The following is a 57,671-nucleotide window of genomic DNA, read 5'->3' on the forward strand; positions in this document are numbered from 1 at the left end:
CAGCACGTCATCACCTTGACGTCCGTTCAGTACGTTTGCGAAGTCTGAGCCCCGCATTTCTTCTTTTCCGACCGAGCCATTTACGTTCTCGATGTTTCTGTATTGATCGCCTTCGGCGATTCCTCCGGTGCCCGTTCCTGTCCTTAGGTCAATTATTGAGCTGAGATTTACATCGCTGTACTCGGTGTAGCTAATCCAGTCGTCTCCTGCGCCGCCGTTCATGAGATCAGCGCCGTCGCCGCCAACCAAAACATCATCGCCGTCATAGCCGACAAGTTCATCGTTTCCTGCGCCGCCTTCAAGGCGGTTGTTACCTTGATTGCCAACGAGCTTGTCGTTGCCACTGCCGCCAATCGCGTTTTCGATCAGTGAGCGGGTATCATTGTCATGAAGCAACGCGTTGAACACATTTGCGCGCGCATCGTTTCCATGACCCAAATAGGCAATCTGGCCATCAGACAATGTCGACCAATACCCCGGCGACAAATCTACATCCAAATTTGTTGAGTAGTTTGAAAAGTCATAGGTATCGTTGCCGCCACCATCCCAAATCGTCAGAAAAATCCGATTGGCTCCAGGTGCCCCTTGACCAACACCGTTGACGAACATCTCGCCCGTGGTGGTTGAGAAAGTATATCTCGTATCTTCAGAATTGTGGTCGTAGTTCGCGCTATATAGCTCTTGGATGGCTGCGATGTCATACATCATGAGTGATTGGGCATAGCCGTAGCGCTCGTTGGTGTAGCCCCCTCCCTCTGAGCTGCCAATGTAGGGACGATAGGTCATGACCGAAAACTCCATTGAGTCTCGATCATATTCCATAGCTTGAGCTGGGAAAAAGCCTGTGCTTCGGGCTTCATGCCCATGAGACAGACCTAAAGTATGGCCGGTTTCATGGATGATTGTATGCCACGTGTATGTGCCTTTTTCAGGCGTGGTATCGTAGTTGCTATTACGGTACCACTGAGAGGATTCTCCCCCTCCATATGGATAGACGCCATACGCGGTCGAGATGCTGGTGTCGTTTGTTCTTGCAAGCGTCAGGTTTGAGTCCGAAGAGGCGCTTACTTCCGAAAAAACCAGGTTGCTCACCTCTTCATAGTTGTCAAAGATTTCGCGTGCCGCAACTTTCCAGGCGTTGTTGAACCCAACGATTGACTCTGCTTCAGTTTCATATCCTGGGCTGATTTGAGACTCGAGAGTAGGGAACCTGTAGGTGATGTTTGTATCGTTCCATCGGGTTCCCCAGATCAGGCCATCAATATTCTGATCTCCCGTTGGAGTATAGAAATACTCGCCCCGGCTAGCTGAGTTTGGGGACGCGGTGTTCAATTCACCTTCGATACTCGTGTCAAAGCAACCAAATTCCCCTGCGTTGCAAATACAGCACATAGTCGTTTCCTTGAATCATGTAGGCCCATTTGCCAGAGATTTACAACATGGGTCAGGAAATTTGAATAAATAAAGCAATGTATCCATTATTTTCTATTCTGATTGTTGCAATTTAAGTTATTTTATACTTATTCTTATCTTCATCTAGCCCGTCAAGTGTTTCCGCAGGCGGAAGGAGAGCAGGGCGGCGATGGCGGAGAGGATGGCCATGATGCCGAAGACGGTTGGGCCTGCAGATGTCGCCGCTTGTGCTGTGACCAGTTCTTCGGTTGTTGTTGATGACATTCCGAAGATTGCGGCTAGCAAGGAGGCAAGGGCTGCGCCGATTGCAATGCCACCATTGGTGAGCGTCGGCAGGATTCCCGAGGCTCTATCCCTGTCTTCTTGACTTGATGAGAACATTACGGAGCGGGTCAGGAACTGGTTTGAAAGGCCGGAGCCCACGCCTGATAAGATGCAGGCAAAGACGAACAGGGGTAATGAGGCAAGGTGCAGGGAAAGTGCCATGGTGGCGAGGGCCAGTGCGATGAAGCTGATGCCAATGCTGATGAGCCGCGCGCGGGCCTTGGCATCCTGCGTGTTTGCGACAAACCAAGCCGCAATGGTCCATGCGAAGGCAAGGGTTGCCATGGCGTAAGCCGCTTCGGTGACACCCAGTCCCCACAAGCTTTGCAGAATGGCGTTGCCATACACCATGCGCACCGATGCGGAGACGGCGGTGAGCAACATGATCCACATGACCAAGCCTACGATGCTGTTGAGCTGAAACGCGGTTTTAGGGATGAAGGGACTCGCTGCCACGCGGTCCCATGCGCGGGCCAGAAAAAGCAGGACCATGCCGCCGACCAAATAGAGCGCCCCTTCGGCAACGCTGCGCACCTCGCCGACAAAACTGATGATCAAGATTGCAAGCGCGATCAATCCCAGACGGGGCAGCATGTCCAGATCCTTGCGCGAGGTCTTCTGGCTGCTTGCTTCTTCCTTCGGCATTGCGGTGACGGCAAGGACGAGCAGCACCAGCACCAGGGGCAGGTTGACGTAATATGCCGCACGCCACGACCATGTCTCCGTCAGGGCGCCCGCTGCGATGGGCCCGACACCGGCGGCCATGGCCCACACCAACGCGGTCATGGAAAAAACCGTTGCAACCAAACGCTCCGGGAAGAGCTGGGGAATGACGGCGTAAATGACCGCAACGATCATGCCCTCGCCGAAGCCTTGCAGGAAACGCCCGACAAGCAGCAACTCCAGATTGGAGGCCGCCCCTGCCAGCAACGAGCCCGCGGCGAGAATGAGACTGGCCAGCACAAACAAAGACCGCGCGCCAAGGCGGCCCTTGAAGGTGCCGGTGACAGTGCCAGACATGATCGAAGCCACCTGAAACAAGCTGAAAATCCAGAAGGCGCGGTCTTGCCCGCCAATGTCGCGGATGATGCTGGGGAGCACGGCGTTTGACACGATGCCATTTACCGCATGGGAGCCTACGCCAAGGCAGATCAGTGTGGAGGACAGCAAATACGGGGAGGACACGAGTTCCAGAAAGGGGTGGGGGCGCTTGACGCTTGCGGTGGAGGACGCGTCCTCGGTCAGCTCAGGGGAGGGAGAGTGAGTCATGTGGATGCCTTTTAGAAAGATTTTTATTTTTATATTCCGAGCCAATTAAAAAAGTAAAGTCTTATTATATTCATCGTGTGCAAAAATACGCCGAGGACCTCCGCGCGGCACGCCGCCGAGAGTATGGTGGGGTTTTCCGCCGTAGCGGGAGTGGCAAGGCGTACAGGCAATGCCTGCGCTTGAAAATTAAACTTGAGTCTTCGGCATTGGCTGGCGCCTTGCCCAGACATTTTGATGAAGCGTTGATTCCTTCACTCATGGACGCGAATAGGCAGTTGCCTGCCACCGCTGTACGCCCACAGCAAAGGCTCTTCCCCCCCGAACCATGCGGCCTCGCTCGGGTTACGCTTCACTGGCTCCTCTGGAAAGATGCGTTACCCCTTTCCATTGGCCCGTCTGGCCCACGACACGTGGCGGACGGCCCGCCACGGCCCGGTTTCGTGGGCACAGACTTGATGGTAGCCGGGCACCGGATAGGGGGGACAAGTTTGAGGGCGCCTCACGTTTACGCTCTGCTGCGTTTTTGCGGGAAATGGGGGCGTTTTGCCGGTAAGCTCGGCGAAAACAAGAAAAGTGGAGGCTACTTCATGAAAACCACCTCAGCCGCGTACAGCGGGAACACCGGTCTGTTCGGTCCTGCGATGATTGAGAACCCCTATCCGCTCTACCAGCGGCTGAGGGCTCGTGACCCTGTACACTGGGATGAGGGAATGGGCGCTTGGGTTTTAACCAGTTATGAGCACTGCAAGACGGCCCTTAAAGATCCTCGGTTTTCGTCGGATCGCGTTTCCAAGGTGCGCCATCGTTACGCTGAAGACTATCAGGAACTCTTTGATATCCTGTCGGTTTTGATGGTTCAAGTGGATGAGCCGCTGCATGGGCGGTTGCGGGATTTGGTCCACCATGCCTTTACCAGAACGGCGGTTGAAACCTACGAAGAGCCTATCAGATCGCGGGGGCGTGCGCTGATAGAAGCGATGCTGGCAAAGCCGGAGGCGGATTTCATTGCGGACTTTGCCATTCCTCTGCCTATTCTTGTGATCTCCGATATAGTTGGCATTCCTGAGGAGGACCGGCATCTGGTGAAGAAGTGGTGCGATGACTACACTGTGGTCGCGCTGAACTACTACACGCACCTGACCAAGCAGCAGCTTGAAGATGGGTTGAGCAGCGTAAGGGCTTTCAAGCTTTATCTTTTTGAGCGTGTCGCCGAGATTCGCAGGTCGCCCGGTGACAACCTGTTGAGCGAGTTGGTGCTGGCGGAGCGGGACGGCCATGTCCTTTCCGAAGTCGAGCTGCTGGCGAACACCATTTTGCTGCTGAATGCAGGAAATGAAACGACAACGGCACTCTTGGGAAATGGTCTGAAGCTGCTGATGGACAATCCTGCGCAGTTTGAGGTGTTGCGCGAACGGCCCGAGCTGATCCCGAACGCCATCGAGGAGTTTTTGCGTCTCGACAGCCCCGTGCAGTATGTGGGCCGGGTTGCCAAGGAAGACGTGCGTTTGGGTGAAACGACGATCGCAAGGGGAGAGTTGGTGCTTGTGATGCTTGGTGCGGCGGGACGCGACCCGGCTTTGCTGGCTGAACCGAACAAGCTGGATGTGACGCGCACGCACGACCATCATTTGGCGTTTGGCACGGGGCACCACCTTTGCGCGGGTGTTCAACTGGCCCGTATGGAAAGCCGCATCGCCTTTGAAGAACTGTTGAAGATGACCAGCCGCATAGAGAGTTTGCCGGGGCAGTTGCGGCACAGTGAGAACTTCAGTCTGCGCTGCTACAAATCTCTGCCAGTCCGGCTGGTAGCAAGGTGAGGGACGTACAGGCTCTGGCAGTCAAAGCCTGTACGCAATATCAGCGGCCTCAAGCGGCGGCTTTTCCATCCTTCACAGCGTCCAAGATGAACTTGGGCAGGGCAAAGGCCGCCTGATGAACCTCAGGCGTGTAGTAACGGGTTTCGATGCCCGCTTGCGCAAAACGCTCCTCCAGCGTGCTCAGCGGCACGCGGCGCAGCGTCTCGTCATCTGTGGCCCAGCCAAGGGTCATGTGACCACCGAAATACGTCGGAATGGCCGCCACGTAGGCGTAGGCATCATTATAGATGCGAGAAAAGCGCGAGATGCTGTCCACCAGCTCCTGACGCTGCAGGAACGGCACGCCGTTCTGGGTGACCAGAACACCGCCCGGCTTCAAGGTTGCATGCACATCGCGGTAGAACTCCTCGGTAAAGAGCACTTCGCCGGGGCCATGGGGATCGGTTGAATCGACCATGACCACATCGAAACGCTCTTTCGTTTCCTTGAAGTAGCGCGCACCATCGGTGATGACGAGATTGAAGCGCTCATCATCGACAACGCCAGTGTTGAACGCGGAGAAGTGTTCAACGGAGAAGTCGACGACGGACTGATCGATCTCGATCTGTGTCAGCTTTTCGATGGTCTTGTGCTTGAGTGCTTCCTCAGCCATGCCGCAGTCGCCGCCGCCAACAATGGCGACGTGCTTGGCGTTGCCATGCGCCAGAATGGGCACGTGGCTCATCATCTCGTGATAGATGAACTCGTCTGAGGTGGTTACCTGTGTAACGCCATCGAGCATGAGCACCCGGCCGAACACCGGATTGTCGAAGAGCACCATGTCCTGATGCTCTGTCTTTTGCTCAAAGATGATGTTGTCGGCCCGAAAGGAGACCTGTACGCCCTCGTAAAGCGTCTCCTCAAAGTACTTCCTGGTCACTTAGTTGACCTCCTTGCCGCGCAGGAGTTCGTTGACTTCGGCTCGCTCGGCCGCGAAGGCCTGCTTGAGAATGTCAACGCAGACTTCTGGCTTTGCATCGCCGCACATGAACACGTCAAAGGCGGCGTAACCACATTCCGGCCAGGTGTGCACTGAGATATGGCTCTCAGCCAACACGGCCACCCCACTTACTCCAGTGGGCTCAAAAGGATGAAGATGAATATGCAGCAGCGTTGCGCCTGCAGCATCAATACAGCGCTTCAAGGTTTCCTCTATGTATGCCTGATCGTTGAGACGCTTGGCATCATAAAGGTCGATAATCAAATGCGCACCAGCGCACTGAACACCATCACGTTCAATGAAGTGGTCCAGTCGATTATCATCGTTGCCTGTAACACCGGCAACAAGCTTAGAGTTTTCTTCCTTTTGGGTGGTGCTTCTTGGCTCAATCTTAGAAAGGGGCGTGTCTTTTGCCCAGCGAGCCTCCAAGTCCATCCCCAATTGAAAGAGGGCGTCGTGAGACATGGCGCTCTCCCCAACCAGTAGATGTACCCCGGGTCATTCCGGTCCGGCCTCTCTATAGAAAATCACCTATGATTACAATGATGAATATTCTGAGTGCTCGCATTACACGTGCACAGCTGCAAAAACGCGACACAAAGAAAAGGCCCTCAAAGGGAGGGCCTTTTGATGATTATTGTTCCAGCTCAATGGTTAAGACCACATTCGCGGAAAGCTGTTCTTCGCCAGCCGAGATGGGCGCAGCCTTGTCCATTGCTGCCCGCGCCATGTACATAACTTCTGGACGCGGGTAGTTGCCGGAGCCGCTTTCATTGATGGTGAGGATATCACCAAGTTCAACGCCTGCGGCCTCTGCGTAAAGTTTTGCCTTGCGCAGGGCGTCCTTTACGGCCATCTGACGGGCCTCATCCAGCTTCTCCTCAGGTTCGGAAACCACAAAGCTGATCTGACCCACGCTGTTGGCACCTGCATCAACCATGGAGGTGAGCAGGGCTCCCAGCTTGCTGACATCGTCGCTGGCCACTTCCACGCCGTTGCTGACACGGTAAGCCACAATCTGTGGTGCTTCGCCGTTTTCGCGTGACTGCCTTGAGTTGTCGTAGACCGGGTTGATGCCAAAACCGGAGGTCTGAATGTTCTTGTCTTCGATACCTGCGGCCTGAATTTGTTCGATGAGTGCTTTGACCTGCTGCGAGTTCTCAGAGAGCGCCTCTTGAGCAGAGGCTTTCTGGGTGACAACACGGGAGACCACGATGGCACGGTCTGGCACCACACTGACGCTTCCCGAGCCGGAAACCGTGATGGTGTGGGTGTTGCTGTCTTGCGCCATGGCTGGCAGGCTGGTGGATACAACGCTAAGTGCAAGAACTGAAACCAGGCCAAGACCTGCGAGCTTCTTAAAAGACATTTTTAGTCCTCCGTGAAATGCTGGAGTTTGTGGCAGTTGCCGTTGATGCGAGAGAACGGGAGGAATGCGGCAGCACTCAGGCAAGGCCTTGTCAATTCAGCGGTTTTGTCTTGTCCTCTAGCAGTATTGGCTCGCCGACCTCACCGTTTCCGGAGAACAGGATGGCGATGGGCCGGGATGCCGGGAACTGCGCACACACCATGATGATGAATACCATCAGAGGTACACATAGCACCATTCCGATGACGCCCCAAATCGAGCCCCAGAAACTCAAGGAGATGATGATCACCAGGGGCGAGATGTTCAGACTGGTGCCCATGAGGCGGGGGTCGAGAATGCTGCCAAGGACGAACTGAATGAGACCCAAACCGATGGCGACGATCAAGAAGTTGCTCAAATTGTCAAAGAACACCAGTGCGAACATGCTGGCGAAGACAACGGCGATCATGGAGCCGATCGTTGGGATGTAGTTCAGCAGGAACGTAATGAAGCCAAACAGCTCGGCGTAGGGCAATCCGACCGCCTTCAGCAGGAAGTAGGTGAGAAACCCTGTGGCCAGACTGATGGCGGTCTTGATGCCCACATAGTGGCGCATGCGCTGGCCGATCTCACGGCGAATGCCGAGGGCAAGGCGTGCGCGCTCGGGGCGGTCGAAGAAGGCTTCGATCTTGCGGTCAAAGGTGCTTTCTTCGAAGATCATGAACAGCACATAGACGAAAATCAGTGTGCTGGAACCTGCAATTGTCGTCAGCACGCCGGCAGCGGCGGAAATTGTCTGGCCAATGGAGAAGTTGGGCAGCACATCAGAAAGGCCGATGGGGTCATCCAGTTTCAGCTGGGTGGAAATGGTGAGGAACACCTCATCCAGACGGCGCTGGTAGAGCGGAGCGTCGGCGGCCATTTGCTGAAGGCTGGTGGAAACGATGTCGAAGACGAACTTGCCAGCGACCAGCATCAGGCACAACGACACCACAATGCCTAATGGGCGCGGCACAAGGCGGCCCAGATAAGGAACGGAGCGAACGGCTTCTGCCAGAGACGAGATCAGGTACCACAGGACGGAGGCGATGATGAGCGGGATGAGAATGGATCTGCCGATGACCAAAAGCCACCCGATCAGCATGACGAGAATGAGGGCGAGTGTCAGTTTTAGCAGAGTGCTATTCATTTCAGGTACCTGCGCGGGCGGAGCGTTATGGCTTGGAACCTAGGGAGGACCTCCAAGATATGCAACTATTTGAGCATGGAGAGGATGAACGTCCTGCATCCACAATGCAAATGAAGAGCTTGGCTTGCATCTTCTTGCAAACACAGATTTCAACAGAAACCCACGCTTGCGCAAAAACCTGTTGTAACTAGGGTGTTTACTCGGTGAGGCAGGTTGGTATAGGAAAAGCATCTGGTAAGGGCCTGTAGCTCAACTGGTTAGAGCCGTCCGCTCATAACGGACTGGTTGGGGGTTCAAGTCCCTCCGGGCCTACCACCTTCCCATTGCGGCGTTGAAAATGCTGCTTGATGCCCTCACTGCTACCCCCGACATACGAGACTTGAAGAACTGGGAGCTTTGTCGCGGTTCGGATGCTGTTTGTTGTTGCGTCAGCCACAGCGCCATGGTGAGCGGCTGTGCCAAGGAGTGAGCCGTTGCTCGATGCGGTGCGATCTCGCTCCGTCAGCTTGCCAGCCCACAGTGGTACACAGCGGGCTTATCGCAGCCAGGTTTGCCGGACAGATACATTGGAAAACAAGGCTTGCTCAGGAGGGACGGGGCGGGCTGGTTTGCCTTTGGAGGCTCTTTCAATAGCAACACGCCCGGATGGGGCGTGTTGTGCTGTGCATCTGGCAAGAGGGGCTCGTTACTGCGCTTTTTTCCGCTCTATCACGTCAAGCACGGCGACCATGACGATGCCGTAGAGCACATGGCCAACGAGGGCCACCCAAGCGATGCCGGTGAAATTCAGGAAAAACGGCAGGCCTGCGATGAAGGTGATGCCTCCGATGGCGAAAAGCCAAAGGCCAAACCCGTAGATTGCAGAGGGCAGGAACCAATGGGTGTTGCCGAAGATCTTTTGCCAGATTGGGGCAAAGATGTACATCCAGCCGATTGGGTAACCGATCAGACCGACCACGTAGAAGTGAACGAAATAGCCTGCAAACGCGTTGTTTGGCAGCCCCAAGCTGCCAAGTAGGCTTTGCGCCAGTCCGTGTGGGGAAAGATTGGCAAAGCCCAAGCCGGGGCTGACGATCTGGCCCCAGAAGTCGAAGGCAATCGTGGCAACGAAGCCTGAAATGAACATCAATCCCAAGGTGTCGACGTTCATTTTGGGCAGTGTTGCAGTGAGGGGGCGTTCAGAAGTTAAGGCAAGCATGGGCTTTCTCCTGGGGCGTTGAGGGGGAGTTATGGGCGTTGATGGGGCTTTGTGTTGCGACACGGCTTCAGGCGGTGTCCGGGGCCACGGCTTTTTTCTGCTGATGGGGTTTTCCGAATTCGCTCCAGTCAATCGATCGGCACAGACGCACGAACAGGTCCACCACTGGTGTGTGGCGTCGTCCTCTCTTGGTTATGACGGAAACGGTGCGTTCGATGTCCGGCTCGACAAGCGGCCTTTTTTGCAGTTGAGGATGAGATGCCAGACTTTTCGGCATGACCGCGCAGCCAAGTCCGGCAATGACCATTGCCTGAATCCACGACTCGTGTTCGCTCTTGAAGCGCTCGTCAACAGACCCGTCGTCCTTGAAGCCAGCAGCCTCCAGAAACGTCAGGTATTCGCAGTTGATGCGTTCCAGATAGCGCTCTCCGTCAAGGGCCTTTAGAGGCACATTGTCCATTTGCGCAAAGCGGTGCCCTTGCGGAAATGTGATGACATACTTCTCGGTGAAAAGCGGTGTGGCTGACAGATCGTCCGCATACGTGGGCAGAGCGGCCAGAGCGATGTCGATCTCGCCGTCCTGAAGCATATCCACCACCTTCTGGCCTGATCCTTCTCGCAGGCAGAGCTTAAGCTCCGGGGCCTCGCGCTGGAAGAAGTCGATCAGGCTCATGAGACTTTCGGGTGCGATCGTGCACATGCAGCCGAGCGTAAGCGTGGAGTTTCGAAGGTTTTGAAAATCCAGCGCATCTTTCTGGGCGAACTCGGTCAATGCCAGTGCCTGCTCCAGCCGGGGGTGGATCGCGCGGCCAAGCTCGGTGAGGTGGGTTCTGCGGCCCTCCCGGCGGAACAAGGGGCCGCCAAACTCATCCTCCAGTTTTCGTATGGCCTTGGTCAGAGACGGCTGAGAAATACCGCATTGCTCTGCAGCCCGTGTGAAGTTGAGCGTTTCTGCAACGGCTACAAAATATCTAAGTTGATGCAACTCCATCGGGCTTTTCCGTTTATTGCTTTCACCAAGATGACTTTAAGTCAGAATGAATACTATGAACCATTTCGAATGTCTCATAGACAGTGTGCATGAAACCTATAGATCCAAAGTACCTTATATTTGCCTTCCGTAAAGGTAATATGCTCTCAGCGGCCATGAAGCGCCGGGATAAATCACTGGACTAGTGGAGACATATAATGAGAAGCCCCGCCCTTGTTCTTGGAATTAGCCTCGGCGTTAGCGCCGCGTTTGCGACCACAACCGCCCATGCCGGGCAGTGTCCGCCCGAGCATGTTCTGACGGAGCCGCGCGATGTTGAACGGATTGGCACGAAGTGGCTGACACGCGAAATCATCGCCAATGTCAAACTGGCTGGCTGGCGCGACATGGGCGACTTCATGTTGCGTCAGCGGCGTCTCGAGCTTGCGCCCGGTGGCACGGTCCCAACGCACAGCCATGCTGACCGTCCGGCGATCGTGTTTCTGGCGAAGGGCACCGTGACCGAACACAACAGCTTTTGTGCCGTCCCCATCGTTCACCATGCAGGAACGCCTTCCGAGGAGTTCGGCGTCGGCTTCACCCATTGGTGGGAAAACACCGGGGATGAAACCGCAACCTTCATCTCCACCGATGTGGTGCCGTTTCCTGCCGACGGTGAGCCCTACTACGGCTGGGAGCGCGGGGTCAGCCCTGAAGAGCAGTACGGCCAGTGATGCAGCTCCCGACCCAAGCATGGCGCTTGCTTCCTGTAACGTAATTGTCAGGCGTCCGCGATCAATCAAGTCTGGTTGATTTTCCGAGCTGCACCTAAGGTCATGCAGTGCATGGCTCCGGTCGACTTGCCAGAGTTCAAAGTCCCAAACGTGTCGACCCACCCCATGGTGGCAACGAAAAACAAGAGGAAATGTACGATGAGGAAGTTCTTTATTGCTGCAGGTTTGTCTGCGGCCCTTCTGTCCGGTTATGCCGCGCTACCGGCATTTGCCTTCGATGAAAACTCCAGTGCGGCTGTGAACGTTGATGAGAGCGGCCTCGGCCTGCGCGGCTTCGACCCGGTTGGTTACTTTGAAGCAGGGAAGCCGACCAAGGGCTCTGCTGATGTGACTGCAGAGCATAACGGCGTGACCTATCACTTCGCCTCTACGGAAAACCGTGAACTGTTCACGGCCAACCCTGCGAAATACGCCCCGCAGTATGGCGGGTTTTGCCAGATGGGCGCAGCGCTGGGCAAGAAACTGGACGGTGACCCCGCTGTGTGGCGCGTCGATGGCGACATGCTTTTTGTCTACGCCTACCCGGCGGCCAAAGAAGGGTTCGTGAAGGATATTCCGGGCAACACCCAAAAAGCGGATACAAACTGGCCGCAGATCAAAGACAAGGCTCCGAAGGACCTTTGATCTACTCCCCGATTTGCTGCGGAGTGAAACAACACAGGTCTCTCCGCGGCTTTTCCGCCATGAACGTTACGTGTTTCTCTTCGACACAGATCGACGAGACATTTTTCCCGCGCGCTTTTGAGCAGACGTAGCTTGGCGGCATTGAGGCCTGTTTTCCCAACAACACACTGAAAAAGGTTTCTCCCATGACCCTTTCTGGAAAAACCGTTCTCGTTACCGGATCCTCCAGCGGTATTGGCCTTGGCATTGCCGAGGGGCTTGCGAAAGCGGGCCTGAATGTGATGATGAACGGCATCGAGCCAGCCGAGGCCGTTGAGGCAGAACGTGCGCGTCTGGAAGCGCTCGGTTCCAAGGTACGGTATACCTCTGCAAACCTGATGAATCCCTCTGAGGTCCGCGGATTGGTGAAAGCAACAGAGGATGCTTTTGGCCGGGTTGATGTTCTGGTCAACAACGCCGGTATCCAGCATGTTGCCCCGATCGAAGAGTTTCCGGAAGACAAATGGGACGCGATCATCGCGCTCAATCTGTCGAGCAGCTTCCATGCCATGAAAGCGGTTGTTCCCGGCATGAAAGCCCAGGGATGGGGACGGGTGGTCAACATCGCGTCCGCCCATGGTCTTGTCGCATCGCCCTTCAAGTCTGCTTATGTGGCTGCAAAACACGGCGTCCTTGGGCTGACCAAAACCGTTGCGCTGGAAACCGCCGAAGCGGGAATAACCGTCAACGCCATCTGTCCCGGTTACGTACTCACCCCTCTGGTTGAAAAGCAAATTCCAGATACAGCCAAGGCACGGGGCATTTCCGAGGAAGAGGTTAAACGGGACGTGCTGCTTGCGGCACAGCCAACCAAGCAGTTCGTTTCAGTAGAACAGCTGGCTGGCACAACGCTGTTCCTGTGCTCCGATGATGCCGCCTCCATTACCGGGTCTGCGATACCGGTTGAGGGCGGTTGGGTTGCGCATTGAACTTGCTGCGAAAGGAACAGGGAATGGCGCGACGCCCAACGATCGAAAAAACTGTCAATTTGGCTCTTCAGGGAGGCGGGGCGCATGGCGCCTTCACCTGGGGGGTATTGGACAAGCTCTTTGAGGATGACCGGATCTGGATCCAGTCGATTTCGGGAACTTCTGCCGGTGCAATGAACGCCGTTGTGGCGGCGCAAGGCATGTATAACAACGGTGCCATCGGTGCCCGCAAGGCGTTGAGAGCGTTTTGGAAGGACGTCAGCGATGCCGGTCGCATGAGCCCGTTGAAGCGGACGCCAATTGATCTGATCCTTGGTCAATGGAGCCTTGATTATTCCCCCGGCTATTTGATGATGGATCTTCTGAACCGGTTGGCATCGCCTTACGATACCAACCTGTTCAACTACAATCCGTTGCGAAAACTGGTCGAAAAGCATGTGGACTTTGGCCAGATTGGCGTCGAGGACGACTCGTTCACGTTGTTTATCTCTGCAACCGATGTGGAGACCGGACGGGTGCGCATCTTTCGCCGGTCGGAGTTGTCGGTCGACGTTATTCTAGCCTCCGCCTGCCTGCCCTTCATGTTTCAAGCGGTTGAAATTGATGGGCGTCACTATTGGGACGGCGGCTACATGGGCAACCCGGTCCTGTCGCCCTTTGCCGATCACAGTCCTGTCGACGACATTGTCATCGTTCAGATCAATCCGATTGTGCGTGAGGGCATCCCGGTGACGGCCCGCGAAATCCTGAACCGCGTCAACGAGATCAGCTTCAACGCTTCGCTTCTGCGCGATTTGCGGGCGATTTACGAGAAGAACGTTTTGATAGACAGCGGCGAACTTGATGCTTCCCGCCATCGGCGCATGCGCGTGCACATGATTGAGGCACGCAAGCGCATGCGCCCGCTGGGCGCTTCCTCCAAACTCAATACGGAGTGGGCGTTTCTGGAGCACCTGTGCGACATCGGACGGGATGCGGCCGGTACATGGCTCACCAACAACTATGAGCACCTGGAAAAACGCGAAACGCTGAACCTTGGTGAGATGTTCGCCAATATTGGCAGCAAACCGGTTGGCGCTTGCCCAGAAATCTAGGAAACCAGCATGACCAGCAATCTTGGTACCGCAATTCTCATGGGGCCCACACCGGTTCTGGATGACGCGCCCTCAGAGAAACGTCATGAGGTCATGATGCGGGCGCTTGTGATCGCTCTCATTGCGTTTCTCACCTTGATTGACCTTTTTGGCTCACAGGCCTTGTTGCCGACTTTGGTCGCGCACTACCAGGTGTCGCCAGCCACCATGGGGTTTGCGGTCAATGCAAGCACGTTTGGCATGGCGATTGCCGGGCTATGTGTGGCTCTGTTTTCAAACCGGATCGATCGGAAGCTTGGGATCTGGCTGAGCTTGACCCTGCTGGCCATACCGACCTTTCTGCTCGGGTTGACGGACGATTTGACCACCTTTGCGCTTTTGAGGGTGGTTCAGGGGTTTTTCATGGCAGCTGCGTTCACGCTGACCCTGACGTATCTTTCGGAAATCTGCACAGTTACGGCGGCAAGCGGTGCCATGGCTGCCTACATCACCGGCAATGTGGCCTCCAATCTGTTCGGCCGCCTTCTTGCTGCCGGTGTTGCTGACAACATTGGCCTTGCCGAGAGCTTTTATGCCTTCGCAGCGTTGAACCTTGCGGGGGCAGGGTTGGCAATCTGGTACTTCGGTCTGCGAGATGGCTCCCGTCCTGAACAGCAGGCGGGCGGCATGTCGGTGTGGCAAGCTTGGGCCGACCATTTCGCGAACCCCAAACTTCGCGCCAGTTTTGCCATTGGCTTTATCATTTTGTTCGCGTTTGTGGGCACCTTCACCTATGTGAACTTCGTGCTGGCGGAAGATCCATTTGAGCTGCCCCAAGCTTACATTGGACTGATCTATTTCGTGTTTCTGCCGTCCATGCTGACCACGCCGATTGCGGGCGGCATTGCCAGAAAGTACGGCGCGCGCGCGGTCTTCTGGGCTTCCATTCTGGTGAGCATGGCAGGACTTTTGATGCTGTTGACGCCGTCTCTCGTGCTGGTGCTGGTTGGGCTTGCGCTCATTGGTGTTGGACTGTTTTTCGGGCAGGCCGCTGCCACCGGCTATGTTGGACGCACGGCAACCCATAGCCACGCTGCCGCCAATGGCCTTTATCTTACCAGCTATTACGTGGGTGGATTGGCAGGTGCCTTCTTGCTCGGACAGCTGTTTGTTTTCGCGGGCTGGCTGGCGGTTGTGCTGTTTCTGCTGGCAGTTCTGGCGGCCGCGCTTGTTTTGGGGCGCGATCTGAAAGAGGCCACATGACCAAAATCCGAGCCTTCGCTTTCCTTGTCCTCTTTGTCCTTGCGCCGCTGAACTCCGTTTGGGGGGCAAAGGCTCAGTTCGTGGGAGCTGCGACGCCGGAAGCGGCGCAAGCCGTTGAACTGCCGACGACACTGTCACCGGAGGACGTGGACAGCTTGCTGGCACGCTTAACCGATGCTCAGATACGTGAGTTGTTGCGAAGCGAACTGGCGCGCCGGGCTCAGGAAACCAGTGAGGTTGGGCCAGAGGGGCCGGGCGCGCTGGACGCCGCGGCGGTCCGCCTCAATGCAATGTATGCCGAGATTGCGGAGCGCCTGCCGCGCTGGAGCGTGGCCATTGCCAACATTGATGACAGGCTTCCGCAGGTGCGTGAGCGGTTGGGGCTGGCCCAATATGGCGTCGCCGCCATGGTTGGCGCAGCTTTCTTGCTGGTTGCTGTTGGTGTTGGTGCAGCGATTGTTGTAAGCCGCGCGCTGGCTCCCGCTCGGGCTTTCTTGAGCAGGCCGCCAGACTTGATCGGGTATTGGAGCCGTTTGGGGCGCACCGTGGCGCTTGGGGTACTTGAGCTGTTGCCGGTCGGCGCTTTTGTTCTTGCAACCAGAGCTGCGGGGGGATTCCTAGGCGAAGCACTGGGGCCGCTGGAAGGTGTGGTCTGGATCTACCATGCTGGCGTTTCCACCGGGGGGGGCTTTTTGATCCTTGTTCGCCGCGTTTTCTCGCCGGATTTGCATGAGATCCGCATTGCACGGCTTTCTGATGATGATGCAACGGCACTCTATCATCTCTTGAAAACCGCAACCTACATTGCCGTTTCCGGCTGGCTTTTGGCCGGGTTCTTTCCAAACCTTGGGTTTGGCTTTCCTCCGGCGCTTGTTACCGTGGCGCTGACGGGCACGGTTGTTGCTGTCCTTTTAGCCAAGGCCCTGTTTTCGAACAGAGTTTACATCGCGCAGCGGGTGCAGGAGTTGTTGTCTGGGCAAGCGGGCCCTCCCGGCGCCGTGGCCTATTCTGTGCCCGCCATTGCCGGGCTCTATCTCCTTGTCAGTTGGCTATACTGGCTTGCTCACTGGCTGGAACGCGGCCAGCATGAGTTGGCAGGCCCGATTGGCGGCTTGTTCGCTCTTCTGGCGCTACCGGTTGCGGATCGGGCTGGCATCGAAATGATCGGCGGTGCGGTGCGAAGCGACAGTGATACAGCTGACCGACTACGCCATGTCATGCTGGGGGCCTGGCGGTCGCTCATCACAGTGGTGGCGATTTACGTGATCGTGCGGCTGTGGGGGCTGGATCTATTGGTCTTTGCCAAGGGGCCGGGGGCACCGGTTTGGGCCTCTACGCTTTTCGACATCACCCTTACGCTGCTGCTGGGCTATCTGGCTTGGCGGCTGATCCGGGCCGCTCTCCATCGCGAAGAACAGGCCGGGGACGGCGGTGAAGATGGTGACCCCATGGCACCGGCGGCCTCGCGCTTGAGCACGTTAACGCCGCTGTTTCGGAGCATTCTCCTCGTGATCCTGACGGTTGTCGTCACGATGATCATCTTGTCCTCCATCGGCGTCGACATTGGTCCGTTGCTGGCGTCCGCCGGGATTGTCGGCATTGCCATCGGCTTTGGTGCCCAAACCCTTGTGCGGGACGTGTTTTCGGGGATCGTTTTCCTGATTGATGATGCCTTCCGAATTGGTGAATACATCGAACTCGATCAAGGCGTGAGAGGGGCGGTTGAATGGATTTCCTTCCGTTCGCTGATCCTGCGCCATCACCGCGGGCCCGTTATCACCATTCCTTTTGGTGAAATGAAGATGGTTACCAATCACACTCGAGACTGGGTGATCTACAAGATGTCCTTCCGTCTGGAGCCGGACACGGACCCGAAGGTGGTCAAGAAAATCGTCAAAGCTGTTGGGCAGGAGTTTCTTGAAGATCCCGAGCATGGGCCGAAGTTCATCGAACCTTTGAAAAGCCAAGGTGTTCTCAGCATCGACGATGACAGTGCACTGATCATCCGGGTCAAGTTCAAGTGTTACCCCAAGACGCAGTTCGTGCTTCGGCGGGAAATCTATCATCGGCTCCGCGAGGTGTTCGCGGAAAGCGGCATCAAGTTCGCGCGCAAGAAGGTTGAAGTGATTGGGTCCTCCCCCATCGAGGCGGCGGCCGCTGAGGCCGTTCTGGCTGACCAGACTGCGGCCACAGCCAAGCAAGGGGATATCCGCTGATCCCTTGAGAAGCTTCCGGTGACGGTTGCCTGCCCGCTGGTTGGGCCGGCATATGGGTGGGGTGTCGGCAATCCTTGTCTACGGCCTTGGCGCTGTCTTCAACCATTCAGGGCAGATGCCCTTGCGCACGATCTGTGGGAAATCGATGCTCATTTTGCGCATGGTGTGCGCTTTACTCTGACCTTGCGTTAATTTTTGGTAGGAAAGGGCAAAGGTAACGTTTCCGTCATAATCGTGACATTGCTTATACGTAATTGCCTATAGGCAACCATGGCGCGCGTTACGCAGCGATATGGGGACCGATATTAAATCCAAAAACTGGGTGAGTGGCATGACTGAGCAGAACAAGAAGGACCTGTCCTTCGATGAGTTTGATGAGGTACACAACAACCGCAATGTGACGATTGAGTTTGACGACGTAGTCGATCGCGCTCTCTCACGCCGCGGCTTCCTTGGTGGTGCGCTGGCCATGAGCACCGCAAGCTTTATTCTGGGTGCAGGCGCTTTCGGTTCATCCAAAGCTCAGGCAGCTACCAACCGCTTTGGTTTCACGCCAGTTGAGGCAACCACTGCGGACACCATCACGCTTCCGGAAGGCTACAGCTGGCACCCAGTTGCCACCTGGGGCGAGCCAATCTTCTCCGACGTGCCAGAGTTCGACCATGTAACTCGTGGTACAGCCGCAACTCAGGCCCGCGCGTTCGGTGACAACAACGACGGTATGGCGCTGTTCTCCAAAGACGGACGTCACATTCTGGCGGTGAACAACGAATACACCAACCGCGACATTCTTTGGGAAGGTGGCGTACCTGCCGATGCAGATGCCATTCTGAAGGGCAAGAACGCCCACGGTATCTCTGTTGTCGAGATCGCTCAGAACGACGGCAAGTGGTCCATCGTCAAGGACTCCGAGTTCAACTTCCGCATCACGCCAGACACGGAAATGGAGATCACCGGTCCTGCACGCGGCCATGATCTTTTGAAAACCGCTGCTGATCAGACCGGCACCAAGTCTCTTGGCACATGGAACAACTGTGGTAACGGCCGCACTCCATGGGGCACCTACCTGACCTGTGAAGAGAACTTCAACGGTTACTTCTCTTCTTCCGACAAGGAACTTGAGCTGGATCCGGCGCTGAAGCGCTACGGCATCAACCATGATGACTGGGGCTATGGCTGGGCGCAGATCGACGAGCGCTTTGACGTTGCAAAGCATCCGAATGAGCCAAACCGCGCGGGTTACGTTGTCGAAATCGATCCAATGGATCCAACGGCAACTCCGAAGAAGCGTTCTGCTCTTGGCCGCTTCAAGCACGAAAACGCTGAGCTGGTTGTTGCAGACAATGGCCACGTGGTTGTCTACCTTGGCGATGACGAGCGCGGCGAGTTCCTGTACCGCTTCGTTTCTGAAGGCAAGTACGATCCAAACGGTGACAATTCCAACCTTCTGGAAAACGGCAAGCTCTATGTTGCCAAGTTCCATGATGACCTTTCCGGTGAGTGGCTGGAGCTGACCCCAGAGACAACCGGCATGGCGTCTCAGGCGGAAATTTCCATTCACACCCGTCAGGCTGCTTCTGCTGTTGGCGCAACGACCATGGACCGTCCTGAGTGGGTTGCATCCAACCCGAACAAGGCTGAAGTCTACTGCTGTCTGACCAACAACAAGAACCGTGGCGTGAAGCCAAACGCTGGTGGTGACCCAACCCCAGTGAACGGCCCGAACCCACGCGAAGCCAACAAGTACGGTCAGATCGTGCGCTGGGCTCCAGAAGGCGGCGACCACACTGCGACCGGCTTTGGGTGGAACCTGTTCGTTCTGGCTGGTAACCCAACCGTTCACGAAGGGCCAAAGGCTGGTTCTGCAAACGTGAATGCTGGCAACATCTTCAACTCACCAGACGGTCTGTCCTTCGACAGCCGTGGCTTCCTCTGGATCCAGACCGACGGTTCCTACTCCAACGCGGACGATTTCGCGGGCATGGGCAACAACCAGATGCTGGTTGGCGACACCGAAACCGGTGACATCTTCCGCTTCATGGTTGGTCCAAAGGAGTGTGAAGTTACCGGCGCGACCTGGTCTGAAGACAAGAAGACCATGTTTGTGGGCATTCAGCACCCGGGCGAAAAGGGCGACAGTGTCTTCCCTGGTGGCGAAGGCACACTGCCACGCTCTTGCGTGATTGCAATCACCAAGGACGACGGCGGCCTGATGGGCTAAGCTGCTTTCCTGATTTGAAAAACGGAAATGGGGAGCGTTGGCTCCCCATTTTTGTTGGTCCCCTGATTGGTTTAAAGGCGGCTTTCAGTCAGTTGATGCGGTTGTTGCTGCGGGTAATGTTCAGCGGCAGCTTGGGACGCAAGCGTGTTCCCAGAGACAAATCCAGACTGCTCGCTTTTGGCGTGGCCGCGCCGAACAGCTCCAAAGGGCGCAGTCTGCGCAAAGCTGCAGTGGCCCGATTGACCAGCCGTTGCTCTGTTGGTGTTTTCGGCAGAACCGCGAGAACTGCCTTGTAGGCCTCCGCTGCTTCATCGCGCAGGCGCAGGGCCACGAGCGTGTCGGCCAGATGAGAGCGGATAGCAATGTTGTTCGGGTCCAGCTCCAATGCTTGCCGGAACGCAACTTCCGCCTCGATGAAATCTTGAAGCGCCAGATAAGACTGACCGAGGCGGGTCCATCCTCTGGGGTTGTCTGGAGCGCAGTGGGTCATGCGCGTAAACACCTTGGCGGCTTCTTCATAGTTGTTCTCCAGTACGAGAAGCTGGCCGAGCATGTAAAGGGCACTCGATACCTCCGGCTGGGTTTCCAGCACTTGCTCCAGCCCGGCGCGCGCGCGTGTGAGGTTTTTGGCCTTGAAGTCTTCGGTGGCCTTTTTCAAAACGCCTGAGACTGAGCGAGGGTCCAGCTTTCCAGAAAAATTCTTGCTGTTGGGCGTGTTGAACTGACGGCAGATGAGCAAGCGGTCCTTGGCCCCATAGGAGTACTTGTAGGCCTCGTTGCCGCGCAGAAAATCATAGGTTTTGAGGCCCTTGCTGATGGCCCACTCAATGGAAGCGCCATGGAGGATGAGGCCGGGAGGCGGTCCACTCCATGTCTCGTCGCGGCCTGCAAGATAAAACAGAAGCGATTTGCGGACAGGGTCGATGAAGCTGGCCAACCCGCCAACGGGACGGTCCTGGTGCCAGAGCATTGGCATGAAGAGCTGGCGATATCGGAAGGCAAGAGTGAGCATGTGTCGGTGGTTGCGGACCAATATGTCGACGTTGCGCCCCTTGCGCTCCGCCCATTTGTCCCGCCAAAAGCCCATGAGAATGTCAAGATGCTGATTGAAGGTCTCTTCCGTTGGGATGGTAAACGAGAGGTCCGGATCGTCTTTTGCCTTGCGCATGAAGCGGCGCAATTTCTGCCGGGATTTGCTGCTCATGCATTGGGACAGATAGTCTTCGAAGGTGTCAGGAAGTTCCGTTACAGGGCAGACCAGATTGTTGATGTTGTCGCGGGTGTTGGTTCGGCTAAGGTCAGTAGGATACACCTTTCGCTTCATGATCGGCGCAGTGAGTTGGGCCACGCGCTCTGGAGAACAAGCGAGGTTCTCCAGCTGAAGGCGAGCCCAGTCCATGTTGGCAAGCTTTTGGCCCAAAGCGGGGAGGGCCTCATTGTCATGAGCCGGATCGCAGATGAAGCCGGTATAGTCCGCTGCAAAGTTACCCGCCATGCAGATGTCGTTGTAATAGGCGTTGTTGGCCTTGTTGTAGCGGGTGCGGATGCGCATGGGGAAGAGCGCGACATAGGCAGAAGACGCAGTGGGCCGGGCACCCAGAATGAAGATGTTGCTGCCGGACTTCAGGTGCAGCATGTGCACCCATTGCCAACTCAAGAAGTATTGGGCCTCTGTGTCCTTGCTGTAGATCTCGTTCCAGTTTTCTCTCAGGGACTTGAAGGCGTCGAGCCCTTCAATCACATCTACCTGCATCCCACTATCCTATTTTTGCTTTTATTAGTGGCGCCCTGTCAGTTTTAGTTAGGACTTGATTAAACTTATTCTCTACTTTTTACGTTGCGTCAACCCGCTCGATGCGCCCTATGGTTAACGTCGCCCGGCTTTGCCTTGGGGACATCGGAGTGCTTCAAACAGCCTACGGACAAAAAGAAACCCCGCACCGAAGTGCGAGGTTCAAGGGTCGTCAGGGGGGAGAACCCTATTAATTACTGAGGGATGAATTCGAAGAGAATAACTTCGGCATCCTCGCCGTTTGTCAGCTTCACTTCACCTGCGCCATAGATCTGGGCAGCGTCGCCGCCGGTGTAGCTTTCGCCGTTGATCGTGACTGTGCCGCGTACCACATGGATGTAGGCGGAACGGTTGTTCTTGAGCTCATGGCTTACCTGCTGCTCACCGCTCAGCTCTGCGGCGTAAACATCCGTGTGAGAGTTCGCCAGCAGGGACCCTTCACGCCCATCATGGGACAGGAACAGCTTCAGCTTGCCATCACGGTCTCCCGGCGCAAAATCGAAGGTGTCATAGCGCGGCTTGGTGTTTTCCTTGGCAGGCACAAGCCAGATCTGGAGGAACTTGACCGGGTCCTTGTCAGAGGCGTTGAACTCGGAGTGATAGACGCCGGTTCCTGCGCTCATGTACTGAACACCGCCGCCGTGCACCACGCTGCCATTGCCGATGGAATCCTTGTGTTCCAGGCCACCGGACTGGACATATGAAAAGATCTCGAAGTTCTGGTGCGGGTGGGTTGGGAAGCCCCCGCGAGGGGCGACGTAGTCATCGTTGATGACCCGCAGGTTTTCAAACTGAATGTTGTTCGGATCGAAGTAGCTGCCAAAGCTGAAGCTGTGCGCAGACTTCAGCCAGCCCATGTCTACATAGCCGCGGCTGGAAGCAGGCTTCTTTGTGATTGTCAGAGTATTCATGGCTTTACCTCCTGTGGAGTGGCTCAATTCGTTTTCTGACAGCAAATGTAACTGTTATTCCTGAGGGAACAAGTTGGCCTGAATTGATCATACTGTTCGCAATTATTGAACGATCTTGGTGGGGTGCGGCGCCTGCGTGGCGGTGCAGCTTTGGCGTTTAGAGAAAGCGTGCGCTGCAAGTCCTTGTTGGTAACCCTGTGAAACCTTTGGATAGCTGGCTTGGCATTAAGACAGTACACCGCCTCGCTCTTTAGGCTGGCACTGTTGAGTATCGAGTCGGACACACATCATCCATGACACTAAGAGTGCTTCACACGGCAGACTGGCATATCGGCCAAACGCTGAACGGCTGGTCGCGTACCTTTGAGCATCAAGCGTTTTTCAAGCAGCTTACAGAGCTGGTGAAGGCGCATGATGTGGATGCACTGGTGATGGCCGGGGATGTGTTCGACAATCAGAACCCTTCGGCAGATGCAACACGCCTATTCTATGAGGCGCTGGCGGAGCTGCGGGAGGTGAACCCGCAGTTCATTTCCGTGATTACTGCTGGCAATCATGACCCCGCAGGGCGCATTGAGGCCCCCGGTGTGCTGTTTGAGCGGATCGGGGTTCATGCGCTCGGCATGGTGCACCGGCACGATGAAGCGCTTGATGTGGACCGGCATTTGGTCCCGCTTGCCGGAAAAGACGGGCGGGTTGAGGCCTATGTGCTGGCCATTCCGTTTCCACGCGCTTCTGATTTACCTCGGGTTTCTGAGGAGGGGGAAACGGAAGGCTCTGTGGTCGTGCGGGCTGTACGAGCGCTTTATGAGGATGCGGTTGCAAGGGCGCGGGAACGGATTGCTGATGCGCCCCTGATCGTGACCGGACATCTGCACGTATGGGGAGCGGAAGAGTCTGAAGGTGCGGAAAGGCGCATTCTGGTGGGCGGCGAGCACGCCATCCCCCATAGTGTGTTTGACGAGAGCCTTGCTTACGTGGCGCTGGGCCACCTGCACAAGCCTCAAAAGGTGGGCCGTGAGACGATCCGCTATTCCGGGTCGCCATTCCCGATGTCGGTTACCGAGCAGGCCTACCAGCACGGGGTTGTGCTGCTTGAGGTCGACGGCGACAAGGTGACGTGGGAGCGCTTGCCCTTGGAGCGGCCGGTGCCGTTTTACCGCCTTGGCAAGGGCGAGGGCCTGCAGCTGGACGAAGTTCCCGGGGCTCTGGACGCGCTCGGGTTGGATGAAGACTTGCCGATTGACCAGCGCCCGTTCGTGCATGTGGACCTGAAGCCACAGGTGTCTGGTGCAGGGTTGCGGGCCGAGCTGGACCGCTTGCTGGAAGGCTATCCGGTGCGGGCGGCCGGGCTTTCTGTTGTCAGCAAGGACCGATCTGCCCCTGAAATCACCGAGGCGGAAGCTTTGGTGCGGCTCCACGAGCTGGAGCCTGTTGACTTGTTCAAGACAGCTTTCGAGGCGGCGCATGGTGTTGCGCCAGAGGCCTCACATTTGGAATTGTTTCACCGCGCTGCGGCGGAGATTGAGTAAATGCGTATCCTATCCATTCGCGGTGAGGGGCTTGCAAGCCTCGCTGCGCCCTTTGAAATTGATCTGGAGGCCGAGCCGCTGCGCGGTGCGGGCCTGTTTGCGATCACCGGTGAAACCGGGGCGGGCAAATCCACCATCCTTGATGCCATGTGTCTGGCGCTGTTTGGCAAATGCCCGCGTTTAACCAGTGATGGCAGTGACGAGAGCGTGCCGGATGTGTCGGGTGACACGTTCCGGGAAAAAGATCCTAAATCCGTTTTGACCCGTGGTGCGATCAACGGCCATGCGGAAGTGGATTTCGTTGGCGTTGACGGAGAGACCTACCGCTCAAGGTGGATGGTTCGCCGGGCACGCGGCAAGGCCTCTGGCCGGCTGCAGAACGTGGACCGCAGTTTTTTGCGCGTGCGCGATGCAAAGACCATGGAAAGCGGCATTAAGAACGTAGATGCCGCCGTTGAGGCTCATCTGGGCCTGAACTACGATCAGTTCCGCCGCACGGTGCTGCTGGCGCAGGGCGACTTTGATGCCTTCTTGCGCGCCAATGACCGGGAGCGGGCAGCGCTTCTGGAGAAGATAACCGGCACCACCATTTATCGGCAGATTTCGGAGAAGGTGCATCAAAAGCACAGCGAGGCCCAAGACGCGGTGCGCGAGCTGGAGGTTCAGTCTGGTGCCATTGGCCTGCTGGATGAGGACGATCGAAAGGGGCTGGAAGCGGAAAAAGCGCAGCACGAAACCGACCTTGCCGCCCTGCAGGCGGAACTTGCCAAAACAGAGGCTGTGCTTGGCCACTTGACCCGCGTTGAAACCGCTCGTCAGCAGCTTTCCAATGCGCAGGATGCATTCTTGAAGCATCAGGAGGCCTATGCCCAAGCAGCAGATCGTCGGTCGCTCAGGGATCAGTTGGCGCGTATCGGCCGGGTTGAACCTTCTGCTGCCAATGTGGAGAGGGCGCAGGAAGCGCAAGCCAAAGTAACGCAGGATCTGGAGAAAGCTCTTCAGGAACTGAGCGCGAAAGAGGGCGAGGTGGCGACGGCGGTGGCTGCAGAGACCGAAACCGCGGATCAGTTTGCCCAGCTTGAAAAGGAGTTGGAAGCACTCAACCCGCAATGGGTTAAGGCCTATCAACTTGATGAGAAGATTGAGCAGTCGCAGCAAAACGTGACCCAGATGGCTGGCGAGCTTTCGAAGGCGCAGCAACAGTTTGCCGAGGTGCAAAAGGAACTGGAACGCGCGCAAAAGCAGCGTGAAGAAAAGGCCGCGCTGAAGGCCAAGCTCCAAGAGCAGCTTGCGCGATTGCAGCCGATTGCACCGGTTGCAGCCAACCCTGAGCCCGTGCTGGGGGATTTGGCGCAGTATGGTGAACTCAAACACAAACTGGCGGAACGCACGACACGCGCCGAGATAGCGCAGGAGAAGCAGCGGGAGCTGGCTGCGATTGAAGCGTCGCTTAGTGAAGAACTCACCAAGCTTGGAACGGAGTTGGAGGCGGCGGAAACCAATGCTGCCGAGCTGCGGAAAACAACCAGTGGGTTTGATCCGGCTGCCAATGCAAAGGCACGGGAGGCCTTTCAGGAAGTGGCACGGGCAGTGAAGCGCCTTGGTGATGAACAGGATGCCGTTACCCGTGTCTCGCGCCAAGTGCATGCCGATGAAACACAAATCACGCAACTTGAGGCGCAGGTCAAAGCCTTGACCGCCAAGCGCGAGGCGGAAGGCGTGCGCCTTGAAGAGCGCAAGAGGCAAGCAGAACAGGCCAAGCAGGCTGCGGCTTTGGCGGACCTTGCCCAAGATCAACATGCGGCCCGGCTGAGGGCAGAACTTGCGGCAGATGAAGCTTGCCCCGTGTGCGGCAGTACGGAGCACCCGTTTGCAGACCATGAGGATGGCGACCTTACAGCGCTCTTCAAGGAACTGACTGAGCAACGCGCGGCGTCACAGCAGAAGCTGCAGGAAAGCCAGCAAACGCTTGAGACGCTTCGCGGCGATGAACATCGCTCTACGGTTGAGCTGAGGGTGCAGCGGGAAGCGCTCACCACGCGTCTAGAAGAGCGCCGCCGCACGGAGGCAGCGCTTGAAACCTCTTGGCAAACTCTTGAAAAAGCAGCGCAAGACGCTTTCGCCGACCGGGAGGACAAGCCTGACTTGGGCCCAACAGCGCAAGAGACCGACCTGAAGGCGCTTGAAAGCAAGGTGGGTATCTGCCTGGGGGAGCTTGAGGCGTCTTCCAGCCATTACTATGCGCAGGTGCGCAAGTTGGAAGACGCGAATACTAAGGTCTTGTCCCTTCGCCGTACCTGCGAGCAGAAACGGGAAAAACATGGGGCAAAAGCGAAGGCGCTTGCTGAGCTCAATTCGGCTGCTGCGGTTGATGAGACGGAAAAGCAAGGCTTGGCAGGCCAGCTTGAGGCGCTTCGTGGGCGTTTGCTCACCGCGCTCTTGTCCTTCAACCTGACAGAAGAAGCGCTTGAAGCGGACGTTTCGGCTGTGGCGCGTGAGGTTGAGCTGAAGTGCCGTCATTTCCGCGATGCCAGTGCCAAGGAAAAGCAGGTGGAGGGCGAGCTGCAGGAACTTGTCGCAAGCCTGAGCCGTGCCGAGGAACGTGAGGCGAGCCTGCAAGCCACTGTAACGACACTGCAAGACAAACACAGCGCGTTGACCCAGTCGCTCGAAACCTTGCGGGTGGACCGCCAGCAAATACTGGGGGGCGTGCCGACGGAAGAGCACGAGAAAACGTTTCGGGCCAAACATCAGGCGGCCCGCGATGCAGCTGGCGCGCGCAAGGATGAGCGGTTGAGCTTGGTGCAAGAGCAGGTGGCGCTTCAGTCTACGGTGACTGGATATCGCAGGCAGCAGGTTCAACAGGCTGAGGTGGTGGAAGCCGCAGAAGCAGCATTTGCCGCAGCGCTCGTCGAGCACGAAGTTGAAGCCGATCAATTCGCTCTGCTGCGCGTTAGAGCGCGGGAGGAGCTGGCCGGACTGGAGGACGAACTGCGCGCTCTTGATGAAGCGCTGAAGACGGCGCGTGAGACCGTGTCCTTGCGGGAAAAAGACCTGGCGGCGACCGAGCCGGAAAAGGCCGAAGGGGTGGAACGTCCTGCCTTTGAAGCTACTGTTGAGCAACGTGAGAATTCGCAGAAGCTGAGCGAGAGCATCGGCATGCTGCGCCAGAAACTGGAAGATGATGACAAGGCGCGCGCCAAAGCCGCGCACATGCAGAAAGCCATTGAAGAGGCGCGCAACCATGCCGACCAGTGGGGCGCTGTTTCAACGGCCATTGGCTCAGCCAATGGCGACAAGTTCCAGCGCATTGCGCAGGGTGTGACCCTTGGCTTGTTGGTGGAACTGGCGAACAAGCAACTCAAGCAGCTCAAGCCGCGCTATCGTCTGGCCCGCGCAGACAAGGGGCTCGGCCTTTTGGTTCTGGATCTGGACATGGGCGATGCGCCGCGCTCAACACGCTCCTTGAGTGGCGGTGAGCGTTTCCTTGTATCGCTTAGTCTGGCGCTGGCGCTTTCCTCCCTTGAAGGGCGTCAATCCTTCGTGGATACGCTCTTCATTGATGAGGGCTTTGGCTCCTTGGATGGCGAGACGCTGGATGTTGCTATTGATGCGCTGGAAATGCTGCAGGGGCAGGGCCGCAAGGTGGGCGTTATCAGCCACGTTGAGGCGATGAAGGACCGTATTCCGGTTCAAGTGCAGGTTCAGCGGCAAGGTGGGGGACGCAGCCGCGTGGCTGTGGTGGCACCTTCGGGCTGGTGATCAACCCGTGGAGGCGAGTTTCTTGCCTTCTTTGCCTCTGTTGTTTGCCTCAGGGCGGTTTTCTTCAAGTCGCTTTGAAACTTCATTGAGCACAACAATGTACTCGTTGAGCTGGCCGCCATCCCGTTCGTGGATGCCTGCCAGCAGATCTTCAGGCGAAAGCGGTGCTGGTCGGCCAATGAGATAGCCCTGAACTTCGTCGCAGGCTTCATTACGTAGCAGCTCCAGCTCGGGCTCTGTCTCAACACCTTCAGCAATGACTTCCATGCCAAGGGCCTGACCCAAGTCGATAACCGCGCGGATGATTGCTGCAAGACCTGGTGTCGCGGTTGCGCCGCTAACAAAGCTGCGGTCGATCTTCAAGCGGTCAAACGGGAAGCGGCGCAGGTAACTCAAAGAAGAATAGCCCGTGCCGAAATCATCAAGGGCAATGCGAACACCGCGCGCCTTCAACGCCTTGAGGGTTTCCAGAGCGCGTCGATCATCATGCAGCAGCACGCTTTCGGTCACCTCAAGCTCAAGCCGTTGAGGGGCAAGGCCACTTTTTTTCAACGATTGTTCAACATGTTGCAGCAGGTATTCGTCTGCAAACTGAACGGCACTGAGATTAACGCCGACGCGGTATTTCGAAGGCCAGCTGGCCGCGTTGCGGCACGCTTCTTCCAGCACCCAGCGGCCGATTGGAATGATCAAGCCGCTTTCCTCTGCCACCGGTATAAAATCCGTCGGGCTCACAAAGCCTTTTGTTGGGTGGTTCCAGCGCAGCAACGCCTCATAGCCCACGATGCTGCGGTCACTGGCCCGCGCCTGCGGCTGGAAGTAGAGCTGAAACTCTTGGTTGCGTATTGCCTTGCGCATGTCCACTTCCAGCACCCGGCGTATGCGGAGGGCGGATTCCATCTCGGATTCGAAGAAGCGGAAGGTGTTGCGCCCCTCTTCCTTTGCCTTGTAAAGCGCAATATCGGCATTTGCGAGCAGCATGTCCGGGTCCAGCCCGTTGTCGGGAGAAAGGGCGATGCCAATGCTGGCGCTGGTGCGGATCGTGATGTCTTCGGTGACAGAAACCGGCTTTGAGAGCATTTCGAGAATGCGATTGGCGAGGAGGCCGACCTCTGCCTTCGTCTTCAGATTGACCTGGATAATGGCGAACTCATCGCCGCCAAGGCGGGCGCAAGTATCTGCATGACCGATGCAGGCGTTCAGGCGCTTGGACACGGTCTGGATGAACTTGTCGCCGGTGGGGTGGCCGTACAGATCGTTGATTTCCTTGAAGCGGTCGAGGTCGATCATCATGATGGCCACAAGGCCTTTTTTCGCTCCGTGGTTCTCTACTGCAGTTTGGAACCGTTCGCGGAACAGGGTCCGGTTTGGCAGGCCGGTGAGGATGTCATGCTGGGCAAGATGCAAGATCTCCGCTTCGGCCTTTTTCTGCTGGCGAATATCGCGAATTGCCGAAAGGCGGAAGACAATACCATTCAGCTCCAGCGGGCGGGCGCGAATTTCAACCGGGATGCGCTCCTCAAGCTTGCTGATGATCATCGTCTGGTAAGGTGCCTGATGGGTGTTTTTCAGGGCACGTTCCGTGATCTTGATGTGGTCTGGTGCAACGAAGTTCAGGATCGGTTTGCTGATCAGCTCGTCTTCGGGGCGGCCAATCAGCTCTTGAAACGCCTTGTTGCACTCAATGATGCGGCCATTCTTGGAGATGACCAAACCTTCGAAGGTACCGTCTGCGAAGACCTTGAGTTTTTGAAAGTCCGCGCTCTCTGTATCCTTCGAGCTTGAAAAGGCCCGGCGATCTTCCGCCGTTTGGAACCTTTCAACGAGTTCGTTAACCTGGCTGGTAATTCTTGCGTGAATGTCTCCGTGAGGGATTTCAAGTTGGCGGACATTGTCCATGTCACCATGAAGGACTTCCTCAAGTGTCTGCTCAATGATCGCCAGTTCGCCCCGGTTGTCTTCTTCGGCTGAACCGTCGTCTTTCTGTAGACCGAGTTTCACCATGCCGAAGCGATCAAGCGTGGTGAAGAGAATAAACCCTGTGCCAAGCACCCAGGCTGCGTTGGTGAGGACGCCCAAGATCTGAGCACCCAGCTGGGCATCACGTGTTATAGCTTCGAGGGTGAACGACGGGATGATGACGGAGATTGCGACCGAGCCCAATGCAGCAACACCGGCGTAAGCCATGTGGCTTGCTGCTAAGCGATTGAAGCCATACACTTTGTTGGCATAGTAGAATATGAGGAAGAAGCAGGCTGCGCCCAGTATGCCCGTCAGCGTTGCGGCGGCGGAGGTGATCAATTCCGGAGCGGCTGACGAGAACGTAAGGCCGCCCATGATGCCGAGCAGGATATTGGCAAGAAACGGCAGGTCGCGGCGAAACCGGCCCAACAGCGCGCCTGTCAGGGCGCCAAACAGGGCCGCGTTCAGCGTGTTGTAGACGATCATTGGCACCAGGCCCGAGAACAATTTCACTGACCCGATGTTAAGGCCAGCCCAGCCTATGATGATCAAGAGGATGCCGGCTAGAATGGGTACTGCGTTACGCTCCCAATCCACTTCAAAACCATAGGCTCGCGCAGGGCCGATCTTGGCGCGGCCCGTTGCGATTTGTGCGGCCAAAGCAAACAGCGGTGCGGTCATATGAATGACCGTGATGCCGGAATGGTCGATGAAGCCGATGGAAGACAATGCCCCCTGGCCCAAGCTTGTTGCGGGAATGCCCCACACCCAGTGAGCGTAGACCGGATAAACAATGATCGCGAGCACTGCGGCGGTTATCAAGTGCCCCTTGAAGGTGAGCATGCGTGCAAGCGGTATGTAGGTAAACAGAACCACAATGCCGCAAAGGACAGTCTGAAATGCTTGGGCTGCCAGAGCACGATCAGAAATGCTGTGCATGAACATCAGGGATGGGTCAAACCCAAACCAGCCAGACTTGGTTGGGCCGAACGCGATCATGAAGCCAATGGTGGTAAAACAGGCAACCCCAACGGCGAATACTGCAATGGCGCGTGTGATTACAACATTCAAGTCTCGGCCTGCGCTGGAGGCACCAAAAATGAAGAAGAAACCCAGCGGTGTCATGAGCGCCATGGCTGCGGTTGCCATGGGCCAGAGCTGCTCGAGGCTAACGAGTGTGCTGAATGCGGGGGCAACAACGCCAGCATATTCTGAGGCAGAGGGAAAGGTGCTCGCGAGCTCAAACATGGGTTGGGACAGTGCCCCGACAGTCGTCGCCAAACTGCCCACGATAAACGTTAGGCAAGTTTGAATGAGTGCCCGCATTTCAAACCCCCGAAGCGAAACATCTGGTTTCGGCGCAGTAATTATTATTTGCCACTTATATTACAGTGGTAGATAGTACATAGTCTCTTTAAATTTCTTTACTTTTTTATCTGTGACAGTTTTTTGTCGGTGCGATTTTCAGGCGGTTTCCCTACAGGAAAAGCAAAGGGAAACGCCAAGTGTGCTTAATGAACTGATAAAATGCAATTTTATGGGATCTATTCATAACCAGTTGCCCCTACCTGAAAAACTCAGGCGCGAATCCCATTCCTTAAGCAAGTTCACAGTCAAAAGCGTTAGACTTGCGACTAGTTCACAAAATCAACCCAGTTTGATGACGAAGTACAGAATTCGTGTCAGGGCTAATAATAAAAATGAAGTGGGCAGCTTTTTTTGCAACAGGCGCAATAGCCGTTATGCAACCCACAGGGGTGGAGCATACGGAAATACTTGGATCATGGCAGGCCGAGCAGGTCCGTCATCGATTGATCGAGTTCGTGGAGCGCACGACGCGCGCCGGATCAGCCGATTACCTTGATATCGACAAGCGCCTTGCTGTGATTGAGGCAGATGGCTTCTTGTGGGGCCCGCACGTGGGGCCTTCACCCGTTCCGGCCACAACAAAGGGCCTTCAACCAGAGGCGAGAGCCACAGACTTGCTTCAGGAGGTCCGGCTCTCTTCTTACCGTGAGAACGTTCTTCAGCGCTATCTGGAGCAGGAGCACTTCGGCAGCTCTGATGCGGTCTTGGTGCGAAATGAGCGTGCAGCAGAATTGATCGCATTCCTGCGTTCACGAGACTATCAGGTCTTGATCGTTACCAACACTGAAGCAGAGCTTGCCCGCTATCTTGCGAAGTCGCTCTATGAAATGCCACGGTCCACGGTGGTAGGGCCGCGGGTCTCTCTGCGGTTCGCAGGGAAAGCGGGCGGTGTCTTGATGACGCGCGAGCTTCGTGGCACTTCGGCGGCTTCCGTGCGCGATGTTGGTCTTGCTCATATTTCCGAGGTTTACAACCGTGCCGGCATGCGGCCGGTGATGGCTGTTGGGCAATCGGGCACGCTGGAGGCCTTTCAACGATGGATGGCAGATCACAAGAAGCCTGCGTTGACCTTGGCCTTGGAACCTCCAACGGAGGACGGATTGGTTGATACTTGCGTCGGATTAATGGAGGGCGTTGCGCGTGACGGTTTTGGGGTGGGGGGTGCCTGTACTGTTTCCGAAGGCCTTATTGCGCGCGCTGAAAGCTTGAAGGATGAACTCTAGTTTATTGGCGGCGTGCAGCCCCAGTTTTGTTTTGGTTTAACTCTAGCCTACCTCTGATCTTCAACGCAGCGGCGCAGAATTTCTTGTGCGCGGTGGAGTTTTTAAGAAAATTCAATGGAAGCGGCAATAATTCTTGAGATATGTCAATGTGTCAGCATTATGAAGCCGGTATATCTCTAATCAGCTTCGGCTGACACTCGGATGGGGGAGTGTCAACTCCTTGGGCGCACCCGCTTTAGCGGAGTGCGCCCCTTTTTATTTCAGGCTTATCTATTGGAAATATTGGTGTTTTCCGGCTCATGAGGCACTGCTTTGTGCTGCTTCAGGGTGTTTGCGCAAAGCTGCCTGAGTCTTTTGTCCTTCCGAGAGCAGCCAGCCGATGAACTTGTCACAGGCCTCTGCATTCTGGGGCTGATCCGACTTGAGAACTTCATATCCGCCTGAGACTTTCACGAAACCGAGCGGCGCGATCAGGTTGCCCAGCTCCAGATCCTGCGCAACCAAGGCTTGCGAGGCCATGGCAAGGCCAATGCCGGAGACCGCTGCCTGGAGGCAAAGGAAGAAGTGCTCGAAGCGGATTGCCTGATGTTTGGGCAATGGGCCATCCAGTCCCATCCACTCCTGCCAGTCTTGCCAAGCGTTTGGGACTGTATCTGAGTGAATAAGGGTTGTTTGCAAAAGTTCCTGCGGCGCCATGCCCTCGTGGATCCCATGGGTTTGCGCGAACGACCGGTTGCAGACCGGGCCTATGCGGTCATCCATGAGAGGAATGTGGCCCGCGCCGCCCAGCTCGCCCCCGGTTCCGCCCCAGCGAATGGCAACATCCGAGCGGCCTGTCATCTCCTCCACTTGGGTGGAGAGGGAAAGCTGAATCTTGATCTTGGGGTGCTGGTGGTAAAACGTCATCAAGCGCGGCACAAGCCAGCGCACCGCCACGGTTGAGCCGCACGCCACGACTAGAGGCTTGCCTTTTCGCTTCTCCTGCAGGTCTTCCAGTGTGCTTGAAATGTCGTCAAATGCAGCTGACAGGCGCTTTGAGAGTACGCGCCCTTCATCTGTGAGTTCCAGAAGGCGGCCACCGCGGACAAAAAGCGGGTAGCCCAGCTCCTCCTCCAGCTGTTTGATCTGACGGCTCACGGCGCCATGGGTGCGGAACAACTCCTCAGCGGCGCGAGACATATTCAGGTGACGAGACGCGCTTTCAAAGGCCCGCAGGGCTGTCAGAGAGGGGAGAGGCGCAGACATAAATGAAACCCGTAGTGTGAGGTATGCTCACAGTATTGATTGAATATTTCGATTTTATGACAAAAAGTCTGCACGTATATAGGGAAACAGAGAGCACTGAGTACACCAAAGCTTAGCTGTTTCAGAACCCCAGCGGACCGGGGCGGTCCGAAGAAGAGCAGACCAACAAAAACAAGAGGGCAGTAATGTCTATGATCACTTTTGGCGGCACTCGCCTGTTTGAAATGCTTTCCACCTGGAATGGGCGTCATGCCGAACGCGCAGCCATGCGCTCAGAACTTGCCTCCATGGATGAAGCGGTTATCCGCGATCTGGGCTTCACACGCTCGCAGCTGAAGGCACTGGCGAACAAACCATTCTGGCGCGCCTGAAGGCCCTGCACATGTTCCCATTGATTTGAGAGCTCGCTTCACACAGAAGCGGGCTCTTTTTGATTAAAAGCAAGGCCTGTGAGATTTGTAAAGCATGGGTGCCTTAATGCGCTGCCCGGAAAACCCCCAGAAACCTAACGGGTTTTCCATGGGCTCAACGTTATGCATTGCCCCATGGCGTGCCTTCCGTTATGAGTGCTCTCCAGAGATTTCTAGTTTTTGCGAACAATTCAGGAGATGTAGGCACCCAATGGCGCGCCAATTCATCTATCACATGCACGGGGTTTCCAAAGCCTACGGTGCAAAGAAAGTCCTCGACAACATTCACCTGTCCTTCTACCCAGACGCCAAGATCGGTATCCTCGGTCCTAACGGTGCGGGTAAGTCGACCCTTTTGAAGATCATGGCGGGTCTGGACAAGGAATACACCGGTGAAGCCTGGGCCGCAGATGGGGCCAAGATTGGCTACCTGCCTCAGGAACCGCATCTGAATCCAGACAAGACCGTTATGGAAAACGTCATGGAAGGCGTTGCCCACAAGCAGGCCAAGCTGGACCGTTATAATGAGCTGATGATGAACTACTCGGAGGAAACTGCCGAGGAAGGTGCTCAGCTCCAAGACGAGATCGACGCACAGGACCTGTGGAACCTGGAAAGCCAGGTCGAGATGGCAATGGAAGCACTGCGCTGTCCTCCATCTGATGCGGACGTAACCAACCTTTCTGGTGGTGAGCGCCGCCGTGTTGCTCTGTGTAAGCTTTTGCTTTCCGAACCAGATCTGCTGCTGCTGGACGAACCGACCAACCACCTGGACGCTGAAACCGTTCACTGGCTTGAACGCCACCTGCGTGAGTTCAAGGGTTCTGTTCTGATCATCACCCACGATCGCTACTTCCTCGACAACGTGACAGGCTGGATTCTTGAGCTCGACCGTGGTCAGGGCATTCCATACGAAGGCAACTACTCCGTTTATCTGGAGAAGAAAGAAAAGCGTATGGAACAGGAAGGCCGCGAGAACATGGCTCGCTCCCGCGCGATCAAGCGCGAGAAGGAGTGGATGGGCATGTCTCCGAAGGGCCGCCAGACCAAGTCAAAGGCACGTATCAAGGCCTATGACGATCTGCTGGCCGCTCAGGAAGAGCGTATGCCGTCCATTGAGCAGATCATGATCCCGGTTGGAGAGCGCCTCGGTGCGAACGTGATCGATGTCGAGAACGTGTCCAAGGGCTTTGGCGACCGCCTGCTCATCGAAGACCTGTCTTTCAAGCTGCCTCGCGGTGGTATTGTTGGTGTGATCGGTCCGAACGGTGCGGGTAAGTCTACCCTTTTCAAGCTGCTGACCGGCCAGGAAAAGCCAGACAGTGGCAGCGTAACGCTGGGCGACCGCGTGCACCTTGGATACGTTGATCAGTCTCGTGACAAGCTGGATGACAGCAAGACCGTATGGGAAGAAATTTCCGAAGGCGCTGAGGTGATCTATCTCGACGGCAAGGAAATCAACTCCCGTGCCTACTGCTCTTCCTTCAACTTCAAGGGGCCTCAACAGCAGGCGAAGGTCGGCGACCTTTCAGGTGGTCAGCGTAACCGCGTCCATCTGGCGAAGGTTCTGAAGTCTGGCGCAAACGTTCTGCTGCTCGACGAACCGACCAACGACCTTGACACCGAAACGCTTGCGGCTTTGGAAGATGCGCTTGAAAACTACGCCGGTTGCGCTGTGGTTATTTCGCACGATCGTATGTTCCTCGACCGTCTTGCAACACACATGCTTGCCTTTGAAGGTGACTCCCACGTTGAGTGGTTTGAAGGTAACTTTGAAGACTACGAAAAGGACAAGGTGCGCCGTCTGGGTGCTCATGCGGCAGACCCAACCCGCATCAAGTACAAGCCGCTTACCCGCTAAGCGACTTATATTCCTGACTGAAAGGCCCGCTCTTGCAGCGGGCCTTTTTGCATGGTGATGTCATGGATGGGGCGGGGGTGGGGGTGTTGCGCCGCTCTGCCATTTCAGGTTCGCGCCCCACGCTAGATCCGTGTAGCCCTTGGGTGCCTTGTTTGAGTGTTTAGGCGGCTTGGAGCCGTTAACCCAGATGTGATGACCCGTCAGGCAGTTGCCTTCAATGACGTCGCCATTCTTGATCCAGATGTAGTGGTTTTGGTGCTCGCTTTTTCCAGTAAACTCCATTTTCGTCCATTCAGGTAGATAGGGTAGGAAGCCGCCGTAGGCGCCTGTATCGTCCGGTTCATATGTGAAGCCGTTGATCTTGATTGGCCCCAGCGTCATGCTGCCTCCGCCAATGCCAAACTGATAGAGGCCCGTACTGGGTTGAACCGGGTACTCTTGATAGTAGCCCGTCTGTGTATCCTTCAGAACATGCAGCGTGACTGTCTTTGTTGCGTCCGCCTGTATCAATGTCTTCAGGTTGCCATCTGAATAGGGGAAGCCGTAGGAGTTGGTGTATTGATGAATTACTTGAGCGTACTGATTGCCGCCATGCTCGAAAGGCTTCATTCCTGAGAAGTATTCACTGTCGTTGGGGCCGTTTTCACTGAAGTAACCCTCATTGAAACCTACGAGGATGTTTCGGATGACGGAGTTCAAGATCTTCTTCAGATCTTTCTCCGGGTCGCCCTTTTTTATGGGTATGTTGAAAGGCTCGGGCTTGCCATTGTAAAGGTAAGTACCGCCAGCACATTGGTATAGGGTCTTTGTAGTAAGGTTATTATCGTCAATGGCGATCGTGTTGCCATTGCCGTCCTTCAACTCCATCACGTTGTTGTTTTTGTTCTTGGCAGGATCGGTGAAGTGTCCTTTGAAGGTCACGGCACTCGTCCCTGTCGGTGCGTCAGAGGTGATGGATACTGGCGCGTTGGCCTCGCATAAACGCTTGATGTATGGTGCGAAGGATGCGTAACTTTCTGGCGCGTGTATGGGCGACAAGACCTTAATGTATCCGTTTTTGCAATGCACCTTGGCCTTAACGGGCCGTTCCTTGGTGAAGATCTTCTCCAGCGCGCCAATCAGTGAGTGCTCCTGAGGGTCTTTCTTTGGAGCCTTCATGGGCAACAGGGTTCCGAGGCTGAATGGTTTGCCATTTTCGCTGCCAGACAGGGCAAGTGGCAGGCCTGTAATGTCCACATTGGTAAGATTGATCCAGAGGGTGCCGGCCTTTTCGGTTTTGCTGAACTCGATCCAACCGTAGTACTGATCGTCATCCAGCTTTGGTGCAGGTGACACGGGGCCAACGCTGACATAAAGGCGTGCAGCTTTGATCGTCTCAAAGCTCACGACTGTATCCTTGGACAGCTTTGTGGGTTTGTTGAGCTGTATGGCGTGTTTTGGCTGCTTCCCCTCCTCCATGTTCTCTGCCGTCAGCAGGACATAGATTTCTTCATCGGTTCTGTTGTTCTGAATGGTGATCGTGGTTTGGGTCATGGCTTTTGCCTCTTTGGGGGCATAAGGAAAAAGGCGGAGCTTGGCTCCGCCTGAGATGTTTTGGACTATTCTGCGGCTTGGGTTGAGGTGCTGGAAGACCCGGCTTCGATGGCTGAGTTCATGGCTTCGATCCAGCTCAGAACATTGTCTGAAGACGATGAGCTGGTGGCAAATTGCCAGCCCATGACGCCGCCGAAGTCGGATCCCAGCTCCTTGGCAAGCGGCGTGACCACATAGCTTGCCAGATCATCGTCATCGAGGTAGCCACTGCTCGCATTGTCTGAAGTGGTTGGCTTGCCAACGAGCATTTTGCTGACATCGAGGCCTTGAGCCTTGATGCCCATGATGCTGGAGGGGAACACTGAGCTGCCGGTCAGTCCGGCTACCTTTTCTTCCTCATCGGAGCCAGAGCTGCCGACGTACCAATCGTTGTTGTAGTACTGGATGTTGAAGAGATCGATATTGTCGCCCGCGTTCTTGGCGATTGTGCTGTAAATATCTAGATCGCTGCCCGTGTAGAAATAGGGGCATTGTGGAGCGTGGGTGATGAAGTTCTGAGAACTTGGCAAGGCGGACTTCAGAGCGCTTGAAAGGTCTACAAGGAAGGTGGTCGGGTCGTAGCTGCCATCTGAAATTGCGCCTGTGTCTTCCCAATCGATGTCGACGCCGTCGAAGTTGTACTGTTCAACGAAGGCGGCAATCTGTGAAGCGAAGCTGCTGACATCGGATGCCGCCGCTTTCCAAGCGCTGGACGCAAAAACTTCGCCGCCCACAGAAACCAGAACCTTGCGCTTTCCATTCTCCTTGGTGCTGGAGATGATGGAGGGATCCTGCACGGCCGCTTGAAGCGGATAATCCATCTGCAAAGTTGAGCCGTCTTCGGAGTAAAGGAAGGCCTGAATGGCAATGGTGCAGGAACTGCCGATCAACCCGGTGATGGGAACGTTGGTGTTGTCTGCATAGATGACGATCTGAGATGAGGACATCGTTCTTCTCCTTTTTGGGTCGTAATGACCTAAACGGAGTGACGATTCTTAATGCAGGTCGTGAGGGGAGAGCGAGGCGATTTAGGCGGCATTGTCACCCCTCGGTAAATGGCCCCACGATACTTTGACTACAAAAAACTGCGTATAAGGTTCAATTCTGCGGGGTGCCTCTACGTAGATGTGCGCAATTGCCGCATTGCTTGAGAGCGTTCTTTGATAAATATCAAATTCAAATAATTCTAATTAGCAGGTTCCCCATGAGTGTAGTCGAAGAAAGCGCGCTTGAGCGCGACCCATTATTTATGCGCCTCCTGTTCCTTGTGCCGGTCATCGGTTGGCTTTTCCGCGATGCCGTTCATGGCAAGAGCGACGCGAAGTACTATTTTTGCGCCAATTTCTTTGTGATTTGGGGGCTTGCGATCATCTTCTTCGGTTATCCTGCCATTATTGTCCCTGCGCTTTGCCTGGTTTTCCTGGCCTTTACGTGGATCGTGGCCGTTTGCCGCTAACAAGATTTGTTCGGGGCGAGGGGCTCCTGCCCCTTGTCTGTCATAAGCTCATCTTCCGTGATGAGCATGCCCCATTGATCCAGCACGTCGAGCATCTCCGGCAGGACACAGTAGCGGGCCGCATCGCGATCCATCCCTTCATCCATTAGCGTGTCGTAGTCGGTGTAGTTGTGCCGAACGTGGGTAAGCGCACAAAGCTTGAGCGATATCGCAGGGGGCAGATGGCGCAAATGGCGGGCATTGGCCATTTCCTTGATGTCTTGGGCGTCAGCATATGGCACGTGCGGTAGCAAGGTTGCCAGCGCGGTCGCCATGTTTCGCTGTCGTTTGGTTGCCATTTTCGTCCTTCATGCCCTTGCTCTGCGCCAATGGGCGTGTCGTCAGTGCGTGCCAGTTCCTTGCGCGATCGAAGGTGCAGCCGCCCCATTCATATTCCATTGGGGGCACAGGTTCAGCAAGTGCCGCAATGATACCGTATGAGCACTTCCACCGCGCTGGCCGAGCATGCCGCCTAGTTGGTCGAATGTCCATTCCTGAACGTCGCTGCGCAGGTTCGTTGCGACAATGGACAGATTCAGGTTTCTGGCAACGCCAAAGCCAGAAGCAAGCAGCAACCGGCCATTGCGCTGGCTGGAAAGCTGCTCGATGACCTGGGCATCCATCTTCAAGAACCGCAGGTTAAGCTTGCTAAGATAGGACAGGGAGGCGATGCCGGAGCCAAAATGGCTGAGGCAAATGCCGAAGCCCATTTGACTGACGTCTTGAAGGCGCTGAACCACACCCATGTGGTTGCGCGGCGTGATCTTGCTTTCGTTGACCTCAATGGTGATGCGCTCGCGGGCAATACCTGCATGGTCTGTCAGTTCAACGAGTGTGCTAAGAAAACTGGACCGGAAAAGAGCCTGAAGTGGTGTGGTGACAGTGACGTTCTCGAACGGGAATTGATCGGAATCCAGACGCTTGATGTCCGTGATGGTTTGCTCCAATGCCAACGCATGAAGGTCTGCAATCAGACCGTAGTCACTCAGGCTGTCGTAAAGTCCCCCTTCGCGGCTTTGTCGTCCGCCCAGCTTGGGAAGGCAGGGTTGAGCGGCCAGATGCCTGATCTCATTGGTCTGCAGGTCAATGATGGGGCTGTAAGCCAGTTCGATGCGACGCGTCTCCACGGCGCCTCGGGCCCGCTCCGCGATGGTGGCCGAGCGGTCGAGCCTTTGTTGCATACCCTCTGAGAACAGCTTGGTGCAATTGCGCCCCTTGTTCTTGGCGGAATAGAGGGCAACATCGGCGAAACGGATCAGATCCTTGGCGTTATCTGCATGGCGCGGATAACAAGCGGCACCAATGCTGACGCTTGGGTGAATGAGCTGGTCTCCCAGCTTGACGGGCGTTTGAATGAGTTCCGGAAGGTCCTTGATGGTCTGCTGCAGTTCGGCGCAAGTGATGGGCTCCAGTAGCACTGCGAACTCATCCCCGCCGAGGCGGGCAACAAGGTGACCTTTTTCTTCGAGCCTTTTCAGGCGGTTTGCGACTTCCTTCAAGAGTGCATCGCCAAACTCGTGGCCCATGGTGTCGTTGACCAGCTTGAGGTGGTCCATATCTACCATCAGCAGGCCTATCTCATGAGACTGTTCAGCTGCTCGCGTAAAAGCGCGCTCTACGCGCTTGTCAAACGCGAGGCGGTTGTGCAATCCGGTCAGCTTGTCGGTGACCGCCAATTGCCGAACCTCTGCTTGCTGTTGCAGCTGCGAGGTCACGTCCATGATTGAAATCAGCCACGCGTCCTCCGAGCCATTGCGCGTGCGGGATACGCGTAGCTCATGCTCCGCGGTGGACGGGCTACGCACCTTCAGGGTCACCCCTTGCTGGCAGGTGCAGTGGCTTGTGAGTTCGTCGAACTTGTCACTCAGCTGGTCACCGCTTTCGATTTCGTAGATCTGGGCGAGGGTCTCGCCGCGTGCGCTGATGCCTTCTTCCTTGAAAAGGCGGCGGGCAGCCCGGTTGATCTGAGAAATCTGCAACTCATCCATCCACACCAGAAGGGTGGGGCAGGGGTGGTCCTCAAAAGGGAATCGCTGGCGGTCTCGTTCGCATGGAGCGGTTGTTTTTGCACTGCCGAGCGATGCAGGCATCACCCCCTTGCGTGGGGTGCCGAGTGTGAAACTCGGGTGCGGCTTTCGGGTCTCAATCTGTTCAATTGAGCCGAGGCCGGACAGGTTGGCGGATATGGCCTCTGCAAGTCGGCCCAAATAGGCCAATGGCTTGTCGTCAAGGGCGAGGCCGTCTTCTGCCGGCAGCATGACAAGGGCGCCGATAATTTCATCGTCAAAACTAACCGCGGCTGCCGCCTCAATGCGATCATTCGGCAGGCTTGCACGGGAGAGTTTGACGGCTCCCGGCTTGGTGTCGAGCGTATCTCGTAGCCAGACCAGCGGGGCCCTTGCGGTGATCATGGACTGATCTGGTGCCAGAATCCGCCAGGTAGAAAAGCAGATAAAGCGCACAGGCTTTTCATAGAACAACTCGAGAGTCTGCAAAGCGGTGGCCATGAACTCCCAGTCATGCAGCCAAGGCAGTTGCTGCGCCACGCTATAAACGCTGCGGGACCTTTCGGCGACTCTTGTCATTTCTGCTCTCTGATAATTTAGTAAAACTTGCTTGGGTTTGCATTATAGTAATTTGTTGTTTGTTGACCTCTTGATTGTGTGTCTACCCTAAAGATTTGAAGGGCTACTGGTCGCCGTATTCAGTAAGTTTTACATGGTTATAAAAAGCAGTCTGGGGATAATCACAGGAAATTACCCTTCGGAATGCAGTGAGATCATCAGGAGGGTGTTGTTTTAGTCGGCGCTTTTTTGGCAATGCATGAGATGAGTGGATTTTTGTGATTGCTGCAGGTGATATTTTGAAAAGTATTATATTTCCAAATTGACGTTTTGCATTATATATAAGGAGCTATGAATGAACGCACGAAAAGCCGCCTCCTATATGCGCTGAAGTCTCGTGGTCCGCAAACCTCTGCGGAGCTCGCGAAGGGTCTTGGTGTGACCACAGTTGCCATCCGACAGCACCTTGACGGGCTTTCGGAGGATGGGCTGGTGGCCTTTGAGGATATCAAGGGATCTGTAGGGCGGCCCAAGCGGGTGTGGTCCTTGTCAGATAAAGGCAATAGCCAGTTTCCAGACAATCACAGCAACCTGATGGTCGAAATGCTGGATGGCGTTCGTGAAATTTATGGCGACAGCGGTATTGAGAAGCTGATACAGCGCCGGGAAAATACGGCCCGCGCCCAGTATTCTCAGGCACTTGATGGTGTGGAGGGGTTGCCCGACCGCCTTAATGTGTTGGCAGATCAGCGCAGCCGCGAAGGCTACATGGCTGAAGTGGCGCCGCTGGGGGATGGGAGCTACCTGCTCATAGAGAACCATTGTTCCATCTGTGCGGCGGCGGCCAAATGTCAGGAGTTCTGTCGCTCAGAGCTGGACATTTTTCGTGAGATGCTAGGTCCGGAATGCTCTGTTGTGCGAGAAGAGCACATTGTATCGGGGGCACGACGGTGTACTTACCGGGTGCGGACGATCCGTGGATCAGGTGAGGCGGGATAACAGGATCGCCAGTTCTAGGCGGCTGTTCACGTTCAACTTCGCGTAGATGTTCTTGCGGTGGGTGCGCAGTGTGTTGTGTGTGATGCTCAGCGTTTCGGCAATCTGCTGTTCTGTTTCCGTGCCTGACAAATGCTCCAACACGGAAGCCTCTCGCTCGGTCAGGTAAAAGATCCGCGCGGCCCGCAAGATCTTGACTGACCAATCGGCCTCCAAATCGGTGATGAACATAAGGATGCGGCCTGCGCTTTCATCACGCTGGCGTGCGCCGACAACCTCAATATGAAGCGGGCGTAGAAACTCAGTTTCGCGGCGAATGACAAATTCGCTGGCTTCGTTGCTGCCCTCTTGCTCAGTTGCCTTGGCCAGCGCGGCCAGAAGCTGTTTTTGTGCAGCTTGTTCGACCAGCTCCACTTTGCCCAAGAACAGCCGAAAGTAGTTGGCGTTTGTCAGCAGATTCGTTGCCGTTGCGTTTACTGCCGTAATGGTGGCGTCGGCTTCCAGCAACACCACGCCGCGATTCAGCCGGTCCATCGTGTCAAACAACACTTCCACTTCCCGCGGAGGTGCGTTTAGCGCAGAAGAACTAAGCTTTTCGGTGGTGTTTGAAGGCAACATCTAAACTAGAGCTTTCAGGTCCGCTCCGCTGCGGGCCGAGTGTTTAATTGGCTTTTCAATTTAAAGATGGCGAGAATTGGTACAACACTTTCGCCCGATCAGCAAAATCCCATAGCCGCTATTTCAAGTGTAAATTAATTTTCGTCAAGAATTTTTTCGTCGTACTTGCTGCGAATGATCCGTTGAAGCTGTTCGAAAAGGGCTGCGCGGGGAGACGACTTTCGCCAGATCAGGCCAACTTGCCGAGAGGGTTGTGGCTCCTCAAACCGCAACAGAGCGACACGCTCATCATTGACTTCGGCTGGGATGCAAATCTCCGGCAAAATCGTGACCCCGTATCCATTGGCAACCATTTGCATGATGGTTGCAAGGCTGGTGGCGCCCAGGCCGTCGCCAAATTTTGGCGACCAGTTCCCGCAGAAGTCTAGGGTTTGAGCGCGAAGGCAATGTCCTTCCTCCAACAACAGCATCCTGTCGAAATCGAGCGCGATCGGTTTGATGCGCCGCCGCTCGTCGAGATCCGGCGCGTTCTGAGTGGCGAGCAGGAACCGGTCAATGAACAACGGCCTTTGTTCAAGCTCCGGATCATCGATGGGTAGCGCAAGAATGACCGCGTCCAGCTCTGAGTTCTTGAGTTCCTCAACCAGAGTGTCGGTCATGGTTTCACGAAGCCGCAACTCAAGGTCGGGAAGCTCGTCTGCGATTGCAGGCAGAATGGAGGGGAGCATGTAGGGCGCAAGCGAAGGAATGATGCCCAGATGAATGGCACCGCCATAGGCGTTTTGAGCCTGTTGTGCGTAGTCCTCCAGGTCTTTGATCTGACTGAGTATCTCTGCTGCGCGCCGAGCGACAACCTTACCCTCGGGTGTGAGAGCGCACGTTTTTGAGGAGCGTTCTACCAGCGTGAGGCCCAGCGTGGTTTCCATGTCGCGGATTTGCATGGACAGGGCGGGTTGGGAGATTGCGGCGGCCTCAGCTGCTTGCCCAAAGTGCTGAGTCTGTGACAGATGCCAAAAGTAACGGAGTTGTTTGAGTGTAATCATTTAATCAATATAGCTTATGAAGATATCGATGAAAGGATGCTCTTTCTTATCGAGAAGATTTTGGATCGGCAATGGCCAGAGTTGAGACCTCTCGCCCTCAAGAAGATGTGTGCCACTAGTTGAGGCGGTCCAATGCCGGCTAAAAGTTGTCTGCTAAGCAGAGTACACCGTTCCTATCATGGTAGAACGCAAGGGAAATCCTCGTCTGGCGCTAAGTGCGCGGGATGGTTGGTGTGCTGATGGAGAGCTGGTAAGCCTCTCATATTAAGAGCTTTTTAACACTAACAAAAAGCTTTGGTTCAAAACTGCAATTTATTCAAAACATAATCCGCTGAGATATTTTTTCTTCAGGCGCGCGTGATAATTTTAAGAAAATTTGTGAGAGATGGTGCTTCGTACATGTCAGTCATGACTAAATCGAACTTAGTTGATTTCGACGCCCTGGCGGCTGAGAAGGATGAAAAGCGTCGCAGCGAGCTTGCACGGCACGTGGCGTTTTTGTTCTCACGAACATCAGAGCGGTGCTCTGATGAGCAGATTGCTATCTATGACGATGTGATGGTGCGGCTCTCTTCGATGATTGAGCAGCAAGCCCGCGCTTATTTGTCAGAGTGTCTGGCGGAGTTGCGCCGTGCGCCAGAGCAAACAATTCGGTTGCTGGCAGAGGACCATATTGAGGTCGCTGCCCCAATCCTGAAGTCTTCAACGGTTCTTCGAGATCTTGATCTGCAAAACATTGCGAACAAGGCCACCAATGATCACCGATTGGCGATTGCGCAGCGGTCCATTCTGCCCGAAAGCGTTACCAGCATTCTTGTTTCCAAGGGCGACACTCCGGTCAAACGCACAGTCGCTGCCAATGCGGGAGCCCAGCTCAGTCATGACAGTGTGGACGATCTCATCGGGGACGCGGAGAGTGACGAGCTTTTGCAGCAAGCCTTGGGAAATCGGGAGGATCTTGTCGAAAGCCAGATCCAGCAGCTGATCGAAGTTGCCAGTGAAGAGGTGAAGATCCAGCTTCTGCAAAAAGGCCGCATGGAAGAAGCAGGGCGGTTGTCGCAGGCCGCCAACGTGGCAGCAAGCAAGCTCAGCAACGAGTTCTGGCTGGGGCGGTATGACTTCGAAACCGCAGAAGGTAAGGTCTATGCCATCGCCCGGGAGGGGCGTCTGGGAGAACATCAGCTACGCCAGTTCGCAGAGGAAGACCGTTTTCCTGAAGCTGTGGCAGCGTTTTCAGTTCTTGCCCGTTTGGGGGCGGAAGAAGCCCGGCATTGGATGGTTCGCCCGGATACTGAACCCTTCATCATTGCCTCCAAATCAATTGGATTGTCACTCATGACAGTTCGTGCGCTTCTTGCCATTGGCCCTTGGCGCTACCGCCTCTCCAAGGTCAAGCGCGAACATGCGCTGGAGTTGTTCCAGCAGTTGTCCTTGAAAGAGGCAACACGCATGTTCAGTATTTGGGGAGAACGAAAACTGGATTAAAGACGCGCTTTATCTTTCTGGTTCTGAGCAGCATCAATACGCTTAATGCGGTTTCTTATTTTAGTAGTAAAGAAACTGCATAGGTGTATTTTGGTATTTCTAGTTGCCTGAGTTGTTACCGGGAGGAAGTCGTGTCCTTATTCTGTTTGCGTTCTGGGAGCGATGGTTTCGCCCTGCGCAATGAGCGTTGTTCATTTTCGCGCTCTGTTGTTCTCGCTTTTGCTTTCTTGTTCGCACTCTTGTTTCTGGCGGTCTCCCCGAGTTCAGCGCAGCTCAACCTATTGCTCAACAAACAGCAGGAACAAACAGAGGCCAGCACATCAGCGCCAGCCACGGCGGCCTCGGAAACTCAGTCTGTGAGCTCTTCCATGCAGCATGCGGAGGAGCTTTCGATGGAAGCCGCCTACGCCTTTGAAGAAGAGTTTCGGGGCCTTTTGCTTGAGCTGAGAGACGCTCCGCAGCAAGTCGCAAGCGCGATCATGCGGGTGAACCCAGATGGTCGGACCGGTTGGATCTACTGGGCGATGGGCATTGCGTTGGCGGCCATCATTGTCGGGTACTTTGTTGGAAACTCCCTGCAGCGGTGGGGCAAGCTGAACTTTCTAGACCTTTATTCCAAAAGCCCAGACGTGCGAACGGAGAAGATCGGCTTTCTTCTGACACGGGCAATAATGATGTCGCTCGCCGTGCTGACAAACGCTGTTGTCTCTGGCGTCATCATTCTTGCTCTGTCCAATGGTCACCCGGCGACGCGTATGACAGCCATGACCATTTTGCTGGGGTATCTGTTGTTCCGGGGCATTAACATCGTTGCGTACAGCGTGCTCGCGCCCCGTTATTCGGGCTATCGTATGGTGCCCATTGAAGATCATGTGGCCAAAGGGCTTTATCGATCCTTCATGGCTGCGGTGCTGGTTACGGCGGTTGCATTGAGCGTTTGCATGTGGTTGGACCAGATTGGTGTTGCCACAGCCGCGCACAAGGCAGCCCTCATACTGACCGCCTTGCTGGCCGCTGTTCTTTTGAGTGTCGTCGCGTTGATGTTCCGACAAGCGATTGGGCGTGCAATCAGCGGAGAGGCTTCCGGGCACGAGAACCCGGCTAAATGGCGAATGATGCTTGGCCGTTTCTGGCACATTCCGGCTTTGGTCTATTTTGCTTTTGCGTTTTTAAGTTCCATGCACCGCGTTGTTCTGGAGTTGCCGTCGCAGCTCGGACTGGTGATTGCCCCTATTGAGGCAGCACTCGTTGCAATGTTGGCCTATGGATTACTGATCCTGTTGAATGACCGGGTCTTGTTGCCCCGACGCGACAGACCTGAGGCGGTCGACAGACTGGTCGTTGCCATGGAGGAGGAGGCTGCGGCCAAGGGCGAGCAAGTGGATGCCGATGAGTTGAGGGCACAGGCGCGAGCCACTGCCATGGAACAAGAACACGCCCGCGAGCCTTATCGTGATTTGGTCGACCACGGTGCCCTGATTCTGATCGTGCTTATTGGCTTTGGTTGGCTGTTTGCACGCTGGGGCGTCTCCATTGTTCAGGATGATACGTTTATCGGCAGTTTCTTTGAAATCTTTATCGTCATGTTTCTTGGCTACATGTCCTATCGGGCAGTGGCCTTGCTCATCGACACGCAGATGGAAAAAGAGGGCGGTGGCAACGGCAATGAGCCGGGCGAGAGTGAAGTTGGGGGCGCGGGTGAAAGCCGAATTGCAACCCTGTTGCCGATCTTTCGCAACTTCCTGCTGATTACCATCGTGGTGATTTCTGTGATGGTGGTTCTGTCGGAGCTGGGTGTCAACATTGCACCGCTGTTCGCCGGTGCTGGTGTGGTTGGTCTGGCCGTTGGTTTTGGTGCTCAAACGTTGATCCGAGACATCTTCTCAGGCGCCTTCTTCCTCATTGATGATGCGTTCCGTAAGGGGGAGTACATTGACATTGGCGAAGTGAAGGGCACCGTCGAGAAGATATCGATCCGGTCCATGCAGCTGCGTCACCACAACGGGCCGCTTAACACCGTGCCGTTTGGAGAGATTCAGTTTGTAAAGAACTTCTCCCGCGATTGGGCCATGATGAAACTGGCGTTCCGTGTGACCTACGATACGGACGTTGAAAAAGTGCGCAAGTTGATCAAGAAGTTTGGTCAGAGCCTGCTGGAGCACCCGGATTATGGGCCGAAGTTCCTGCAACCGGTAAAGTCACAGGGCGTAACGGCGCTGGAAGATTCAGCCATGATTGTGCGCGTGAAGTTCATGACCAAGCCAGGTGACCAGTTCGAGTTGCGCAAGGTGGTCTATGCCGGAATTCGCGACATCTTCGCTCAAGAGGGCATTCATTTTGCCCACCGGGAGGTGAAAGTTCGCTTGTCCGATGAAGATCAGACACGGGAGCTCACCGAAGAGCAGAAGCGGGCGATCGCAGGCGCGGTTTTGCCTGCGGTTGAAGAGCAGCAGTTGAAACAAGCTGCCGGTGGAGATGACCGCTGACATCAATCTCATGCGTGAATAATGGCGCGGGGCCGTTGGTCCCGCGTTTTTTTTCGCTGTAGCTGGAGCGGGTGCAACACAGAAACGATTTTTTACAGCGGTAGCGCACTTGGAGCAACTTTTTCCTTGCACGTATAAAGATATCTTTATATCAACTTATCCAGTGAGTGTAAGGGACAGGTTGAAGCGGTGATTGAGAGCGTACGCCCCAACAACAATCGTAGAGCTGGAGTGGATGAGCTGGTGGCTTGCCTGCGGGCTTCCGGTGAGACCACCCGTATACGGCTGCTTGCCCTGCTCAAGGAAGGGGAGCTGACGGTTAAGGATGTGACCAGCATTCTCGGCCAAAGTCAGCCTCGCATCTCTCGGCACCTCAAACTTCTTTCGGAGGCGGGCATTATCCAGCGTTATCCAGAGGGCGCGTGGGTATACTACCGTCTGGGAGATAGCGGCAGTGCAGCGGTTGCTCGCACGATCCTCTCCCATGCCGATCCTGATGATCCGGTCCTCGCGGCTGATCGAGAGCGCCTTGAGGCGCTGCGCCGGGCCAAGGCTGAGGAGGCTGCGGCCTATTTCGCATCACGCGCTGACAGCTGGGATCAGGAGCGCAATCTTCATGTGCCTGACGCTGCTGTTGAAGCTGCGATGCGCAGGGCGGTTGGTTCGAAGCCTTTCGACAGTTTTCTAGATCTGGGCACAGGGACTGGCCGCCTGCTGGACCTTTTTCAGGATCAGTATAGTCGTGGTATTGGCATCGATGCCAGCCAGAGCATGCTCTCTGTTGCCCGCGCCAACCTTGCCAAGGCTGGCGTCAACAACGCTCAGGTGCGGCAGGGGGACATCTATGCGCTTCCAATTCCGCCACGCTCAACCGATGTGGCTGTGATCCATCAGGTTTTGCATTATCTGGAAGAGCCGTCCCGGGCAATCACAGAGGCTGCTCGCACGTTGCGCCCCGGTGGGCGCTTGCTCCTCGTGGACTTTGCGCCGCACGATCTTGAGTTTCTTCGCGAAAAACACGCGCACCGCCGTCTAGGTTTTTCCCATGAGCAGGTGGCGCGCTGGTTGGATGATGCCAACCTCGACCTTGTGAAACAGCAGGACCTTTGCCCCGAAGAAGGCAAGTCCGAACAACTGACAGTAACCCTTTGGCTGGCGCAGGACCGACGCATTGCAACGGACCTTCCCGTAGCCGACCCTACCCAGGAGCTTGCGTAACAATGGCTGATCTTGATCCGGGCCGCCGCTATAGATTGAATGGCGCCTCAGATATCGCCGTATCCTTTGAGTTTTTTCCGCCTAAGTCGGAAAAGATGGAGCAGACTCTCTGGAACTCCATTGAGCGTCTTGCCCCTTTGCAGCCTGACTTTGTCTCGGTGACCTATGGTGCTGGCGGCTCTACCCGTGAGCGCACGCACTCCACTGTTGAGCGGCTTGTGCAAGAGACCAACCTGAAACCGGCAGCGCACCTGACTTGCGTGGACGCCACCAAGGCAGACGTGGATGAGGTCATCCGCGCCTATTGGGATGCGGGTGTGCGCCACATCGTGGCCTTGCGCGGGGACCCGGCAGCAGGTGTGGGCGAGAAGTATGTGCCCCATCCTGAAGGGTATCAGAACACGGCTGATCTGGTCGCCAGCATCAAGCGCATCGGTGATTTTGAAGTCTCGGTTTCGGCTTATCCGGAACGACATCCGGAAAGTCCCAGCTGGGAGGTAGAGATGGATGTCTTGAAAGCCAAAGTGGATGCCGGTGCCACGCGCGCCATGACCCAATTCTTCTTCAACAACGACGATTACCTTCGGTATGTAGACCGTGTGCGTGCAGCAGGTATCGACATTCCAATCGTGCCGGGCATTGTGCCGGTGACGAGCTTCAAGGGTATTTCCGGCTTTGCATCCAAGACAGGTGCGTCTGTTCCGCAATGGCTGGCCCGCCGCTTTGAGGGCTTGGATGATGATCCCAAGACCCGAGAGCTGGTGGCGGCGGCTGTAGCTGCCGAGCAGGTGCTTGATTTGGTCGATCATGGTGTTAGTGAGTTCCACTTCTACACCATGAACAAGGCAGATCTTGTCTACGCCATTTGCCATATGCTGGGTTTGCGTGATGCAACCCAATCGTCCCAATCTACTGCGTTTGCCGCGGCCTGATATTACGAAGAAACCAGAAAAGCAGATAGAATGAGCATTTCCGCCAGTCCCAAAAAATCCGATGTGTTCAAGACACTGAGTGACGCTGCCAAAGAACGTATTCTGGTTCTTGATGGCGCGATGGGAACCATGATTCAGGCCTTGAAGCTGGATGAAGACGGCTATCGCGGGGAACGGTTCAAGCAGTGGCACATGCCGCTGCAGGGGAACAACGACATGTTGGTCCTCACCCAGCCGGATGCCATCCGCAAGATTCACTTCCAGTACCTGGAAGCTGGTGCGGACATTGTTGAAACCAACACGTTTTCCTCCACCAGCATCGCGCAGGCCGACTACGGCATGGAAGAGTTCGTTTATGAACTCAACAAAGAAGGGGCGCGGCTTGCAAAAGAAGCTTGCGAGCAGATGCTGGCCATTGACCCTTCTCGCCCGCGCTTCGTCGCAGGCGGCCTTGGTCCGACCAACCGGACGGCCTCGATCTCGCCAGACGTGAACAACCCGGGTTTTCGTGGGGTGACCTTCGATGAGCTGCGTATTGCCTATGCGGAGGCGGTGCGCGGCCTGATGGATGGCGGCTGCGATCTCATTCTTGTCGAGACGATCTTCGACACATTGAACGCCAAGGCGGCGCTGTTTGCCATCGATGAGGTCTTTGAAGAGAAGGGCGTGGCGCTGCCTGTGATGGTGTCCGGAACAATCACCGACCTTTCCGGACGTACACTCTCTGGTCAGACCCCGGAAGCATTCTGGAACTCCATTCGGCACGCGCGTCCGTTTACCGTGGGCTTGAACTGTGCGCTAGGCGCCAAGGAGATGCGCGCTCACGTGAGTGAAATCTCCCGTGTTGCAGACACTCTGGTGTGCGCCTACCCAAACGCGGGCCTGCCAAACGAGTTTGGCGAGTATGATGAAAGCCCGGAATACATGGCGAGCTTGCTCAAGGAGTGGGCTGAATCCGGCTTGATCAACGTGGTGGGGGGGTGCTGCGGGACCACACCTGCGCACATCAATGCGGTGTATGAGGCGGTGAAGAACATTGCCCCGCGCACAGTGCCGGAAGTTGATCGCTTGATGCGCCTCTCGGGCCTCGAGCCCTTCACGCTGACCAAGGAAGTGAACTTCGTCAACGTAGGTGAGCGCACCAACGTGACCGGTTCAGCCCGGTTCCGCAAGCTCATCAAGAATGGGGATTACGCGACCGCTTTGGATGTTGCGCGCAGCCAAGTGGAAAACGGCGCGCAGATCATCGACATCAACATGGATGAAGGCCTGCTCGATAGTGAGGAGGCGATGGTCACCTTCCTCAACCTGCTGGCGGCGGAACCGGATATCGCCCGCGTGCCGATCATGATCGACAGCTCCAAGTGGACCGTGATTGAGGCGGGCTTGAAATGTGTTCAGGGCAAGCCGGTGGTGAACTCCATCTCCCTCAAGGAGGGGGAAGAAGCCTTCCTTGAACATGCCCAGTTGGTCCGGCGTTACGGTGCGGCTGTGGTGATCATGGCCTTTGATGAGACCGGGCAGGCCGATACCTTTGAGCGAAAGATCGAGATTTGTAAGCGCAGCTATGACACGCTCGTAGAGAAGCTGGACTTCCCGCCGGAAGACATCATCTTTGACCCGAACATCTTTGCGGTTGCCACAGGTATTGAGGAGCACAACAACTACGGCAACGACTTTATCAACGCGACCAAATGGATCTCTGAGAACCTGCCGCACGCTCACATCTCTGGCGGCGTGTCCAACCTGTCGTTCTCGTTCCGCGGCAATGAGCCTGTCCGTGAGGCCATGCACTCCGTGTTCCTGTACCACGCCATTCAGGTTGGTATGGACATGGGCATTGTGAACGCTGGTCAGCTGGCTGTTTACGACAACCTGCCGGAGCAGCTGCGTGAACTCTGCGAAGATGTGGTGCTGAACCGCCGCGACGATTCCACGGATCGCCTGCTGGAAGTGGCCGACACGTTCAAAGGCAGTGGCGGCAAGAAGCGCGAAGTCGACCTGACCTGGCGTGAAGGCCCCGTGGAAAAGCGGCTCGAGCACTCGTTGGTTCACGGCATCACCGATTACATTGTCGAAGACACCGAGGAAGCGCGGTTGAATGCCAAGCGCCCACTTCACGTGATTGAAGGTCCGTTGATGGACGGCATGAACGTTGTGGGTGATCTGTTCGGCGCGGGCAAGATGTTCCTGCCGCAGGTGGTGAAATCCGCCCGTGTGATGAAGGCCGCTGTTGCCCATCTTATGCCGTTCCTTGAAGAGGAAAAGCGGCTGCTTGGCCTTGATGAGAAATCGGCCAATGGCAAAATTCTCATGGCAACGGTTAAGGGCGATGTGCATGATATCGGCAAGAATATCGTCGGTGTTGTGCTGCAGTGTAACAACTTCGAAGTGATCGACCTAGGTGTGATGGTGCCGACCTCAAAGATCATCGAGAAGGCCAAGGAGCATGAGGTGGACATCATCGGTTTGTCCGGCCTGATCACGCCTTCCTTGGATGAGATGTGCCATGTGGCCAGCGAAATGGAGCGTGAAGGCCTTGATATGCCGTTGCTTATTGGCGGCGCGACCACGTCGCGTGTTCATACGGCGGTGAAGATCCATCCAAATTACAATCGCGGTCAGGCGATCTATGTGACTGATGCAGGCCGTGCCGTTGGTGTGGCCTCGCGCCTGATGGCAGAGGGACAGCGGGATCCATACTATACGGAGATCCGCGAAGAGTATGAGAAGATCGCCGATGGACATGCGCGCTCGCGGAACCAGAAGGCGCGCACCACGCTGGCTGAAGCTCAGGCAAACGCCTACAAGCCGACTTTTGAAAACCACCGTCCGGTGAAGCCGTCGTTCCTTGGCACCAAGACCATCGAGAACTTCCCACTGGAAGAACTGGTCCCATACATCGACTGGACGCCATTCTTCATGACATGGGAGATCAAGGGCACCTATCCCTCGGTCCTGACTGATGATCGATACGGTCCGGCGGCCCAGGCGCTCTACAACGATGCTCAGGAGATGCTCAAGGAGATCGTGGAGAAGAAGCTGTTGCAGGCCAATGGTGTGGTAGGTTTTTGGCCGTGCAGCCGTGAGGGTGACGATATCATCGTCTATGAAGACGAGAGCCGCGAGAAGGAGCTGTCACGCTTCTTCACCATCCGCCAGCAGATGTCTCGGACCAGCTCCGACCGCAAGAATTTGGCGCTTGCCGACTTTATCGCGCCGGCCGAGCTGGGTATCGACGATTATATTGGCGGGTTTGCGGTGACCTCTGGCCACGGCGAAGAAAAGCTGGCCGAGTATTACGCCTCACAAGGGGACGACTACAACAAGATCCTCAGCCAAGCGCTGGCGGACCGCCTTGCCGAAGCTTTCGCCGAGAAGATGCACCAGATGGTGCGGACCGAGTTCTGGGGCTACGCTCCTGATGAGGCGCTGAGCAACGAGGAGCTGATTGGCGAGAAGTATGACGGCATTCGTCCTGCGCCGGGCTATCCTGCTCAGCCAGACCATACCGAGAAGGAGACGCTGTTCAAGCTGCTCGATGCCACGAACCAAACCGGGATCACGCTGACTGAGAGCTTTGCCATGTGGCCGGGCTCTGCGGTATCGGGTCTCTATTTCTCCCATCCGGAGAGCCATTACTTTGGTGTTGGCAAGATCGAAGAGGATCAGGTGATCGACTACGCGCGGCGCAAGGGCTGGGACCTGGAGACCGCCGAGCGCTGGCTTGCGCCGATCCTGAACTACATTCCAGCACGGCGAGAAGCCGCAGAATAGCGCCGTTTTAGGCCTCACATTCGACGGCATCAAGAGGGTGGTCCTGCGGGGCCACCCTCTTTGTTTGTCTAGCAACTTCTTCTCAGTTGCTGAATGCACTGTTCACAATAACTGCTCTAATCATTCTGAAATTTGTGCGTATGTTAACTCTCGAAACGAACAAGGGACGCCTTGGACAGGCGAGAGAAAACAATGGCTGACACACTGAAAATCCTCTCTGTAGAGTCTTCTGCACAGACTGCTGGTTCTGTTACTCGCAAGCTTTCCAAGCAGTTGATCGAAACTCTTTCCGGGAAAAATGGCGGTGCTGAAGTAGTGGTGCGTGACTTGAACCAACCACTCGAGTTCATCGACGAAACATGGGTAGGGGCGAACTACACGGCTCCCGAGCAGCGCTCTGAAGAGCAAAAGGCCCGTTTGGCGCTTTCCGACAAGCTGGTAGCTGAGTTGCAGGCTGCTGATGTGATTGTCATCGGCTCCCCAATCTACAACTTCTCGGTTCCTGCCACGCTCAAGGCATGGATCGATCTGGTTGCCCGCGCTGGCGTGACCTTCCGCTACACAGAAGCTGGCCCAGAAGGCCTCTTGAAAGGCAAGAAGGCATACGTTCTGGTCGCCTCTGGTGGTGTGCCATTGGGCTCTGACTTTGATTACAACAGCCCATACATCCGCCAGTTCCTTGGCTTCATCGGCATCACAGATGTTGAGTTCATTGCGGCGGACGGTCTGATGACCAAGGGCGATGAGGCTGTCTCTGCGGCTGAAGCAGCCATCAAGGCTGTTGCCTAAGCCGCTCTGGCGCAAAGCAAACAAAAAAAGGCGGTCCCAAGTGGGCCGCCTTTTTTGTTTCAAACGAGTGCCTCAGGCTATGAAGCCTTGAGCATTTACAAGGGCTTTACTCGATCACACAATTCCCAGGATGATGGCTCCCAGAAACAGGAAAGTGAGAGAAATAGCGGCGATGTTGATGCTCTGACTGACGCTCACGTTTTTGCCTCCCATCGGCTGTTTGTCCGTGAACTCTATGTGACAATGCGGAGAGGGCAAAGCAAAAATATTACAGGTGAGACAAAAAAAGCAGAAAACTGTGCCGTAGCCCGACGAAAAAAACCGGTGAGATTGGATTGTTTTAATTCTAAACAGCGGTGCGAAATCGCCATTAATCAAAAGGTTAGTGGGCTTTCGTCGAGCTCGATTTCTCAAGGTTGACCGAAGAATGCGGCAGGGTGTCGCAATTTTGCAAATTTGAAAGCGCTCCCTGAATTATCTCAGGGGAATTTTTACGGTTTGTGAAGAATCGGGGATACGGGACTGCAGGTTTATTGAATGCAAAAAGGCCCCGCCGGGGGAGTGCGGGGCAAGTTTGCAGAAGGTCAGGAACTGAAGCTTACTGGCAGAAGCGGGTTGCCCCTGAGTAAGCTGTAAAGGTACCGGTGCTGGGGTTGAAGCTGCGGTACTTGGATGCGCAATAGGAATACCATTCGGAAGTCCAAGGCTGCGGGCGGTAAGTGTGCACCGGTGCGCGGTATACTGGCTGCGGCGGATGATATGCCGGCGGAGGTGCAACATGGCGGGGCTGGTTGGCGGCCCCTGCGATGATTGCGCCTGCGGCCAGACCAATCACGCCGATGGCCAGTGCTTCACCGCCGCTAATGCCCTTGCGCTTGTGATGGTGGTGGTGATGGTGCACGTGCTTGCGGCCATGATGGCGACCGTAGTGACGGCCGTGGTGACGACCACCAACCTTGATGATTTCTTCCTGATAGGTGCTCTTGTAAACGGTACGCTGATACTGCCCTGCTTGAGCTATTGTTGGTACCATCAGGCTGCCTGCCAATACGATGGAAAGGATGCGACCTGCGATTTTCATTGGGCTCTCCGTTCAAACCGAACTCGTTTCTGTTGAGACCCAATTAATCAAAGTGCCGCTTAACCATCCCTGAGAGGGGCGTTCATATTCCATTCATGTTTGATGTGAGGTCTAAAGGCAAATTATTTCAATGGGTTAATTCAGATGAATTGCTGATCTTTTTTGTTAATGCGGTCAGAATCATGAAGATTGGCTTGCTGCTATATATATGAGTATTGTATTCAGGTTTATCTGCAGGGGACGGGGAGTCAAAGCGCCATGACGAAAAAGAATGAGGTAATCCGCGAGACCGATAATGAAGCCCGGCGGTTGGCGCAAACGCTGGTGCGCACTGCCCGGTTTGGCGCGCTTGCCTTGTTGGACAAGGCCTCTGGTGGTCCGGGGATAAGTCGCGTTGGCGTCTGCGCAGATGTAGGCGGTGCGCCTTACATTCTGACCTCTACCTTGTCTGCTCACACGCAGAACCTTGCTGCCAATCCGGTGGGGGCATTGCTGCTTGGTGAACCGGGGAAGGGCGATCCATTGGCTCATCCGCGCATCAGTGTGTCCGGGCGCTTTGCCCAAGTGGATCGTGGCAGCGAGCTGCATCATTTGCTGCGGGCGCGTTACCTTTTGCGGCACCCCAAAGCCGAGCTGTATGTGGACTTCGCTGATTTTGCGTTCTTTTGCATGAAAGTCGAAGGTTCTGCATTGAACGGTGGTTTTGGTAAGGCTTATGAGCTGGGTGCAGAGGATCTTCTGGAGGACACTACCATACTGCACGGATTTGGCGAGCAGGATGCCGCTGCAACCCGCCACATGAACGAGGACCATCGGGATGCGGTGGGTCTTTATGCCACTCGGCTCTGCGGGCAGGCGGAAGGGCCATGGCGACTGGCCGGCATTGACCCGTCCGGCATGGATCTGGCGCTTGGCGAGCGTGTGGTCCGATATTGGTTTGATGAGCCGATTTCAGCTGATGAGGTAAAATCAACCCTGATCACGCTGGTGCAAAAGGCGCGGGCCACAGAGTGAGCGCGGCCCGGCATCCGGTCCTCAACCGGCGGGGAAGTAGGTGATCGGGTCCTCAGGCTTCCATGGCTTCCACTTGGTGCCGAAGACCTGTGCAAATTCCGGGGTGGCCATGCGATCTTCCAGCCACTGTTGCACCCGCTTGGGGGCGGAGATGGTGAACCGCTCCTTGTCAGCGTTGCAGAACTGGCGCACGAACGGGAACAAGGCTTGATCGGCCAGCGCTGGCCTGCTGCCAAACAGGTAGCTGTTTGCTTCCAGCCGCTGTTCCAACTTGCCAAGCTCCTGAATGGCAGCGGCATAATGAGTGTCTGGATCTGCGCCTTCATAGCGGGTTGCATATTTGTAGCGGTCCAGGTGGTGCTTGAACGGGCCGTCCATCTCCGCAATCAGGGCCAGCATTTCGTCCAGCGCCCCTTCCTCCGGCGTCAACCAGCCCTGCGGGTCGTTGCGGCGCAGCGCCCACAGCATGATGTCGAGGCTTTCCTCGATCACCGTGCCGTCTGCCAGTTGCATGACGGGTACAGTTCCTTTTGGCGAAATCTCCAACATGTGGGCAGGTTTGTCCCGCAGAACGATTTCGCGCAGCTGGCAGGTGGTGTTGCTGGCAACCAGCGCCAAACGGGCGCGCATGGCATAAGGGCAGCGGCGGAAAGAATAAAGAAGGGGCTCGCTCGGCATCACTCAGATTGGCTTTTGGATGCGGCGCTGATTACGCCGCTTTCATGGGTTCTGTGGCTTCCTGTCTGTCATAGGTACGTAATTCACCTTCCGCATTCAAGAAGGCTTCAATGTGGGGCTGCAAGCTTGGGGATTGTTCGTTCATGCCGATTTCCTCCATGAGCTGCGCCATGGGCACAAACTTGCGGGCG

44 protein-coding genes and 1 tRNA gene (1 of these 45 running past the window's edge) are annotated in these 57,671 nt (G+C 55.8%); 24 read left to right on the plus strand and 21 right to left on the minus strand.

Translation table 11 applies throughout. From position 1 onward, the window contains the following. Positions 1-1,392: M10 family metallopeptidase (locus Q3Y58_RS10370; RefSeq protein WP_319622171.1), on the minus strand; the 1,392-nt coding region annotated here is incomplete at its 3' end. 144 nt (positions 1,393-1,536) lie between these two features. After that, positions 1,537-3,006 carry an MFS transporter gene (locus Q3Y58_RS10375; protein WP_319622172.1) on the minus strand — a complete coding sequence of 490 codons (1,470 nt, stop codon included), beginning with the start codon at positions 3,004-3,006 and terminating at the stop codon, positions 1,537-1,539. 587 nt (positions 3,007-3,593) lie between these two features. Here Q3Y58_RS10375 and Q3Y58_RS10380 point away from each other — a divergent pair. Continuing rightward, positions 3,594-4,823 (plus strand): cytochrome P450, encoded by a 1,230-nt coding sequence (locus Q3Y58_RS10380; protein WP_319622173.1) that lies wholly within the window; start codon positions 3,594-3,596, stop codon positions 4,821-4,823. Between the two features lie 49 nt (positions 4,824-4,872). On the opposite strand, the gene speE is transcribed toward Q3Y58_RS10380, so the two are convergent. The 4 genes from speE to Q3Y58_RS10400 form a co-directional block, all read right to left on the minus strand. Beyond that, the gene (gene speE, locus Q3Y58_RS10385) at positions 4,873-5,742 is read right to left on the minus strand and encodes a polyamine aminopropyltransferase (RefSeq protein ID WP_319622174.1); all 870 of its coding nucleotides are present in this window, start codon (positions 5,740-5,742) and stop codon (positions 4,873-4,875) included. Next, a complete protein-coding gene (gene speD / locus Q3Y58_RS10390; protein ID WP_274218423.1) occupies positions 5,743-6,267 on the minus strand; it encodes an adenosylmethionine decarboxylase in 525 nt (174 codons plus the stop codon). It lies immediately after the preceding gene. A 169-nt stretch (positions 6,268-6,436) separates the two neighbouring features. Next, positions 6,437-7,171: an SIMPL domain-containing protein gene (locus Q3Y58_RS10395; protein ID WP_274218424.1), complete on the minus strand. Its 735-nt coding sequence runs from the start codon at positions 7,169-7,171 to the stop codon at positions 6,437-6,439. Positions 7,172-7,262: 91 nt separating this feature from the next. Beyond that, positions 7,263-8,339: an AI-2E family transporter gene (locus tag Q3Y58_RS10400; RefSeq protein ID WP_274218425.1), complete on the minus strand. Its 1,077-nt coding sequence runs from the start codon at positions 8,337-8,339 to the stop codon at positions 7,263-7,265. A gap of 238 nt (positions 8,340-8,577) precedes the next feature. Between Q3Y58_RS10400 and Q3Y58_RS10405 the strand changes: the two genes are divergently transcribed. Continuing rightward, positions 8,578-8,654 (plus strand) — tRNA-Ile (locus Q3Y58_RS10405). A 370-nt stretch (positions 8,655-9,024) separates the two neighbouring features. On the opposite strand, the gene Q3Y58_RS10410 is transcribed toward Q3Y58_RS10405, so the two are convergent. Further along, positions 9,025-9,537: a hypothetical protein gene (locus Q3Y58_RS10410; RefSeq protein ID WP_319622175.1), complete on the minus strand. Its 513-nt coding sequence runs from the start codon at positions 9,535-9,537 to the stop codon at positions 9,025-9,027. A gap of 67 nt (positions 9,538-9,604) precedes the next feature. Continuing rightward, positions 9,605-10,528, minus strand: coding sequence for a LysR family transcriptional regulator (locus tag Q3Y58_RS10415; protein WP_319622176.1), 924 nt, complete (start codon positions 10,526-10,528; stop codon positions 9,605-9,607). A 197-nt stretch (positions 10,529-10,725) separates the two neighbouring features. Here Q3Y58_RS10415 and Q3Y58_RS10420 point away from each other — a divergent pair, with 197 nt between their 5' ends. From Q3Y58_RS10420 to Q3Y58_RS10450, 7 genes are all read left to right on the plus strand, one after another. Next, positions 10,726-11,241 (plus strand): cupin, encoded by a 516-nt coding sequence (locus tag Q3Y58_RS10420; protein WP_319622177.1) that lies wholly within the window; start codon positions 10,726-10,728, stop codon positions 11,239-11,241. A gap of 198 nt (positions 11,242-11,439) precedes the next feature. Continuing rightward, complete coding sequence (locus Q3Y58_RS10425) at positions 11,440-11,925, plus strand: YHS domain-containing (seleno)protein (protein WP_319622178.1); 486 nt, start codon at positions 11,440-11,442, stop codon at positions 11,923-11,925. Between the two features lie 185 nt (positions 11,926-12,110). Continuing rightward, positions 12,111-12,893, plus strand: coding sequence for a 3-hydroxybutyrate dehydrogenase (locus Q3Y58_RS10430; RefSeq protein ID WP_319622179.1), 783 nt, complete (start codon positions 12,111-12,113; stop codon positions 12,891-12,893). Between the two features lie 23 nt (positions 12,894-12,916). Beyond that, positions 12,917-13,987 carry a patatin-like phospholipase family protein gene (locus tag Q3Y58_RS10435; protein ID WP_319622180.1) on the plus strand — a complete coding sequence of 357 codons (1,071 nt, stop codon included), beginning with the start codon at positions 12,917-12,919 and terminating at the stop codon, positions 13,985-13,987. 9 nt (positions 13,988-13,996) lie between these two features. Beyond that, complete coding sequence (locus Q3Y58_RS10440; protein ID WP_319622181.1) at positions 13,997-15,229, plus strand: MFS transporter; 1,233 nt, start codon at positions 13,997-13,999, stop codon at positions 15,227-15,229. Further along, positions 15,226-17,445, plus strand: coding sequence for a mechanosensitive ion channel family protein (locus tag Q3Y58_RS10445; protein ID WP_319622182.1), 2,220 nt, complete (start codon positions 15,226-15,228; stop codon positions 17,443-17,445). Before Q3Y58_RS10440 ends, Q3Y58_RS10445 begins: the two co-directional genes overlap by 4 nt. A gap of 331 nt (positions 17,446-17,776) precedes the next feature. Then, positions 17,777-19,666: a PhoX family protein gene (locus Q3Y58_RS10450; protein WP_319622183.1), complete on the plus strand. Its 1,890-nt coding sequence runs from the start codon at positions 17,777-17,779 to the stop codon at positions 19,664-19,666. Between the two features lie 88 nt (positions 19,667-19,754). Here Q3Y58_RS10450 and Q3Y58_RS10455 read toward each other — a convergent pair whose 3' ends face one another. After that, positions 19,755-21,419, minus strand: a complete 1,665-nt coding sequence (locus tag Q3Y58_RS10455; protein WP_319622184.1) for a GNAT family N-acetyltransferase — start codon at positions 21,417-21,419, stop codon at positions 19,755-19,757. Positions 21,420-21,652: 233 nt separating this feature from the next. Next, complete coding sequence (locus Q3Y58_RS10460; protein WP_274218436.1) at positions 21,653-22,369, minus strand: pirin family protein; 717 nt, start codon at positions 22,367-22,369, stop codon at positions 21,653-21,655. A 293-nt stretch (positions 22,370-22,662) separates the two neighbouring features. Here Q3Y58_RS10460 and Q3Y58_RS10465 point away from each other — a divergent pair, with 293 nt between their 5' ends. Together Q3Y58_RS10465 and Q3Y58_RS10470 are read left to right on the plus strand one after the other, a co-directional pair. Next, entirely contained in the window at positions 22,663-23,901 is a 1,239-nt protein-coding gene (locus Q3Y58_RS10465; protein ID WP_319622185.1) for an exonuclease SbcCD subunit D, read from the plus strand. Further along, entirely contained in the window at positions 23,902-27,663 is a 3,762-nt protein-coding gene (locus tag Q3Y58_RS10470; protein ID WP_319622186.1) for an AAA family ATPase, read from the plus strand. Here the strand turns inward: Q3Y58_RS10470 and Q3Y58_RS10475 are convergent, their stop codons facing one another. Next, entirely contained in the window at positions 27,664-30,873 is a 3,210-nt protein-coding gene (locus Q3Y58_RS10475) for an EAL domain-containing protein (RefSeq protein WP_319622187.1), read from the minus strand. Between the two features lie 494 nt (positions 30,874-31,367). On the opposite strand from Q3Y58_RS10475, the gene Q3Y58_RS10480 reads away from it, so the two are divergent. Then, positions 31,368-32,216: a hypothetical protein gene (locus tag Q3Y58_RS10480; RefSeq protein WP_319622188.1), complete on the plus strand. Its 849-nt coding sequence runs from the start codon at positions 31,368-31,370 to the stop codon at positions 32,214-32,216. A 297-nt stretch (positions 32,217-32,513) separates the two neighbouring features. Here Q3Y58_RS10480 and Q3Y58_RS10485 read toward each other — a convergent pair whose 3' ends face one another. Then, on the minus strand, positions 32,514-33,461 hold the full coding sequence (locus tag Q3Y58_RS10485; protein WP_319622189.1) for a LysR substrate-binding domain-containing protein: 948 nt from the start codon (positions 33,459-33,461) through the stop codon (positions 32,514-32,516). 185 nt (positions 33,462-33,646) lie between these two features. Between Q3Y58_RS10485 and Q3Y58_RS10490 the strand changes: the two genes are divergently transcribed. Together Q3Y58_RS10490 and ettA are read left to right on the plus strand one after the other, a co-directional pair. Continuing rightward, positions 33,647-33,832 (plus strand): DUF1127 domain-containing protein, encoded by a 186-nt coding sequence (locus Q3Y58_RS10490; protein WP_274218442.1) that lies wholly within the window; start codon positions 33,647-33,649, stop codon positions 33,830-33,832. Positions 33,833-34,082: 250 nt separating this feature from the next. Next, complete coding sequence (ettA, locus tag Q3Y58_RS10495) at positions 34,083-35,732, plus strand: energy-dependent translational throttle protein EttA (protein ID WP_274218443.1); 1,650 nt, start codon at positions 34,083-34,085, stop codon at positions 35,730-35,732. 60 nt (positions 35,733-35,792) lie between these two features. Here ettA and Q3Y58_RS10500 read toward each other — a convergent pair whose 3' ends face one another. Next, on the minus strand, positions 35,793-37,265 hold the full coding sequence (locus tag Q3Y58_RS10500) for a beta-1,3-glucanase family protein (RefSeq protein ID WP_319622190.1): 1,473 nt from the start codon (positions 37,263-37,265) through the stop codon (positions 35,793-35,795). Positions 37,266-37,330: 65 nt separating this feature from the next. Then, positions 37,331-38,251, minus strand: coding sequence for a glycoside hydrolase family 18 protein (locus Q3Y58_RS10505; protein WP_319622191.1), 921 nt, complete (start codon positions 38,249-38,251; stop codon positions 37,331-37,333). A gap of 257 nt (positions 38,252-38,508) precedes the next feature. Here Q3Y58_RS10505 and Q3Y58_RS10510 point away from each other — a divergent pair, with 257 nt between their 5' ends. After that, a complete protein-coding gene (locus tag Q3Y58_RS10510) occupies positions 38,509-38,760 on the plus strand; it encodes a cytochrome c oxidase subunit II (protein WP_274218447.1) in 252 nt (83 codons plus the stop codon). Here the strand turns inward: Q3Y58_RS10510 and Q3Y58_RS10515 are convergent. Further along, positions 38,757-39,098, minus strand: a complete 342-nt coding sequence (locus tag Q3Y58_RS10515) for a DUF2293 domain-containing protein (protein ID WP_319622192.1) — start codon at positions 39,096-39,098, stop codon at positions 38,757-38,759. The two genes, Q3Y58_RS10510 and Q3Y58_RS10515, sit on opposite strands and share 4 nt — an antisense overlap. Before the next feature lie 42 nt (positions 39,099-39,140). Further along, positions 39,141-41,384, minus strand: coding sequence for a diguanylate cyclase domain-containing protein (locus tag Q3Y58_RS10520; RefSeq protein WP_319622193.1), 2,244 nt, complete (start codon positions 41,382-41,384; stop codon positions 39,141-39,143). A 330-nt stretch (positions 41,385-41,714) separates the two neighbouring features. Here Q3Y58_RS10520 and Q3Y58_RS10525 point away from each other — a divergent pair, with 330 nt between their 5' ends. After that, positions 41,715-42,362 (plus strand): helix-turn-helix transcriptional regulator, encoded by a 648-nt coding sequence (locus tag Q3Y58_RS10525; protein ID WP_319622194.1) that lies wholly within the window; start codon positions 41,715-41,717, stop codon positions 42,360-42,362. Here the strand turns inward: Q3Y58_RS10525 and Q3Y58_RS10530 are convergent. Further along, positions 42,345-42,908 carry a response regulator transcription factor gene (locus Q3Y58_RS10530; protein ID WP_274218451.1) on the minus strand — a complete coding sequence of 188 codons (564 nt, stop codon included), beginning with the start codon at positions 42,906-42,908 and terminating at the stop codon, positions 42,345-42,347. The two genes, Q3Y58_RS10525 and Q3Y58_RS10530, sit on opposite strands and share 18 nt — an antisense overlap. Here Q3Y58_RS10530 and Q3Y58_RS19510 point away from each other — a divergent pair. Beyond that, complete coding sequence (locus Q3Y58_RS19510) at positions 42,844-42,981, plus strand: hypothetical protein (RefSeq protein ID WP_413697806.1); 138 nt, start codon at positions 42,844-42,846, stop codon at positions 42,979-42,981. The genes Q3Y58_RS10530 and Q3Y58_RS19510 overlap by 65 nt on opposite strands. A 130-nt stretch (positions 42,982-43,111) precedes the next feature. On the opposite strand, the gene Q3Y58_RS10535 is transcribed toward Q3Y58_RS19510, so the two are convergent. Further along, on the minus strand, positions 43,112-44,020 hold the full coding sequence (locus tag Q3Y58_RS10535; protein ID WP_274218452.1) for a hydrogen peroxide-inducible genes activator: 909 nt from the start codon (positions 44,018-44,020) through the stop codon (positions 43,112-43,114). Positions 44,021-44,419: 399 nt separating this feature from the next. Here Q3Y58_RS10535 and Q3Y58_RS10540 point away from each other — a divergent pair, with 399 nt between their 5' ends. From Q3Y58_RS10540 to Q3Y58_RS10565, 6 genes are all read left to right on the plus strand, one after another. Then, positions 44,420-45,505 carry a DUF2336 domain-containing protein gene (locus Q3Y58_RS10540; protein ID WP_319622195.1) on the plus strand — a complete coding sequence of 362 codons (1,086 nt, stop codon included), beginning with the start codon at positions 44,420-44,422 and terminating at the stop codon, positions 45,503-45,505. Positions 45,506-45,873: 368 nt separating this feature from the next. Beyond that, the gene (locus Q3Y58_RS10545; RefSeq protein ID WP_319622196.1) at positions 45,874-47,991 is read left to right on the plus strand and encodes a mechanosensitive ion channel family protein; all 2,118 of its coding nucleotides are present in this window, start codon (positions 45,874-45,876) and stop codon (positions 47,989-47,991) included. Between the two features lie 189 nt (positions 47,992-48,180). Continuing rightward, a complete protein-coding gene (locus Q3Y58_RS10550; RefSeq protein ID WP_413697807.1) occupies positions 48,181-49,209 on the plus strand; it encodes an ArsR/SmtB family transcription factor in 1,029 nt (342 codons plus the stop codon). A 2-nt stretch (positions 49,210-49,211) separates the two neighbouring features. Next, the gene (metF, locus tag Q3Y58_RS10555) at positions 49,212-50,141 is read left to right on the plus strand and encodes a methylenetetrahydrofolate reductase [NAD(P)H] (protein WP_274218455.1); all 930 of its coding nucleotides are present in this window, start codon (positions 49,212-49,214) and stop codon (positions 50,139-50,141) included. Between the two features lie 30 nt (positions 50,142-50,171). Continuing rightward, the gene (gene metH, locus Q3Y58_RS10560) at positions 50,172-53,918 is read left to right on the plus strand and encodes a methionine synthase (protein ID WP_319622197.1); all 3,747 of its coding nucleotides are present in this window, start codon (positions 50,172-50,174) and stop codon (positions 53,916-53,918) included. 192 nt (positions 53,919-54,110) lie between these two features. Beyond that, positions 54,111-54,707, plus strand: a complete 597-nt coding sequence (locus Q3Y58_RS10565) for an FMN-dependent NADH-azoreductase (protein WP_319622198.1) — start codon at positions 54,111-54,113, stop codon at positions 54,705-54,707. Between the two features lie 598 nt (positions 54,708-55,305). Here Q3Y58_RS10565 and Q3Y58_RS10570 read toward each other — a convergent pair. After that, positions 55,306-55,788 (minus strand): BA14K family protein, encoded by a 483-nt coding sequence (locus Q3Y58_RS10570; protein WP_274218458.1) that lies wholly within the window; start codon positions 55,786-55,788, stop codon positions 55,306-55,308. A 258-nt stretch (positions 55,789-56,046) separates the two neighbouring features. On the opposite strand from Q3Y58_RS10570, the gene Q3Y58_RS10575 reads away from it, so the two are divergent. Continuing rightward, positions 56,047-56,802 carry a HugZ family pyridoxamine 5'-phosphate oxidase gene (locus Q3Y58_RS10575; protein ID WP_319622199.1) on the plus strand — a complete coding sequence of 252 codons (756 nt, stop codon included), beginning with the start codon at positions 56,047-56,049 and terminating at the stop codon, positions 56,800-56,802. A gap of 21 nt (positions 56,803-56,823) precedes the next feature. Here Q3Y58_RS10575 and Q3Y58_RS10580 read toward each other — a convergent pair whose 3' ends face one another. Beyond that, positions 56,824-57,480: a glutathione S-transferase gene (locus Q3Y58_RS10580; protein WP_319622200.1), complete on the minus strand. Its 657-nt coding sequence runs from the start codon at positions 57,478-57,480 to the stop codon at positions 56,824-56,826. Positions 57,481-57,511: 31 nt separating this feature from the next. Further along, on the minus strand, positions 57,512-57,671 hold the 3' end of the coding sequence (locus Q3Y58_RS10585) for a thioesterase family protein (protein ID WP_274218461.1). 422 nt of this gene lie beyond the right edge of the window; only the last 160 of its 582 coding nucleotides appear in the window; the start codon falls outside the window, past its right edge; it ends in the stop codon at positions 57,512-57,514.

The organism is Nesiotobacter zosterae, assembly GCF_033843645.1.
Taxonomy (GTDB): domain Bacteria; phylum Pseudomonadota; class Alphaproteobacteria; order Rhizobiales; family Stappiaceae; genus Pseudovibrio; species Pseudovibrio zosterae.

Coding starts and splice junctions, on each gene's coding strand:
- Q3Y58_RS10575 (WP_319622199.1), top strand. CDS start 56,047: ATGACGAAAAAGAATGAGGTAATCCGCGAGACCGATAATGAAGCCCGG.
- Q3Y58_RS10480 (WP_319622188.1), top strand. CDS start 31,368: ATGCAACCCACAGGGGTGGAGCATACGGAAATACTTGGATCATGGCAG.
- Q3Y58_RS10570 (WP_274218458.1), bottom strand. CDS start 55,788: ATGAAAATCGCAGGTCGCATCCTTTCCATCGTATTGGCAGGCAGCCTG.
- ettA (WP_274218443.1), top strand. CDS start 34,083: ATGGCGCGCCAATTCATCTATCACATGCACGGGGTTTCCAAAGCCTAC.
- metH (WP_319622197.1), top strand. CDS start 50,172: ATGAGCATTTCCGCCAGTCCCAAAAAATCCGATGTGTTCAAGACACTG.
- Q3Y58_RS10520 (WP_319622193.1), bottom strand. CDS start 41,384: ATGACAAGAGTCGCCGAAAGGTCCCGCAGCGTTTATAGCGTGGCGCAG.
- Q3Y58_RS10470 (WP_319622186.1), top strand. CDS start 23,902: ATGCGTATCCTATCCATTCGCGGTGAGGGGCTTGCAAGCCTCGCTGCG.
- Q3Y58_RS10505 (WP_319622191.1), bottom strand. CDS start 38,251: ATGTCCTCATCTCAGATCGTCATCTATGCAGACAACACCAACGTTCCC.
- Q3Y58_RS10540 (WP_319622195.1), top strand. CDS start 44,420: ATGTCAGTCATGACTAAATCGAACTTAGTTGATTTCGACGCCCTGGCG.
- Q3Y58_RS10485 (WP_319622189.1), bottom strand. CDS start 33,461: ATGTCTGCGCCTCTCCCCTCTCTGACAGCCCTGCGGGCCTTTGAAAGC.
- Q3Y58_RS10400 (WP_274218425.1), bottom strand. CDS start 8,339: ATGAATAGCACTCTGCTAAAACTGACACTCGCCCTCATTCTCGTCATG.
- Q3Y58_RS10465 (WP_319622185.1), top strand. CDS start 22,663: ATGACACTAAGAGTGCTTCACACGGCAGACTGGCATATCGGCCAAACG.
- Q3Y58_RS10535 (WP_274218452.1), bottom strand. CDS start 44,020: ATGATTACACTCAAACAACTCCGTTACTTTTGGCATCTGTCACAGACT.
- Q3Y58_RS10410 (WP_319622175.1), bottom strand. CDS start 9,537: ATGCTTGCCTTAACTTCTGAACGCCCCCTCACTGCAACACTGCCCAAA.
- Q3Y58_RS10510 (WP_274218447.1), top strand. CDS start 38,509: ATGAGTGTAGTCGAAGAAAGCGCGCTTGAGCGCGACCCATTATTTATG.
- Q3Y58_RS19510 (WP_413697806.1), top strand. CDS start 42,844: ATGGTGGCGTCGGCTTCCAGCAACACCACGCCGCGATTCAGCCGGTCC.
- Q3Y58_RS10475 (WP_319622187.1), bottom strand. CDS start 30,873: ATGTTTGAGCTCGCGAGCACCTTTCCCTCTGCCTCAGAATATGCTGGC.
- Q3Y58_RS10450 (WP_319622183.1), top strand. CDS start 17,777: ATGACTGAGCAGAACAAGAAGGACCTGTCCTTCGATGAGTTTGATGAG.
- Q3Y58_RS10435 (WP_319622180.1), top strand. CDS start 12,917: ATGGCGCGACGCCCAACGATCGAAAAAACTGTCAATTTGGCTCTTCAG.
- Q3Y58_RS10455 (WP_319622184.1), bottom strand. CDS start 21,419: ATGCAGGTAGATGTGATTGAAGGGCTCGACGCCTTCAAGTCCCTGAGA.
- Q3Y58_RS10500 (WP_319622190.1), bottom strand. CDS start 37,265: ATGACCCAAACCACGATCACCATTCAGAACAACAGAACCGATGAAGAA.
- Q3Y58_RS10375 (WP_319622172.1), bottom strand. CDS start 3,006: ATGACTCACTCTCCCTCCCCTGAGCTGACCGAGGACGCGTCCTCCACC.
- Q3Y58_RS10490 (WP_274218442.1), top strand. CDS start 33,647: ATGTCTATGATCACTTTTGGCGGCACTCGCCTGTTTGAAATGCTTTCC.
- Q3Y58_RS10395 (WP_274218424.1), bottom strand. CDS start 7,171: ATGTCTTTTAAGAAGCTCGCAGGTCTTGGCCTGGTTTCAGTTCTTGCA.
- Q3Y58_RS10445 (WP_319622182.1), top strand. CDS start 15,226: ATGACCAAAATCCGAGCCTTCGCTTTCCTTGTCCTCTTTGTCCTTGCG.
- Q3Y58_RS10420 (WP_319622177.1), top strand. CDS start 10,726: ATGAGAAGCCCCGCCCTTGTTCTTGGAATTAGCCTCGGCGTTAGCGCC.
- Q3Y58_RS10460 (WP_274218436.1), bottom strand. CDS start 22,369: ATGAATACTCTGACAATCACAAAGAAGCCTGCTTCCAGCCGCGGCTAT.
- speD (WP_274218423.1), bottom strand. CDS start 6,267: ATGTCTCACGACGCCCTCTTTCAATTGGGGATGGACTTGGAGGCTCGC.
- Q3Y58_RS10545 (WP_319622196.1), top strand. CDS start 45,874: ATGCAGCATGCGGAGGAGCTTTCGATGGAAGCCGCCTACGCCTTTGAA.
- Q3Y58_RS10425 (WP_319622178.1), top strand. CDS start 11,440: ATGAGGAAGTTCTTTATTGCTGCAGGTTTGTCTGCGGCCCTTCTGTCC.
- Q3Y58_RS10380 (WP_319622173.1), top strand. CDS start 3,594: ATGAAAACCACCTCAGCCGCGTACAGCGGGAACACCGGTCTGTTCGGT.
- Q3Y58_RS10515 (WP_319622192.1), bottom strand. CDS start 39,098: ATGGCAACCAAACGACAGCGAAACATGGCGACCGCGCTGGCAACCTTG.
- Q3Y58_RS10440 (WP_319622181.1), top strand. CDS start 13,997: ATGACCAGCAATCTTGGTACCGCAATTCTCATGGGGCCCACACCGGTT.
- Q3Y58_RS10525 (WP_319622194.1), top strand. CDS start 41,715: ATGAATGAACGCACGAAAAGCCGCCTCCTATATGCGCTGAAGTCTCGT.
- Q3Y58_RS10565 (WP_319622198.1), top strand. CDS start 54,111: ATGGCTGACACACTGAAAATCCTCTCTGTAGAGTCTTCTGCACAGACT.
- Q3Y58_RS10580 (WP_319622200.1), bottom strand. CDS start 57,480: ATGCCGAGCGAGCCCCTTCTTTATTCTTTCCGCCGCTGCCCTTATGCC.
- metF (WP_274218455.1), top strand. CDS start 49,212: ATGGCTGATCTTGATCCGGGCCGCCGCTATAGATTGAATGGCGCCTCA.
- Q3Y58_RS10415 (WP_319622176.1), bottom strand. CDS start 10,528: ATGGAGTTGCATCAACTTAGATATTTTGTAGCCGTTGCAGAAACGCTC.
- Q3Y58_RS10430 (WP_319622179.1), top strand. CDS start 12,111: ATGACCCTTTCTGGAAAAACCGTTCTCGTTACCGGATCCTCCAGCGGT.